The 57,671-nt window shown below is 64.1% G+C and carries 49 protein-coding genes and 4 tRNA genes (2 of these 53 cut by a window edge); 30 read left to right on the top strand and 23 right to left on the bottom strand.

The annotated features are described in order from the left end of the window. Window positions 1–830, bottom strand: the 5' portion of a protein-coding gene (locus PBR20603_RS13845) for a DMT family transporter (RefSeq protein WP_150560090.1). The gene continues 91 nt to the left of window position 1, outside the view; only the first 830 of its 921 coding nucleotides appear in the window; it begins with the start codon at window positions 828–830; its stop codon lies off the left edge, out of view. Window positions 831–997: 167 nt separating this feature from the next. On the opposite strand from PBR20603_RS13845, the gene PBR20603_RS13840 reads away from it, so the two are divergent. Next, entirely contained in the window at window positions 998–1,720 is a 723-nt protein-coding gene (locus PBR20603_RS13840; RefSeq protein WP_150560169.1) for an AraC family transcriptional regulator, read from the top strand. 49 nt (window positions 1,721–1,769) lie between these two features. Next, window positions 1,770–2,066 carry a YciI-like protein gene (locus PBR20603_RS13835; protein WP_150560089.1) on the top strand — a complete coding sequence of 99 codons (297 nt, stop codon included), beginning with the start codon at window positions 1,770–1,772 and terminating at the stop codon, window positions 2,064–2,066. Between the two features lie 201 nt (window positions 2,067–2,267). On the opposite strand, the gene PBR20603_RS13830 is transcribed toward PBR20603_RS13835, so the two are convergent. The 6 genes from PBR20603_RS13830 to PBR20603_RS13805 form a co-directional block, all read right to left on the bottom strand. Beyond that, window positions 2,268–2,343, bottom strand: a tRNA-Glu gene (locus PBR20603_RS13830). Window positions 2,344–2,359: 16 nt separating this feature from the next. Then, window positions 2,360–2,435 (bottom strand) — tRNA-Ala (locus PBR20603_RS13825). An 82-nt stretch (window positions 2,436–2,517) separates the two neighbouring features. Next, window positions 2,518–3,687 carry a DSD1 family PLP-dependent enzyme gene (locus PBR20603_RS13820; RefSeq protein WP_150560088.1) on the bottom strand — a complete coding sequence of 390 codons (1,170 nt, stop codon included), beginning with the start codon at window positions 3,685–3,687 and terminating at the stop codon, window positions 2,518–2,520. 40 nt (window positions 3,688–3,727) lie between these two features. After that, the gene (locus tag PBR20603_RS13815) at window positions 3,728–6,790 is read right to left on the bottom strand and encodes an FAD-binding and (Fe-S)-binding domain-containing protein (RefSeq protein WP_150560087.1); all 3,063 of its coding nucleotides are present in this window, start codon (window positions 6,788–6,790) and stop codon (window positions 3,728–3,730) included. A gap of 187 nt (window positions 6,791–6,977) precedes the next feature. Then, window positions 6,978–8,255 (bottom strand): MFS transporter, encoded by a 1,278-nt coding sequence (locus PBR20603_RS13810; RefSeq protein ID WP_150560086.1) that lies wholly within the window; start codon window positions 8,253–8,255, stop codon window positions 6,978–6,980. Window positions 8,256–8,475: 220 nt separating this feature from the next. After that, complete coding sequence (locus tag PBR20603_RS13805) at window positions 8,476–9,696, bottom strand: pyridoxal-phosphate-dependent aminotransferase family protein (protein WP_150560085.1); 1,221 nt, start codon at window positions 9,694–9,696, stop codon at window positions 8,476–8,478. A 177-nt stretch (window positions 9,697–9,873) separates the two neighbouring features. Here PBR20603_RS13805 and PBR20603_RS13800 point away from each other — a divergent pair, with 177 nt between their 5' ends. Continuing rightward, window positions 9,874–10,590, top strand: a complete 717-nt coding sequence (locus PBR20603_RS13800; protein WP_150560084.1) for a GntR family transcriptional regulator — start codon at window positions 9,874–9,876, stop codon at window positions 10,588–10,590. A 135-nt stretch (window positions 10,591–10,725) separates the two neighbouring features. On the opposite strand, the gene PBR20603_RS13795 is transcribed toward PBR20603_RS13800, so the two are convergent. Together PBR20603_RS13795 and PBR20603_RS13790 are read right to left on the bottom strand one after the other, a co-directional pair. After that, a complete protein-coding gene (locus tag PBR20603_RS13795) occupies window positions 10,726–11,367 on the bottom strand; it encodes a flavodoxin family protein (RefSeq protein ID WP_150560083.1) in 642 nt (213 codons plus the stop codon). Between the two features lie 249 nt (window positions 11,368–11,616). Next, complete coding sequence (locus PBR20603_RS13790) at window positions 11,617–12,447, bottom strand: IclR family transcriptional regulator (RefSeq protein ID WP_150560082.1); 831 nt, start codon at window positions 12,445–12,447, stop codon at window positions 11,617–11,619. Between the two features lie 247 nt (window positions 12,448–12,694). Here PBR20603_RS13790 and PBR20603_RS13785 point away from each other — a divergent pair, with 247 nt between their 5' ends. The 7 genes from PBR20603_RS13785 (at window position 12,695) to PBR20603_RS13755 (ending at window position 20,192) form a co-directional block, all read left to right on the top strand. Further along, window positions 12,695–14,143, top strand: coding sequence for an NAD-dependent succinate-semialdehyde dehydrogenase (locus tag PBR20603_RS13785; protein WP_150560081.1), 1,449 nt, complete (start codon window positions 12,695–12,697; stop codon window positions 14,141–14,143). A gap of 110 nt (window positions 14,144–14,253) precedes the next feature. Beyond that, window positions 14,254–15,546 (top strand): ABC transporter substrate-binding protein, encoded by a 1,293-nt coding sequence (locus PBR20603_RS13780; protein WP_224787469.1) that lies wholly within the window; start codon window positions 14,254–14,256, stop codon window positions 15,544–15,546. 129 nt (window positions 15,547–15,675) lie between these two features. Further along, a complete protein-coding gene (locus PBR20603_RS13775) occupies window positions 15,676–16,572 on the top strand; it encodes a branched-chain amino acid ABC transporter permease (protein WP_010808561.1) in 897 nt (298 codons plus the stop codon). Beyond that, window positions 16,569–17,591 carry a branched-chain amino acid ABC transporter permease gene (locus PBR20603_RS13770; RefSeq protein ID WP_150560080.1) on the top strand — a complete coding sequence of 341 codons (1,023 nt, stop codon included), beginning with the start codon at window positions 16,569–16,571 and terminating at the stop codon, window positions 17,589–17,591. Before PBR20603_RS13775 ends, PBR20603_RS13770 begins: the two co-directional genes overlap by 4 nt. An 11-nt stretch (window positions 17,592–17,602) precedes the next feature. Continuing rightward, window positions 17,603–18,367, top strand: coding sequence for an ABC transporter ATP-binding protein (locus PBR20603_RS13765; RefSeq protein ID WP_150560079.1), 765 nt, complete (start codon window positions 17,603–17,605; stop codon window positions 18,365–18,367). Further along, window positions 18,360–19,001: a branched-chain amino acid ABC transporter ATP-binding protein gene (locus PBR20603_RS13760; protein ID WP_150560078.1), complete on the top strand. Its 642-nt coding sequence runs from the start codon at window positions 18,360–18,362 to the stop codon at window positions 18,999–19,001. Before PBR20603_RS13765 ends, PBR20603_RS13760 begins: the two co-directional genes overlap by 8 nt. Before the next feature lie 30 nt (window positions 19,002–19,031). Beyond that, window positions 19,032–20,192, top strand: coding sequence for an iron-containing alcohol dehydrogenase (locus PBR20603_RS13755; protein ID WP_150560168.1), 1,161 nt, complete (start codon window positions 19,032–19,034; stop codon window positions 20,190–20,192). A gap of 279 nt (window positions 20,193–20,471) precedes the next feature. Here the strand turns inward: PBR20603_RS13755 and PBR20603_RS13750 are convergent, their stop codons facing one another. The 4 genes from PBR20603_RS13750 to PBR20603_RS13735 all read right to left on the bottom strand — a co-directional run bounded on the left by PBR20603_RS13750 (window position 20,472) and on the right by PBR20603_RS13735 (window position 25,578). After that, complete coding sequence (locus tag PBR20603_RS13750; protein WP_150560077.1) at window positions 20,472–21,602, bottom strand: glycosyltransferase family 9 protein; 1,131 nt, start codon at window positions 21,600–21,602, stop codon at window positions 20,472–20,474. Window positions 21,603–21,783: 181 nt separating this feature from the next. Further along, entirely contained in the window at window positions 21,784–23,394 is a 1,611-nt protein-coding gene (locus PBR20603_RS13745; protein ID WP_150560167.1) for a rhodanese-related sulfurtransferase, read from the bottom strand. Window positions 23,395–23,620: 226 nt separating this feature from the next. Then, complete coding sequence (locus PBR20603_RS13740) at window positions 23,621–24,268, bottom strand: cysteine dioxygenase family protein (protein WP_150560076.1); 648 nt, start codon at window positions 24,266–24,268, stop codon at window positions 23,621–23,623. Next, a complete protein-coding gene (locus PBR20603_RS13735; RefSeq protein WP_150560075.1) occupies window positions 24,265–25,578 on the bottom strand; it encodes an acyl-CoA dehydrogenase family protein in 1,314 nt (437 codons plus the stop codon). Before PBR20603_RS13735 ends, PBR20603_RS13740 begins: the two co-directional genes overlap by 4 nt. A 252-nt stretch (window positions 25,579–25,830) precedes the next feature. Here PBR20603_RS13735 and PBR20603_RS13730 point away from each other — a divergent pair, with 252 nt between their 5' ends. The 8 genes from PBR20603_RS13730 (at window position 25,831) to PBR20603_RS13695 (ending at window position 33,726) form a co-directional block, all read left to right on the top strand. Continuing rightward, entirely contained in the window at window positions 25,831–26,928 is a 1,098-nt protein-coding gene (locus tag PBR20603_RS13730; RefSeq protein ID WP_150560074.1) for an LLM class flavin-dependent oxidoreductase, read from the top strand. A 16-nt stretch (window positions 26,929–26,944) separates the two neighbouring features. Further along, on the top strand, window positions 26,945–27,829 hold the full coding sequence (locus PBR20603_RS13725; RefSeq protein WP_150560073.1) for a class II aldolase/adducin family protein: 885 nt from the start codon (window positions 26,945–26,947) through the stop codon (window positions 27,827–27,829). Between the two features lie 70 nt (window positions 27,830–27,899). Further along, entirely contained in the window at window positions 27,900–28,943 is a 1,044-nt protein-coding gene (locus tag PBR20603_RS13720; protein WP_246174648.1) for an ABC transporter substrate-binding protein, read from the top strand. A 6-nt stretch (window positions 28,944–28,949) separates the two neighbouring features. After that, the gene (locus PBR20603_RS13715; RefSeq protein WP_150560072.1) at window positions 28,950–30,068 is read left to right on the top strand and encodes an ABC transporter permease; all 1,119 of its coding nucleotides are present in this window, start codon (window positions 28,950–28,952) and stop codon (window positions 30,066–30,068) included. Next, window positions 30,062–30,916 (top strand): ABC transporter ATP-binding protein, encoded by an 855-nt coding sequence (locus PBR20603_RS13710; RefSeq protein ID WP_150560071.1) that lies wholly within the window; start codon window positions 30,062–30,064, stop codon window positions 30,914–30,916. Before PBR20603_RS13715 ends, PBR20603_RS13710 begins: the two co-directional genes overlap by 7 nt. An 81-nt stretch (window positions 30,917–30,997) precedes the next feature. After that, window positions 30,998–32,245, top strand: a complete 1,248-nt coding sequence (locus PBR20603_RS13705) for a c-type cytochrome (RefSeq protein WP_150560070.1) — start codon at window positions 30,998–31,000, stop codon at window positions 32,243–32,245. A gap of 65 nt (window positions 32,246–32,310) precedes the next feature. Next, on the top strand, window positions 32,311–33,279 hold the full coding sequence (locus PBR20603_RS13700) for an ABC transporter substrate-binding protein (protein ID WP_150560069.1): 969 nt from the start codon (window positions 32,311–32,313) through the stop codon (window positions 33,277–33,279). A gap of 195 nt (window positions 33,280–33,474) precedes the next feature. Further along, a complete protein-coding gene (locus PBR20603_RS13695; protein WP_150560165.1) occupies window positions 33,475–33,726 on the top strand; it encodes a DUF3820 family protein in 252 nt (83 codons plus the stop codon). Between the two features lie 31 nt (window positions 33,727–33,757). On the opposite strand, the gene PBR20603_RS13690 is transcribed toward PBR20603_RS13695, so the two are convergent. The 3 genes from PBR20603_RS13690 to tcuC form a co-directional block, all read right to left on the bottom strand. Continuing rightward, complete coding sequence (locus tag PBR20603_RS13690; RefSeq protein WP_150560164.1) at window positions 33,758–35,224, bottom strand: amidase; 1,467 nt, start codon at window positions 35,222–35,224, stop codon at window positions 33,758–33,760. 220 nt (window positions 35,225–35,444) lie between these two features. Further along, the gene (locus PBR20603_RS13685; RefSeq protein WP_246174662.1) at window positions 35,445–36,185 is read right to left on the bottom strand and encodes a substrate-binding domain-containing protein; all 741 of its coding nucleotides are present in this window, start codon (window positions 36,183–36,185) and stop codon (window positions 35,445–35,447) included. Between the two features lie 86 nt (window positions 36,186–36,271). After that, window positions 36,272–37,591, bottom strand: a complete 1,320-nt coding sequence (tcuC, locus tag PBR20603_RS13680) for an MFS transporter (RefSeq protein ID WP_150560067.1) — start codon at window positions 37,589–37,591, stop codon at window positions 36,272–36,274. Window positions 37,592–37,901: 310 nt separating this feature from the next. On the opposite strand from tcuC, the gene PBR20603_RS13675 reads away from it, so the two are divergent. Together PBR20603_RS13675 and PBR20603_RS13670 are read left to right on the top strand one after the other, a co-directional pair. Then, window positions 37,902–38,828 (top strand): LysR family transcriptional regulator, encoded by a 927-nt coding sequence (locus PBR20603_RS13675; protein ID WP_150560066.1) that lies wholly within the window; start codon window positions 37,902–37,904, stop codon window positions 38,826–38,828. 133 nt (window positions 38,829–38,961) lie between these two features. Beyond that, window positions 38,962–39,390, top strand: coding sequence for a hypothetical protein (locus PBR20603_RS13670; RefSeq protein WP_150560065.1), 429 nt, complete (start codon window positions 38,962–38,964; stop codon window positions 39,388–39,390). A gap of 113 nt (window positions 39,391–39,503) precedes the next feature. Here the strand turns inward: PBR20603_RS13670 and PBR20603_RS13665 are convergent, their stop codons facing one another. Then, window positions 39,504–40,691, bottom strand: coding sequence for an alpha-hydroxy acid oxidase (locus PBR20603_RS13665; protein WP_150560064.1), 1,188 nt, complete (start codon window positions 40,689–40,691; stop codon window positions 39,504–39,506). A 67-nt stretch (window positions 40,692–40,758) separates the two neighbouring features. Continuing rightward, window positions 40,759–41,232: an Lrp/AsnC family transcriptional regulator gene (locus tag PBR20603_RS13660; protein WP_150560063.1), complete on the bottom strand. Its 474-nt coding sequence runs from the start codon at window positions 41,230–41,232 to the stop codon at window positions 40,759–40,761. Between the two features lie 268 nt (window positions 41,233–41,500). Between PBR20603_RS13660 and PBR20603_RS13655 the strand changes: the two genes are divergently transcribed. Both PBR20603_RS13655 and PBR20603_RS13650 read left to right on the top strand, forming a co-directional pair. Further along, the gene (locus PBR20603_RS13655; protein ID WP_150560062.1) at window positions 41,501–42,589 is read left to right on the top strand and encodes a porin; all 1,089 of its coding nucleotides are present in this window, start codon (window positions 41,501–41,503) and stop codon (window positions 42,587–42,589) included. Window positions 42,590–42,822: 233 nt separating this feature from the next. After that, window positions 42,823–44,280 carry an amino acid permease gene (locus PBR20603_RS13650; protein ID WP_174977917.1) on the top strand — a complete coding sequence of 486 codons (1,458 nt, stop codon included), beginning with the start codon at window positions 42,823–42,825 and terminating at the stop codon, window positions 44,278–44,280. 81 nt (window positions 44,281–44,361) lie between these two features. On the opposite strand, the gene PBR20603_RS13645 is transcribed toward PBR20603_RS13650, so the two are convergent. Next, a complete protein-coding gene (locus PBR20603_RS13645; protein ID WP_150560061.1) occupies window positions 44,362–45,111 on the bottom strand; it encodes a CerR family C-terminal domain-containing protein in 750 nt (249 codons plus the stop codon). Window positions 45,112–45,213: 102 nt separating this feature from the next. Here PBR20603_RS13645 and PBR20603_RS13640 point away from each other — a divergent pair, with 102 nt between their 5' ends. The 3 genes from PBR20603_RS13640 (at window position 45,214) to PBR20603_RS13630 (ending at window position 49,702) form a co-directional block, all read left to right on the top strand. Beyond that, entirely contained in the window at window positions 45,214–46,524 is a 1,311-nt protein-coding gene (locus tag PBR20603_RS13640) for an HlyD family secretion protein (protein ID WP_150560060.1), read from the top strand. Between the two features lie 208 nt (window positions 46,525–46,732). Continuing rightward, window positions 46,733–48,247, top strand: a complete 1,515-nt coding sequence (locus tag PBR20603_RS13635; RefSeq protein WP_425495815.1) for a DHA2 family efflux MFS transporter permease subunit — start codon at window positions 46,733–46,735, stop codon at window positions 48,245–48,247. Between the two features lie 6 nt (window positions 48,248–48,253). Beyond that, window positions 48,254–49,702 (top strand): efflux transporter outer membrane subunit, encoded by a 1,449-nt coding sequence (locus PBR20603_RS13630; RefSeq protein ID WP_150560058.1) that lies wholly within the window; start codon window positions 48,254–48,256, stop codon window positions 49,700–49,702. Window positions 49,703–49,885: 183 nt separating this feature from the next. Here the strand turns inward: PBR20603_RS13630 and PBR20603_RS13625 are convergent. From PBR20603_RS13625 to PBR20603_RS13615, 3 genes are all read right to left on the bottom strand, one after another. Beyond that, window positions 49,886–49,962, bottom strand: a tRNA-Arg gene (locus tag PBR20603_RS13625). 155 nt (window positions 49,963–50,117) lie between these two features. Beyond that, window positions 50,118–50,194, bottom strand: a tRNA-Arg gene (locus PBR20603_RS13620). Window positions 50,195–50,368: 174 nt separating this feature from the next. Next, window positions 50,369–50,602 (bottom strand): hypothetical protein, encoded by a 234-nt coding sequence (locus PBR20603_RS13615; protein ID WP_150560057.1) that lies wholly within the window; start codon window positions 50,600–50,602, stop codon window positions 50,369–50,371. Here PBR20603_RS13615 and PBR20603_RS13610 point away from each other — a divergent pair. Further along, window positions 50,601–52,253, top strand: coding sequence for an AMP-binding protein (locus PBR20603_RS13610; RefSeq protein WP_150560056.1), 1,653 nt, complete (start codon window positions 50,601–50,603; stop codon window positions 52,251–52,253). The genes PBR20603_RS13615 and PBR20603_RS13610 overlap by 2 nt on opposite strands. Before the next feature lie 212 nt (window positions 52,254–52,465). Here PBR20603_RS13610 and tcdA read toward each other — a convergent pair whose 3' ends face one another. Then, window positions 52,466–53,302 carry a tRNA cyclic N6-threonylcarbamoyladenosine(37) synthase TcdA gene (tcdA, locus tag PBR20603_RS13605; protein ID WP_150560055.1) on the bottom strand — a complete coding sequence of 279 codons (837 nt, stop codon included), beginning with the start codon at window positions 53,300–53,302 and terminating at the stop codon, window positions 52,466–52,468. On the opposite strand from tcdA, the gene PBR20603_RS13600 reads away from it, so the two are divergent. The 4 genes from PBR20603_RS13600 to PBR20603_RS13585 form a co-directional block, all read left to right on the top strand. Further along, window positions 53,301–55,400, top strand: coding sequence for an AsmA family protein (locus PBR20603_RS13600; RefSeq protein ID WP_246174646.1), 2,100 nt, complete (start codon window positions 53,301–53,303; stop codon window positions 55,398–55,400). The two genes, tcdA and PBR20603_RS13600, sit on opposite strands and share 2 nt — an antisense overlap. Window positions 55,401–55,688: 288 nt before the next feature. Beyond that, on the top strand, window positions 55,689–56,336 hold the full coding sequence (gene pdxH / locus PBR20603_RS13595) for a pyridoxamine 5'-phosphate oxidase (RefSeq protein WP_150560054.1): 648 nt from the start codon (window positions 55,689–55,691) through the stop codon (window positions 56,334–56,336). A 114-nt stretch (window positions 56,337–56,450) separates the two neighbouring features. Then, window positions 56,451–57,662, top strand: a complete 1,212-nt coding sequence (locus PBR20603_RS13590; protein ID WP_150560053.1) for an SAM-dependent methyltransferase — start codon at window positions 56,451–56,453, stop codon at window positions 57,660–57,662. Continuing rightward, on the top strand, window positions 57,659–57,671 hold the 5' end (the start) of the coding sequence (locus tag PBR20603_RS13585) for a DUF72 domain-containing protein (protein ID WP_150560052.1). It continues 1,121 nt past the right edge of the window; the window shows 13 of its 1,134 coding nt (coding positions 1–13); it begins with the start codon at window positions 57,659–57,661; its stop codon lies off the right edge, out of view. Before PBR20603_RS13590 ends, PBR20603_RS13585 begins: the two co-directional genes overlap by 4 nt.

Below are 57,671 nucleotides of genomic sequence, written 5' to 3'. Positions count from 1 at the left end.
GCCACACCGCCGCCGATCAGATGGAAGGTGTGCAAGCGCTCACCCAGCAACACCACCGCAATCGCCGCCGTCATGACGGGCAGCACGTTGATGAACATGCTGCAGCGATTCGGCCCGAGGTGACGAATACCCTGAATCCAGAGGATCGGCAGCAGGATCGATGCCCCCAGCCCCGCATACAGCACCAGCGGCACCGTGGCGGCATTGAGCTGCGCCTGACCGGCGGGCACGAGAGCGAGCATCGGGATCATCGTCACGAGTGCCGCCCAGGCCTGCACGTAAGTCGACTGCGCGGGGGGCACGGCCACATGCCAGCGTCGCAGCAATACGCTGTACAGCCCGTAGGATGCCGACGCGATCAACATGAGCACATCGCCCAGGTGCACACCGCCGTCGAGCAACTGCGACGGATGCCCCTGCCCGATCAGATAGACCAGCCCTGCCAGTGACAGCAGACCGCCGACGAGCATGCCGAGCGTTGGCGGCTCGCGCAGCAGCACAACACTCCACAGCAACGTGAGCAGTGGCGCGAGTGCCGTCACGATGGCCATGTTCGTCGCCGTCGTGCTGTGCGCCGCCAGATACGACAAGCTCTGATAAAACGACATACTCAGAAAGCCGAGGAAACCCAGTTTGGCCAGCTGCGGGCGAATGTGCGCCCAGTTGCGCGCCAGCGGACGAATGACGAATGGCGTCATGACGGCAAGCGCCAGCACCAGCCGGTAGAACGTGATGGCCGACGGCGCGATGGTCGTGGCCGAGAGCTTCGAGACGATGACATTGCCGGCCCACAACAGCATGGCGCCGAGCGGATACAGGAAGTACCCCATGACGATTTTCCGCAAGGATGAAAAGGAAGCGTTATCGTCGGGCACGCCACAATGGGGTGTCTCACGCTAAAATTCCAGAACCTGCCTCAAAAAGGACATTTGTGAATTCCGCCCGCCCGCCTGGGAATACTCGTCTGACCGACCATCTTCGCTTCGAAAATACGTCGATGCCGATGGCGGCGATGGCGGTCGATTACGCGCACAACGAGTTCATCGCCTCGCACTCCCATCGCCGCGCACAACTGCTTTACGCCATCGAAGGCGTGATGATCATCGCGTCGGCATCGGGCCGCTGGGTGGTCCCGCCCACGCGCGGCGTCTGGCTCGCCGCCGGGCTGGAACATACGGTCCAGATGAGCGGCAACGTCAAGATGCGCACCGTATTCGTCGAGCCCGGCACGGAGCCGCTGCCCGACGAGAGTTGTGTGGTGGAGATCACGCCCCTCATGCGCGAGCTGATTCTCGCGGCCATTCATGTGCCGACCGACTACGCGAGCGACTCGCGCGATGCGCGCCTCATGCGCCTGTTGCTCGACGAACTGATTGCATTGCCGGTCCTTCCGCTGTATCTGCCATGGCCGCGAGATACGCGTTTGGCACGCATATGCGACCGTCTGATGCAAACGCCGGACGACGGCGCGACCATCGACGACTGGGCGCGCGACGCCGGTCTGTCAGCGAAGACTTTCCAACGACGCTTTGCCCGGGAGACCGGCATGACGTTCGGCCGCTGGCGTCAGCAGGCGCGTTTGCTGCAAGCGCTGGAAGCACTCGCGCGCGGTGAGAAAATCGTGAATGTCGCGCTCGATCACGGCTATGCGAGCCAAAGCGCGTTTGCCGCCATGTTCAAGCGGCATTTCGGCGTGCCGCCATCGGCGTTTTACCGATAGTGCAGCGGCAGGTTATCGATACCGCCGCGAATTCGAAGGAGACAGCACCATGCATTACCTGCTCACTTACGACCTGGTCGACGATTATCTCGAACGTCGTGGAGCGTACCGCGACGCCCATCTGGCACTTGCATGGCAGGCCGCCGATCGTGGCGAGCTGGTACTCGCGGGTGCGCTGGAGTCCCCCGTCGACACGGCGGCATTGCTCTTCGAAGGCGAATCGCCCGCAGCAGCAGAAGCGTTCGCGAAAAGCGATCCGTACGTCGTGAATGGGCTGGTCAAAGCGTGGCGCGTGCGGCCGTGGAAGACCGTCGTGGGTAAGACGGCGAGTTCGCCGGTGCGCTAAACGTAATTGGCGCGATGAGCCCGATGACCCCAGCGTTGTGCGCGGCGTGCGCGGCGCGGGATACCGCCTACCGCACGACAGCGAGGAATAACTCCGACGCAGAAAAAACAAAACGCGCTTGGCGGTTAAACCAAGCGCGTTTGTCGACAACCGATTTTACGTCGTGTTTTCGGACATTTCCGAGAATCACGCCGATGAATCTGGCGTCCCCTAGGGGATTCGAACCCCTGTACTCACCGTGAAAGGGTGATGTCCTAGGCCTCTAGACGAAGGGGACATAAAGTCTTCCGTTTTGGTGGAGGTAAGCGGGATCGAACCGCTGACCTCTTGCATGCCATGCAAGCGCTCTCCCAGCTGAGCTATACCCCCGTACGGCGAAGAAACGAGACTATAGCGCGATTTTCGAAGGTTGGGAAGCCCCCGACCGAAAAATATTCGACGCCGCTGGCCCTCACTGGCTCAGGCCGCGCGCCTCGATGGGCCACAGTCCCTCGACACGCCCATGGCGTACCGCCACATACCGGTCATAGAGATTCACGGTCGGATCGCAATGCCCGGGCACGAGCAGGATCGGCTCACCGAGCCAGGGTGTGCTGTCCTCGCCGGGCGACGCCAGTTCGAGCACGCCATGCTCGTCGGATGCGGTGCGGTAATGCGGCTTGCCCGCTTGCTGCGACGACCAGAAGCGCGGCAGCCCCGAATCCGTCGCCACGCTCTTGAGCCCGGCGTCGCACACGATGATGCCGGCGCGCGCCGTGCTCATGACGGTCGACGCGAGAAACAGGCCATGACGAAAGCGCCAGTCGTCGCGCCATTCGAGCGAGCCGTAATGGCCGTCGAGAAACACATACGAGCCAGGTTGAATCTCCGTGTAGACACCGCTCTCGATATCGAACTCGGCCGTGCCAGTGCCGCCACCGGTCACCACCGGGCAGGCAATCCCGCGCGCCTCCAGAAAGCGCACATAGGCTGACGCACGATCGGCCGCAAGCCGCGCCGTGTCGCGGCGCTTGTCCCAGCTATCGATGTGTTGCGCGCTGCCGTGATACGCCTGCAACCCGCCAAAGCGAAGCCCTTCGTAGTGATCGATCGCGTCGACCAGTTGGGCAACGGCGTCCGTCGAATCGACGCCGCAACGCCCCTGCCCCACGTCCACTTCGGGCAGCACCGCGATACGCACACCGGCGCGCTGCGCCGCCTTGCCGAGCGGCGCCACCTGACGCACATCGTCCACGCAGACGGACAATGCGACGCGCGACGCCATCTCCACGACCAGCGCCACACGGGCCTCGCCCACGAACTCGTTGCTGATGTGGATGTTGCCGATCCCGGCATTGACGAAAGGAATCGCTTCCGTGACCTTCTGGCAGCAGATACCGACAGCGCCCGCCGCCATCTGTGCCCGCGCAATCGTGACGCACTTGTGCGCCTTGGCGTGCGGACGCACCGCGACACCCCGCGCCGCTGCGGCGCTCGCCATGCGGGCGACGTTCGCGTCGAAGGCATCGAGATCGAGCAGCAAGGAGGGCGTTGCCACCTGGGCGAGCGAATCGCCCACGCGCGCGACCGGAGGTATCACGATGTTGGCAGACGTCGAAATCGTACTGAGTGAATCGGGCATCACAATCCCCTGAAAGGCGCTTGCAGAAAAACGGCGGCCATCAGGCAGGCAGCGCGCGGGCCAGCACACAGGCGACGTGAAGCGCTTGCGTGTTCGCACCATCGTGAATCTGATGCCGGCAACTGGTGCCGTCGGCAACCACGATGGCGTTCTCCTGGCGTTGCCGGATCGCCGGCAACAGTGTCAGCTCGGACATGGCGCGAGAGGTGTCGTAGTGCTCCGCCTCGTAACCGAAACTGCCCGCCATGCCGCAGCATGACGACTCGATCGATGATACCTTCAGCCCCGGCACCCAACCAAGCACAGCCGTCACGGGTGAGTAGGCGTCGAATGCTTTCTGATGACAGTGTCCGTGCACGAGTGCCTCGCTCACGCCTTCGGGCAGGGCCTGCCACGCCACATCGAAACGCCCGGCCGCCTTCTCGCGAACCAGAAATTCCTCAAAAAGAAACGCGTTTTCCGCCACCTTGCGGGCCGCATCGCCAAAGCCGTAGCCAAGCACTTCGTCACGCAGCGACAGCAGACACGACGGCTCCAGCCCCACAATCGGCACACCACGCTCGACGAACGGCATTACAGCGTCGAGCAAACGTCGCGCCTCCGCCTTCGCTTCGTCCACCAGGCCCGCCGCGAGGAACGTGCGCCCGCAGCACAACGGACGCTCGCCCGCGCGCTGATTCACGTGAACGGTATATCCCGCGGCTTCGAGCACACGCTTTGCAGCGCGCGCATTCTCCGGCTCCATGTAGTTGTTGAATGTGTCGACGAAGAGCAGCACCTGACGCCGCCCGGCGGCCTCCGGCATCGGCACAGCGGCGAGCGGCATCTGACGCCCGAGGAAAGACGGCTTCAACGCCGGCACCGAGCGTTCCAGCGCCAGACCGAGCCAGCGCTTCGCCGCGTTGCTGCCCGGCAGGCGCTGCGCCGCATCGAGCCAACCGCCCACGCGGCTGGCCCACGGCGCATAGCGCGGCAGGTACGCGATCAGCTTGTCGCGCAACGACACGCCGTGGCGCTTGGCCCGCGCATGACGCGCCTCGATCTTCAAGCGCGCCATGTCGATGCCCGTCGGACAGTCGCGCTTGCAACCCTTGCACGACACGCACAGGTCGAGCGCCGCCTTGACGTCGTCGCTCGCGAGCCCTTCGTCGCCCAGTTGCCCCGAGACCGCCAGACGCAGCGTATTCGCCCGACCCCGCGTCACATGTTGTTCATCGCGGGTCACGCGATAGCTCGGGCACATCGTGCCGGCATCGAACTTGCGGCAATGCCCATTGTTGTTGCACATCTCGACCGCCGAAGCGAGGCCGTGCGTGGCGTCGGTGCCGGTATCGGGCGCGGTCTGCTCGCCGCTCAGGGCGTCGCGCTTCACGTTCCATGCCGTCCAGTCCAGCGCAGGCGTGATCGGCTTGGCCGCATAGCCCGGCGCGAAGCGGAACAGCTCACGCGTATCCATTTTCGGCGGACGCACCATCTTGTCCGGATTGAAACGGTTCTGCGGATCGAACAGTTGCTTGATCTCGCCAAACGCGGCGTTGATGCGCGGCCCGTATTGCCAGGCCACCCACTCGCCGCGGCACAGTCCGTCGCCGTGCTCCCCCGAATACGCGCCCTTGTATTCGCGCACGAGCGCCGCCGCCTCTTCGGCGATGGCGCGCATCTTCACCGCCCCGTCGCGACGCATATCCAGAATCGGCCGGACGTGCAGCGTGCCCACGCTTGCGTGCGCATACCAGGTGCCCTCGGTGCCGTTGCGATGGAACACTTCGGTCAGCCGCCGCGTGTACTGCGCGAGATGCTCCAGCGGCACGGCGCAGTCTTCGATGAACGACACCGGCTTGCCGTCGCCCTTCATGCTCATCATGATGTTCAGGCCGGCCTTGCGCACTTCCCAAAGCGCTTTCTGCGGCCCGGCTTCCGGCATCTTCACCACACTGCCGGGCAGTCCGAGATCTCCCATGAGCGTGGCGAGATCGTCAAGCTTCGCGCGCAGCGCGCCGGCGTCGTCGCCCGCGAACTCCACGAGCAAAATCGCTTGCGGATCGCCGACGAGCGCCTTTTCGATCACGGGGCGGAATGCCGCGTTGTCCATCGCCAGATCGATCATCGTGCGATCGACCAGTTCCACCGCCACCGGCCCCAGCTTGACGATGTGCTGCGTGAGATCCATCGCCTGATAGAACGTGGGGAAGTTCACCACGCCCAGCGTCTTGTGCACGGGCAGCGGCACCAGCTTGAGCGTGATCTGACGGCTGTATGCCAGCGTGCCCTCCGAGCCGACCAGCAGATGCGACAGATTGGCCACGCCATCGTCCGTGTACGCACGCGGATTGAGACAGTCGAACAGATCGAGGTTGTAACCTGCCACGCGTCGCAGCACGCGCGGCACCCGTTCGCGCAGTTCGTCGCGCTCGCGCACGGCGATCTCATGAACGCGCGCGAGAATCGCCTGAGTGCGGACATCAGCAGGCGGCGTATGCAGCGAGCCGAAGTGCAGTTGCGCGCCGTCGGCCAGCACCGCGTCGATGGACAGCACGTTGTGCACCATGTTGCCGTACTCGAGCGAGCGCGAGCCGCATGAGTTGTTGCCCGTCATGCCGCCAATGGTGCATTGCGCCGCCGTCGATACGTCCACCGGAAACCACAGGCCGTGCGGCTTGAGCCAGGCGTTCAGGTGATCGAGCACGATGCCCGGCTCGACGGTGACGGTGCGCGCCTCGGCGTCGAACGCCACCACGCGGTTAAGCCACTTGCTGTTGTCGATGACGAGCGCCTCGCCGATGGTCTGGCCGCACTGACTCGTGCCGGCGCCGCGGGCGAGCACCGGCACCTGCTGATCACGTGCGATGTCCAGGGCGCGGATCAGGTCATCCTGATCGCGCGGCACCACCACGCCGATCGGAAAGATCTGATAGATCGACGCGTCGGTCGCATAACGGCCGCGACTCGCACGGTCAAAGCGCACGTCGCCCCGCATCTCGCGACGCAGACGGTCCTGCAACGGCGTGAGGGCCACCCCGCCGCGCTGCATCGGCATCAGATGCACGGGTTGGCTGACGAGGTTGGCGTGGGGCGTCTCGCGGGAGTTCGATTGGGAATTCATGACGTTGCTGGCGTTGAGCTGGCAGGGCCGCTGCGCGGGCTGAAAATCCGGCGAACGTGCAGCATGCCCGGCAGGGGTTTTGCGGAAGATGCCGCCGATGCCGCCTGACGTCACGTGCGCCGGACCTCAGGCGCACGCGAGCGTGAAACGAGCATCAGACGGGCATCAGACGAGCATCACGCGCACGTCAGGCGGGCTGGCGCGCGTTGCTCGCTGCGGCGGCATCGCCGGCCACCGAGAACTTGCTCTCGGGCTGCATGCGGAAGGCCAGCACCACACCGACGGCCATCAGAATCATGCTGCCCAAAAACGGCAGCTCCCAGTTGCCCGTGCGATCGATGAGATAGCCCGAGATCACCGGCGAGAGAATCGCTGCCAGCGCCGAGCCGGTGTTCATCATGCCGCTGGCCGTGCCCGAGTATTCCGGGGCGACGTCCATCGGGATCGCCCACATCGGGCCAATCGTCATTTCGGCGAAGAAGAAGCCGAACGCCAGACATGCCATCGACACGTACAGATGGTGCGTGAACATCATCGGCACGAGCGAGATCAGCGTGAGCAGCATGCACACGGACACCATCCAGCTGCGTGCGCGTTTGAGACTTCCCGTGCGCTCATACAGCTTGTCGGTGACGATCCCGCCGAGCGTGTCGCCGACCACGCCGGCGAAGAACACGCTCGAGGCGAACAAGGCTGACTTCTTCAGGTCGAGGTCATAGCTGTGCAGGAAGTATTGGGGAATCCATGACAGGAAGAGCCACAACGTCCAGCCGTAACAGAAGTACACGATCGTGACCGGCATCATGCGCTTGAACAGCGGCCCCCACGGCACCGACGGGCTCTTGGCCTTCAGGGCAGGCAGCACGGCAAGTTCTTCCGTCGTGATGCGCGGATGATCTTGCGGACGCTCTGTGAACGTGAGGCCCCACAGCACCACCCAGACGAGGCTCACGATACCGCACAGATAGAACGATTCGCGCCAGCCGTGCGTTGCCATGATGAACACCACCACGGCCGGGGCAACGGCATTGCCAATGCGCGACGCCGCGTGCGTGATCCCTTGCGCGAAACCGCGCTTTTCTTTGGGAATCCAACGCGACATCGCCGACGTTGCCGCCGGAAATGTGGCGCCCTCGCCGAGACCGAGCAACAGACGAGCCAACAGCAACGTGACGAGACCGCCCGCCATGCCAGTGAGAATCGTCGCGACGGCCCACAATGCACCGCACACGAGCAGCGTACGCTTCGCACCGAAGCGGTCGCTCACCCAACCGCCGATGATCTGAAAGACCAGATAGGGATAAGCAAAAGCGGAGAAGACGAGACCGATTTCGGTCTTGTTGAGACTGAATTCCTTGCCGAAACCGGCCGCAGCCGTACTGACGTTGACACGATCGAGATAGGTGATGAAATACATGACGCATAGCATCACCAGCACGACCCGTGTCGCTCTGAAAAGCTTCATTGCATGTCTCCTGAAACATCCTGTGAGGCGCGACTGCGGCATGCAGACGGCGCATAAGGTGTTGCTGCGGTACGAGCCCTTCTTTGATGGGGCTCGTTGGCTCGTTACCGCCTGAATGACAAGTAAAGCGTTCACTGCAAGGGAGCCGTCACGCAACGTCGACGGCGACGGCGACGGCGACTGCGACCCTTCGTCTCCTGGTACCGGTGACTACGGCAACTCAAGCGGCGGCCTTGAGCGACGGGGTGTCTTTTGCCTGCGCCAGGAAGTCCATCGCGGCAACCACTCCCGAACCGGCGAGTTTCACGCCGGAAATTTGCAGACCCATTTCGCAACCCGCGAGGGTTGCCATGAGCGTGAGGTCGTTGCAGTCGCCGAGATGGCCGATGCGGAACATCGTGCCGCGAATCTTCCCGAGCGCCTGTCCCAGCGACATGTCGAAGCGTTCGTAGATGCGCTTGCGCACTTCGTCGGCGTCCACGCCCTGCGGCATGACCACACCGGTGAGCACCGGGCTGTACACCGCCGGGTCCTGACACTGGATCTCCAGCCCCCACGCACGCACGGCGCGACGCGTGGCTTCGGCCAGACGCTGGTGACGGGCGAACACGTTGTCCAGCCCCTCTTCGAGAATCATGTCGAGCGCTTCGGACAGGCCGTAAAGCAGATTCGTGTTCGGCGTGTACGGCCAGTAGCCGTTCTTGTTCGCTTCGATGATTTCCTGCCAGCCCCAGAAAGCGCGCGGCAGCCTGGCATGACGACCCGCTTCGAGCGCCTTGGGCGAGACCGCGTTGAAGCTGATCCCCGGCGGCAGCATCAGGCCCTTCTGCGAGCCCGAAACGGTGACGTCCACCCCCCATTCGTCGTGACGGTAATCGGCCGAGCCGAGGCCCGAGATCGTATCCACGAGCAGCAACGCGGGATGCCCGGCGGCGTCGATGGCGCGACGCACGGCCGCGATGTCCGACGTCACGCCGGTCGAGGTTTCGTTGTGCACGACGCATACGGCCTTGATGTCGTGAGCCGTGTCGGCACGAAGACGCGCTTCGATCATGTCCGGCTGCACGCCGCGACGCCAGCCGTCGGTGCCCGGCAGGCCGATGAACTCCGGCTTCAGACCAAGGTTCTCGGCCATCTTCTTCCAGAGCGTGGAGAAGTGTCCCGTCTCGAACATGAGCACGTGATCGCCGGGCGAGAGCGTGTTCGTGAGCGCAGCTTCCCACGCGCCAGTGCCCGACGCCGGGTAAATCACGACGGGCTGTTCCGTCTTGAAAATCTTCTTGATGTCGGCCAGCACCTTGCGACCGAGCGCGCCGAATTCCGGGCCGCGGTGATCGATCGTCGGGTAGCTCATGGCGCGCAGAATGCGGTCGGGCACCGGACTGGGACCAGGGATCTGCAGGAAATGGCGACCCGAGGGATGGAAATCGAGCTTCAGCATGAACGTCTCTCTCCTCTTCAAAAATTCTCTTTTGAATTTTGCATTCAAAATACTTTAGCAGAGCCAAAGGCTTTCGCAAGAGGCGAGAAGCGCTTTTAATACAGGCGTTTACCCTAGAGATACGGGGGGCTGATACGGTACGTTACAATCGCAGCCATGAAGGCTTGATGATTTTGAATGCAAAACATGGAAAACACGTCGACGATTGCCGTGCCAGACATTCCGCGTGTGGAACGCTTGCGTTTGCACGACACCGTTGTCGAGCATCTGCGCAAGCTCATCATCGAGGGCGTTCTCTCTCCCGGTGTCAAACTCAACGAACGCGAGCTGTGCGAGACCCTTGGTATCTCGCGCACCCCGCTGCGCGAGGCCTTCAAGGTGCTTGCGGCGGAGGGGCTGATCGAGATTGCGCCAAATCGCGGGGCGAGCGTCGCCCGCATGACGGAGAAGGAAATCCGGGAGATGTTCGAGCTGATGAGTGCGCTCGAAGCGTTTTCAGGCGAGTTGGCGGCCGAGCGGATGACGCCCGTCGAACTGGCGGAAGTCAAGGCGCTGCATTACGCAATGCTCGCCTGCCGCGCGCAGCAGGATCTGCCCGGCTATTACGCGCGCAATCAGGCCATTCACGATCGCATCAACGAAGCGGCGCGCAACGGGGCGCTGCGCCAGACCTATACGTCGATCAACCGTCGCCTGATGGCGTTGCGCTTTCGGTCGAACTTTCACGCGGACAAGTGGGATCGCGCCATTGCGGAGCACGAGCAGATGATCGATGCGCTGGAAAAGCACGACGGCAAACGCCTCGGCGAGATCCTGCGCAAGCACCTGCTGGCCAAGCGCGACGCTGTGCTGCAAATCCATGCCGAACCGGCGAGCAACGCGCCGAGCAACTGAGTCTGTCCGGCCAATGCAAAAAGGCGTGGGCGCCCTGTTCGGCCCCACGCCTTTTTCATTGGTTCTGCGATATATCGCTGGCGGGCCTTCGCGGCCCCACCTGCCGCTCACGCGTCTCGCCGGGTCAAGCCGGAATCAGAGACGGCGCTCGGCCGCTTCGAGCGCCCGGCGTGCAAGCACGGCGGGCGATTCGAGCACTTCTCCTGCCAGACGCGCGACGAGCGCTGCGACGTTGCGGCCATACTGCTTGCCGGCGATCACATCCGCAGGATCGAGCGCATAAGCGGCGTCGACCTCCATGCCAGATGCCATCACCGCCGGAAAATCACCGGGATGACGCTTGCTGGCGGCCGCGCTTGGCACGGCGTCGGACTCATCGACATCGGCCCACACCATGCCTTGCTTCGCGGCAAGCGCCGCAAAGAAGTCGAGCGTGCCGCGCTTGTCGTCGGCCGAACGGCAACTGAACGAGAATCCGCCAGCGACCTTGTTGCGCCAACTGCGCGCCCGCCACATGCCGGTGGTTGCGTCGGCAAACGCCCTGACCGGGGCGGCGATCCCGCCCGGAAATGCCGGCGCACCGAAGATGATGGCGTCGGCAGCCGCCAGACGCGTGAGCACGGCTTCGTCGTGCCATTGCCCGTCGATGAGTTGGTGCGGCTCAATGCTGAGCAATTGTGCGTGTGCGCCGGCGTCGTTCACGCCTTGCGCGACGGAATGGGCAATCATGGCGGTTGCCCCGCCTTGCGAGTAGTACACGATTGCGATATTGGACATGGCGTAGTGCTTCCCGAATGGATGTCCGCCCCATGGCACCGCCGGGATCGCGCTTCCCTACGCTTCCTCTGGCTTGTCTGGACATCAGTCAAGGCCAAATAATGCCAGTGATAACCCCTAGGGAATAGCCCGCATAACTGGACATGACTGTTCCGCCAACAGTAACAATCGAATGGCGGCACCACGCTGTCGGCAAGCCGGCACCTGCCTGACGGGAACCTGGCGCCACGCTGACCGCGTGGCTACGTCTTAACGACGGGCCGAAGCGCCGAGCCGCACGGACAGTTGGTCGGCCAACTCGCGGATCTGGCGTCCAATGCGTTGGCCGGTCTCCGAATCGATCTCGGTGGTGAGAAAACTGACGGCAAGCCCCGCCACGGCGCGCTCGCCGCTGGCGTCGAACACCGGCGCGCCAAAGCAGATCATGCCTTCGCGCATCTGACCGTTGTCGATCGAATAGCCGTCGCGACGCACCTGCGCCATCTCCTCGGCCAATGCCTGATAGGTGCTCACGCTCGCGCGAGTCAGGGGCGCGGGCCAGACGCCGGCGAGCATATCGGCAGCCTCGCCCGGCGGCAGCGTCGAGAGCATGGCCTTGCCGGTCGCGGTGTAAGGCGCGGGCAGCCGCATGCCAATGCGGAAGGTCACGCCAAGCGGCCGGTTGCCGTTGTGGCAGGCGAGATAGATCACGTCCGCACCGTCGAGCACGGAAAGCGTCACGGTTTCCTGCGCAAACGCTCGCGAAGCCTCCCAGACCCCCCGGAACTCCTCAGTGATATTGGTCTGCGACAGAAACGCGTTCGCCCATCCCATCACATACGAGCCCATCGTCATGCCGCCATTGGCATGGCGCTTGACCAACCGCAGCTTGACCAACGTGTCGCACAGGCCATGCAGCGTGCTCTTGGGCACCCCCGTCTCGCGCGCCAGATCGGCCAGCGCGACCGGCTCGGACGACGCCGCGATCACATCGAGGATGTTCACAGCGCGCACCACGGCAGGCGCCGTGGTCTTGAGCGGTTCGGCGGCGAGGGCGTCGGAAGAGGCGTTGGCGGGTACGTCGAGTTTGCGCTTGGGCATGAATCGGGAGTCGGCTTCGAAGTCGTGAGAAGGGTTCGGGTGGCGGGCCACGCGCCAGCATGGTACGGGCAAGTCTTTCTCATTCCGCCCTAGGAAAACCCCTTAGTTGCACCCGAAACGTTCAATACGTAGAATCACATTCAATACATAGAATACCGTTCAATAGATAGAACGGCAAGCGACAAGCCGAGACATTGCCGCCCGCCGTTTCGCCAACAGGAAAAGCCGGCGAGCCCGGCCAACTGCCATGCAACTCAAAGACACTACCCTCTTCAAGACACTCGCCTGGGTCGACGGTCAATGGATCGCGGCCGACAGCGGCAAGACGTTCGACGTGCTCGACCCTGCCACGGGCGAGGTGCTGGCCAAGGTGCCGGAACTCGGTGCCGAGGAAACCACGCGCGCCGTGGTGGCGGCCGAAGCCGCACAGAAGCCGTGGGCTGCCCGTACCGGCAAGGAGCGCGCTGCCGTCTTGCGCCGCTGGTTCGATCTGATGATCGCCCACACGGACGACCTGGCGTATCTGATGACGCGTGAGCAAGGCAAGCCGTTGGCCGAATCGCGTGGCGAGATCGCCTATGCGGCCAGCTTCGTCGAGTGGTTTGCCGAAGAAGCCAAGCGTGTGGACGGCGATGTGCTCGCCACACCGGCCTCGGACAAGCGTCTCGTCACGCTCAAGCAGCCGGTTGGCGTCTGTGCGGCCATCACGCCGTGGAATTTCCCGGCAGCGATGATCACGCGCAAGGTCGCCCCGGCACTGGCTGCCGGTTGCGCCATCGTCGTCAAGCCCTCCGAGCTCACTCCGCTCTCCGCATTTGCGCTGGCTGAGTTGGCCCACCGCGCCGGCATTCCCGGCGGTGTGTTCCAGGTCGTGACGGGCGACGCACGCGCCGTGGGTGGCGTGCTCACGTCGCACCCGAGCGTGCGCAAGCTGTCGTTCACGGGTTCGACTGGCGTGGGCCGTCTGCTCATGGCGCAGTGCGCGCCGACCGTCAAGCGCATGTCGCTGGAGCTGGGCGGCAACGCACCGTTCATCGTGTTCGACGATGCGGATCTCGACGCCGCGGTTGAAGGCGCCATCGCCGCCAAGTACCGCAATGGCGGTCAGACATGCGTGTGCGCCAATCGCTTCTATATCCAGGACGGCGTCTACGACGCGTTCGCCGGGAAGTTCGCGCAGCGTGTGGCCGAAATGAAGGTCGGTAACGGCCTGGAAGACGGCGTGGTGATCGGACCGTTGATCGAAGGCAAGGCGGTCGAAAAGGTCGTAACGCTCGTCGAAGACGCCAAGTCGCGCGGCGCCCGCGTGCTGGTGGGCGGCGAAGCCCATGCGCTGGGTGGCACTTATTACGCACCGACCGTGATTGCCGACGCGACGTCGCAGATGCGAGTGGCCCGGGAAGAAATCTTCGGCCCGGTGGCGCCGCTCTTCCGCTTCACGCGCGACGCCGACGCCGTTGCGCTGGCGAACGACACCGAATTCGGTCTCGCCGCCTACCTGTACACGCGGGACATCTCTCGCGCATGGCGCACGGCCGAAGCGCTCGAGTACGGCATGGTCGGCCTGAACACCGGCCTGATCTCGAACGAGGTGGCGCCGTTCGGCGGCATCAAGCAATCCGGGGTGGGCCGCGAAGGCTCGCACTACGGCATCGAGGAGTACCTCGAACTGAAGTACCTGTGCCTGCAGGTGTGACGAACGGGCCTGAGCACAGGCCCTGTTATCGCACCGAAGCACCGGAGCATCAGAACTCCGTCAATTCATAAATCGACACACAAGTCGCAACACCACCAAAGGAAACCAGTATGAAGCGCGTTATCCAGCGCGGCATGAAGCCGCTCGCTCTCGCACTTGCGGCCGGCGCCGCCATCGCCTCGGTTGCCACGACGGCGCAAGCCGATGGGAAGCCGATCAAGATCGGTATCGTGACGTTCATGTCGGGTGCCGCCGCAGGCCCCTTCGGCGTGCCCGCCAAAAACGCCGCCGAAGTCACGGCGGCCGAACTCAACGCCGGCAAGGTGCCTGCCCCTTACGCCACGAAGGGCTTCGGCGGCGCGCCGATCGAACTCGTCTACATCGACGAGGCGGGCAGCACGAGCAAGCAAGTGAGCGAATACCGCAACCTGCTGAATCAGGGCGTGGACTATGTGGTCGGTTACACGTCGTCGGGCAACTGCCTGGCGATTGCACCGGTCGCCGAAGAACTGAAGAAGGTCACGCTGTTCTTCGATTGCGGCACGCCGCGCGTGTTCGAAGACGCCAGCTTCAAGTACGTCTTCCGCCCGGTGGCCACGGCCACGATGGACAACGTGGGCGCAGCGCGTTACGTCGCCGAGCGCAAGCCGGATCTGCAAACGTACGCCGGTATCAACCAGAACTACGCCTGGGGTCAGGACGCCTGGGCCGACTTCGAAGGCACGCTCAAGGCGCTCAAGCCGAACGCGAAGGCCGTCAGCTCGCAAATGCCGCAGTTGGGCGCAGGTCAGTACAACGCCGGTATTTCGAGCCTGTTGGCCGCGCACCCGGACGTGCTGCACTCGAGCTTCTGGGGTGGCGATCTGGAAGGCCTCGTCGTGCAGGCCGGTCCGCGCGATCTGTTCAAGAAGTCGCTGACGGTGCTCACCGCCGGTGAGACGGCCACGCACGGCAAGACGCGTCTGCCGGACGGCGTGATCATCGGTGCACGCGGCATGTACGGCATGTTCGCGCCCGACAACGCTCTTAACCGTTGGTTGCGCACTGCTTACAGCGCGAAGTTCAACGATACGCCGAGCTACCCGTCGTACAAGATGAACCAGAGCATTCTCGCGCTCAAGGCCGCCTATGAGAAGGCGCAGGCAGCCAACGGCGGCAAGCAGCCCACGCCGGAGCAAGTCATCGCTTCGTTCGAGCACCTCGCGTTCGACGCGCCGGCCGGCAAGATCGGCCTGACGCTGGGCAAGGGTCATCAGGCAGCGCAAGGCACGGCGTTCGGCATTGTGAAGAACGTGAACGGCAAGGTCACCGTGACCGACGTGAAGCAGTACTCGATCGCGGAAGTCACCCCGCCCGAAGGCGTGAAGTCGGCCGAGTGGATCAAGGGCGGCCTGAAACACTAAGGCGTCTCGTTCAGGAGGACTTACGAGTCCTCTGCGCAATATAGCTGTCACGACCCTGAGTCGTACTCGCAAGGCTGGCGTGGCGGTCTGTGTACCGCCTGCTGCCTTGCGTTCCAAGGAGAATGCGAGATGTCGCAGATCTACGCCGTCCTGGTGGACGGGGTGATGTACGCCGCGTGGCTGTTCCTGGTTGCCCTGGGACTGACCCTCGTCTACGGCGTGCTCAAAATCTTGAACATGGCGCACGGCAGCCTGTACGCGTTGGGGGCGTACGCTGGCGTGACGTTGATCGGTCCGTGGGTTGCCCAGGGCGGCAACCTTTACGTGAGCTATCTGTTGCTCGTGCTGGCGGCCATCGTCGCGGGCGGAGCCATCGGTTTCATCATGGAGCGCGGGGTGCTCAAGCGTTTCTACGGGCAAGACCCCGTGGTGCTGCTGCTGGTCACTTATGCACTCTTCCTGATCATGGAAGACGCCATCAAGCTGGTGTGGGGGGTAGACCCGTACACGGTGTCGGAGCCATACAGCTTCCTCGGCAATTTCGATCTGGGCGATCTTTCGTACCCGAACTACAACTTCCTGATTGTGGGGGTGGCCCTCGTGGCGGGCATCGGCCTGACGTCGTTCCTGAAGTTCACCCGCAGCGGCCGTTTGCTGCGCGCGGTGATTCACGACCGCGAAGTCAGTCAGGCGATGGGCATTCGCGTGAGCCGCTATTTCGTGGTGACGTTCATGGCCGGGGCCGTTCTGGCTGCCATCGGCGGTGCGCTGACCGCACCGACGGTGTCGGTGGCGCCGGGCATGGGGGTGGAGATCGTGGTGCTGACGTTTGCGGTGGTGGTGATCGGCGGGCTTGGCTCGTTGCCCGGCGCGGCATTCGGCGCCTTGCTCGTGGGTCTGGTGCGCGCCAGTGCCGTGCATTACTGGCCGCAAGGCGAGCTGTTCTCGATTTACATCGTCATGGCGCTGGTGCTGGCTGTGCGTCCGAAAGGCATCTTCGCTCCGATGGAGGCTCGCAAGATATGAGTTCCGCAATCTGTTCTCACCTGCGCGCGCCAGGCACGTGGCTCGCGGTGATCGGTTTCGCCGCCATCGGTGCGGCAGGTCTGGCGCTGCCGCAGTGGCAGTTTCTGGTGTCGGTGGCGTTGTCGAAGGGCATCGTCGCGTTGGGGCTGGCGCTGTTGTTGCGCACGGGGCTGGCCTCGTTCGGGCAGGCGCTGTTCTTCGCAGTCGGTGCGTACTGCGTGGGCCTCGGCATGAACTATTACGGCCTGACGGAGCTGTTCGCACTGCTGGCCATCTCGATGATCGTCTCGGCGGTGCTCGCGCTAGTGCTCGGCTTCCTGCTGGCGCGTTATCGCGACATTTTCTTCGCGATGCTCACGCTGGCGCTGTCGATGATTTGCTACGGCCTGTTGCTCAATAACGTGGAACTGGGCGGCAGCGACGGCTTCAACGTGAACGCGCCGACGCTCGGCAGCAGCGCCGAGCCGTGGCAGCTCACGGGCACGAATCTTTTCGCGGTGGGCTTCATCGCCGCGATTGTCTGTGTGATGGCCGTAGCGCTGTATATGCGCTCGACGCCGGGCCGTCTTGGCCCCGCGATCAAGGACAACGAGATCCGTGTGGAGTATCTGGGCACGTCGGCGCGCGCGAACATTCACCTGACGTACGTGATCGCCGGCGCCCTCGCTGGTCTGGGCGGCGCGTTGCAGGCGTTCAACATCGGTCACATCGATCCGGACATGGCGTTCTGGACGACCTCGGGCGAGTTCGTCTTCATTGCGGTGCTCTCGGGCACGCGTTTCGCCTTCTCGCCGTTCATCGGGGCGCTCTTGCTGGAAGTGGCGCGCGCGATGGCGTATCGCTACGCACCGAACACGTGGCAGATCGTGATGGGCGCGATCATGCTGGCGATCATTGCGTTCCTGCCGGGCGGGCTGACGAGTCTGGGTCTGGCGCGTCGCAAGCCGGCAGCGGGGCATCCGGTCACGCAGACGAAATCGGCAACGGCAACGGCGGCCGCCTCGGGCGACGCGGCATGAAGGGGCGCGAGATGGCATCGAATCACATCATTGAGGCCACTGGCCTGCACAAGACGTTCGGCAGTGTCACGCCGGCGAAGGACATTACGGTCAACATCGACGCGCAAAGCGTGGTAGGGCTGATCGGCACGAACGGTGCGGGCAAGACGACGTTCGTGAACATGCTCACGGGCTACATCAAGCCGGATCGCGGCGAGATCGTTTTCCGCGGCAAGCGCATCACGGGGCTCGCGCCACGCAAGATTACGCGTCTTGGCATTGCCCGGTCGTTCCAGATTCCGCAGCTCTTCGGCTCGCAGACGGCGCGTGAGAACATCGAGATCGCGTTGGCGATTTCGGGCCTGTCGGCCGAGTTGGCGAACGAGAGTCTGGCGCGTCTTGGCGTGCTGGAGTTCGCGGACATGATTTCGGGCACGCTGCCCGAGGGCGTACGCAAGCTGCTGGATATTGCGCTCGCGATGGTCTGCAAGCCGGAGGTACTGTTGCTCGACGAGCCGACTTCGGGGGTGGCCGCGGAAGAGAAGTTCGACGTGATGAATCGTGTGCTGGATGCAGCGCGCGCATTGGGCATTACGGTGCTGTTCGTGGAGCACGATATGGAAATCGTGCGTCGCTACAGCGATCGGGTGCTGGCGTTTTGCGACGGCCGCATTCTGGCGGACGGCACGCCCGATGTGGTGCTGGCCGATGCGCAGGTACGCGAGTTGATCATTGGCGAGACGGTGGCCGCCGTGCCGGACACCGCGAATGTGGCAGGCGAGGTGGCCCATGCTTGAAGTCAGCAATTTGAATGTGCGCTTCGGCGCGACGGACATTCTGCGCGGGGTGCAGTTCTCGGTACCCAAGGGCGCAATTGTCGGTCTGATCGGGCGCAACGGCGCCGGCAAGACTACGACGCTGCGCGCGATCATGGGTCTGGTGAAGTCGAACGGCGGCACGTTGACGTTTGACGGCGTGGATCTGGTGAAAGCGCCGTCGCATGAGCGCACGTCACTGGGTATCGGCTACGCACCGGAGGATCGGCGCCTGATTCCGGACATGACGGTGGAGGAAAACCTCTGTGTGCCCGCCTGGGCGCTGAAGGCGAAGGACGTGCAGGAACGTCTGGACAAGGTCTACCGCATCATTCCCGAAGCCCGTGAGTGGGCACCACGCCGCGCCTTGCAATTGTCGGGAGGTCAGCAGAAACTGGTGGCCGTCGGACGCGCGCTGATGACAAGCTCGCGCCTGCTGATGCTCGACGAACCGTTCGAAGGCGTGGCCCCGGCACTCTCGAAGCGCATTGCCGAGGTGATCGGCCAGATGCGCGGCGCCGGCCTCGCCGTGATCCTGTCGGGTGCCGACCTGCAACACGCAGGCGCGGTGCTCGATAACGTCTACCGAATCGATCGCGGCCAAATGGTCGCGTGAGTCTGAGAAGGTCTCAAGAGGACAACGATGATGAACGCTTTTCGTTTCCAGACGGTTCCGACCGTCGTCGTGGAATTTGGTGCAGCACGCCGCCTCGGCGCGCTGTTGCGCGAGCAGTATCCGGCAGGCAAACGCCTGTGCGTGGTGACTGACGGCTTTTTGCACAAGAGCGGTTTGCTAGCCCCCGCGCTGGCCGATCTGGCCAAGCATGACTGGCAAGTCTCGGTGATCGACGACGTGATCGCCGATCCGCCCGAGCACGTGGTGCTGGAAGCCGCCGAACGCGCTCGCGCGGCCGATGCGGAGATTGTGCTGGGATTGGGCGGCGGCTCGTCGATGGACGTGGCCAAGCTGCTCGCCGTGCTGCTCCCCGGCACGCAGTCGATCAAGGAGATGTACGGCATCAAGAAGGTGACAGGCGCGCGCCTGCCCTTGGTTCAAATGCCGACGACCGCAGGCACGGGCTCGGAAGTCACGGCCGTGTCGATCGTGACAACCGGCGAAACGACGAAGATGGGCGTTGTCGCGCCGCAGCTTTACGCCGATCTCGCAATTCTCGACGCGGAACTCACGCTCGGCCTGCCTCGCGCCGCCACCGCCGCAACGGGTATCGACGCGATGGTGCATGCCATCGAAGCCTATACGTCCGCGCACCTGAAGAATCCGATTTCAGACACGCTCGCCGTGAAAGCCCTCGAGCTGCTCTCGCGCAATCTGCTGCCCGCCTGCAACGACGGCAATAATCGCCAAGCCCGCGAAGCCATGCTGGTCGGCGCCATGTTCGCCGGACAAGCCTTCGCGAACTCGCCCGTCGCCGCCGTTCATGCCCTCGCCTACCCGATCGGTGGCATCTTCCACGTCGCTCACGGCCTCTCGAACGCTCTCGTCCTCTCACACGTCATGCGCTTCAATGCCCCCGCCGCAAGCAAGCTTTACGCGGAGCTGGCCGATGTGATTCTTCCCGCCAAGGTCTCCGGCAGCGATGAAGCGAAAACCGATGCGCTCATCCAACACATCGAGCAATTAATCGTCGATACCGCCATTCCGCGCACGTTGCGCGAAGTCGGCGTCAAGCAAGACGACATCGCCCGCATGGCCCGCGACGCCATGCTCCAGACACGTCTTCTCGTGAATAACCCGCGTGAGGTCACCGAGGCTGACGCCCTCGCTATCTATAGCGCCGCGTTCTGAAACGCCGGGCTCATCGCCCTTCGGCGTCGCTGATCGGCCGATATGCCGGTCAGTTGACCCGCTGCCCCCCTGACCTGCTTCACGCTTCCATAGCACCTCGCCGACGGACCGGGGCCCCTTTCCGCCTCTCAGACATAGACCCAACTCGATTCAGAAAGGGGCCCCGGTCCGTCTCTTTCCCCGCCGCTCCCCCTCCATCACCCCCGCCTCGCTACAACAGCACCTCTCGCGCCCTCGATTGCCAGCCAAATGCGGGAAAGGCATGCCGCCGATATCCGCCTAGCGCAATCGCGGCGGCGTCGATGCCAATGTGGCCACAACCGTTTCCGACAACTCCGCCGGATCCACCGCACTCACGTCGGAATCCGTCTGCAACGGCGTCGATCGGCACTGCGGCGTAAGCCGCAAATAGGGAGGTTCCGCCTTCGCGAAGAGGGTCACGCTCGGCGTCGGCGTCGTGTGCGCGACATGCATCAAACCACCATCGGCACCCACGAATAGCGAAGCGTTTGCAATCACCCGCTTCGCATCGCGCAACGTCAACTGACCAACGAATGACACCAATTGCAAATGGACAAACTTCGCCGTCATCAACGCCTTTGCCGCCTCTGCACCATTGCCCGATCCCAACAAGACGATGCCCGTCGGCATCCCCGGCTGGTAGGCAATGTCATAGGCTTGCAAGAACTCGCGCCAGTGCGCATACGTGCGGCGCGGCTCGACTCCGCCCATCGCGAGCACCAGAAACGGTCCCGGCGGTAATTGCCGCGCAACGGCCTCCGGTAATTCCGACTCCCCGCGCAGATACGGCTTCGCACGCGCGAATAAATCGTCGGACGCCAGCCCCAACGAGAAGACGTCGTTCACGGCCGCAAGGCTGAACTGCGTCTGGTTACGGTCCGGACCGTGAAAGAAGCGGAACAAGCACGCAAATGGCAGCGACGGGAAAAATTTCCGCTTCAACCGCAGTGTCGGATAGTTGAATTCCTGCAACACGACAACGTCGTAATCGCCCGGATCCACACTCGCAGGATCGTCGTAGACGTGACGGAAAATATCGTCACCCTCGAACACCGCCTTCAGGCCCGGCGTAATCAGCAAATCGACAGGGCCTTCTCGCCCGCGCAGCAGCGCCCGGCCAGACATGTCCATCACAGCATCGCCCACCGACGCCTTGCCGCCGTAGATCCAGAGCACACGCGCGTTCGGCGCCACATGACGCACCTCGCGACTCGACTGCCCGCTCATGGCAAGACGCAGGCGACGGTGCAGGTATTTTTTGGCAACGCTCAACGACGACGTGCGTTGCATGAAGACGTCGGGCTCGTGGTACACCCACGCGTAAGGAATGCGGGTGCTCGGCTCGGTGAGAGCGCCCAGTCGGCGGGCAATGAAGCGCTGCAGTGGCATGATCGAATCGAAAGCAGGTCGGCCGCCGCCCCATCCCGCATGGCGGTGAAACAGATTCACGTCAGCGAGTCAGGCGGCAGCGCCAGAAGTTCGGGAGTATGCCATGTCTGCCCGCGAAAACGGCAGCGCAAACACTCAATGCGCCGCCCGGCCGTCGATGGCCCCCTTCCTCAGAAACTTGTCACACCACCTGAAAGTGGTGCGTTCCGTCCCGGTGCAGTTGATTGACGAGCCCAAACTCCCAGTCGAGATAGGCCTGCATGGCCTCGGCAGCGTTATCGGTGCCTTCGTACGGGCGGCGATAGCGATCGTCGCGCGCACTGGCCAGATGCGTCTCGCCCGACGCCAGCGGCAAACCGGCATTGATCCACGCCTGGGTACCGCCGTCGAGCACAAAGATCTCGGCATCGGTCAGACGTCGCAGATCCGCCGCCGCAAAGCGTGCGAGCAAGCTCGAACCACAGGTGAGCACATAACGCTGCGCCGGGCCGATCTTGCGCAATGCCTCTGCCAGTCGCGCGCGAATGACGAACCAGGCCCCCGGAATATGACGCTTGACGTAATTGACGCCCGAGGTGAAGTCGAGCACCGCGACTTGTCCGGGCACCGCTTCGTCAAGCCACCGCGCCAGCAACGCAGGCGAGACGCTCGCAACGTCGGGGGCGCTCGGCGTGTGCAACGGCCACCCACCCTGCGCGCTGCGTGCCTGCGCGCGATGCGGCTCGACCACGTACACGGTCCACCCCATCTGCGCCAACCACGAACCGGTCATGTCGGCACGCACGCCATCGTCGTCTGCCAGCACGATCCACGCACCGCGCACCGGTGCCTGATGGTCGGTCTCCTGCACGAGCTGCCCGCCCGGCGCGCTGGCGAAGTCGGGCAAGTGCCCCGCCGCATACTCCTCCGGCGTGCGCACGTCGAAGCGATACACGGTGCGCCCCGGCGCATTCAGCGACGAGACGTCGGCCAGTGCGATACGGCGAACCCCGGCACGATCCGCCACGGCTCTCGCGCCTTCGCGGGCGACTGCCAGCGTCGCCTCTCGCACGGTGGCCGGGTGACGACGGTCCGCCCCGCGCTCAAGTGTCTGCCCGGCCAGCGTCCAGCCGATGGTGCCGTTACGCAATGCCGCTACCGGATTCGGCAAACCGGCATTGACGAGCGATTGCGTGCCGATGATGCTTCGCGTGCGTCCCGCGCAGTTGACGATCACGCGCGTGGCCGGGTCCGGTGCGAGCTCGCGAACTCTCAGCACCAGTTCGGCACCGGGCACACTCGTCGAACCGGGAATGTTCATGGTCTGGTATTCGTCAAAGCGGCGCGCGTCGACAACGACCACGTCGGCGTCGGCATCGAGCAGCGCCTGCACTTCCTGCGCGGACAACGACGGCGTATGACGCAAACCCTCGACCCACTCGCCAAAGGCTTTGCTCGGCACGTTGACGTCGCGGAACACTTCGCCGCCAGCGGCGATCCACCCTTCGAGACCGCCCGCAAGCAAATTGACGTTCGTGTAACCGAGTCTGCGCAGCACGCCGGCAGCGAGCGGCGCGAGATCCTGGCCGTCGTGCTCGCCATACACGACGATGCGCGTGTCGCGTCGCGGAATGCGCGCCCACGCTTCGATTTCCACTCGCGAGAGCGGAAGGTTCGCCGCCCACAACGGGTGTGCCTGCGCAAACGGATCTTCCTCACGAACGTCGAGCAGCGCGATTTCCTCGCGAGCGAGCAACGCCGCACGCACGTCTGCAAAGGTCAGCTCGGGGAAGGTGACATCGGCGGCAGCGATGGCCGGGTCGGCCGTCTGCGACGGCGTGTGGGTCGAGTAAGCGGACACGGTAGTTCCTTGAATTCGTCAAACGTTGCTTAGGTAACGAGTATCGGCGTGGCGATCGGCGTGGCGGACTGGCCCGTCTGCACAGGCAGACGGCCATTCTGGCAGAAGGCCCCCGCACACGCGTTGCACAATGTGGTGCATTGCGGCATGCGCAGCACGGTTGGCGGTGGCAGGCGTTTCAGACGCGTTGCGCCGCCCTGCCCCACGGATTCGGCAATTGGGCATTGGCATAGCCCGAGACGAAGCCCTTGCGCTCACCCGATTCGGTGAACACGCTGCGATGCACCGCACCAATGTTCGCGCCGTACACATGAATGCTCACCGACACCCGGTCGGCGTAGGCGTTGCTCACGCGATGAATGTCCCCCAGACGCGGCGAAAGCACCTCCACGTCACCCGGAGACAAGCGCACCGGCTCGCCTGCGATGACCGGCACGCCCTGCGCGTCCAGCACGAAAGGCTGTGAATCCTCCGCCCCGCGCAGCATGCCGATCAGGCCCCACACGGTGTGATCGTGGATCGGCGTGCGCTGGCCCGGCCCCCACACGAAACTCACGATGGAAAATCGCTGCGCCGAATCGCAGTGCAACAAGTACTGCTGATAGTGCTCAGGGTGCGGCGTCGCGAACGCCTCGGGTAGCCAATCGTCACGAGCCACCAGTTGGGCGAGCAGCCCGGCGCCCTCTTCGAGCAACGTTGTCTCATGCGGACGGCGCTCCAGCAGCCGTGAGAACGCCGCAACAAAGTTGCGCAACGGATCGAGCGCTTCGTAATCATGTGCAGGCAAATCGCCGGAAAGCGCGAGGCCATCCAAAACTGCAGTCATACGGATTCCCGGAAAACAGCGAGCGTTCGCCGGCCGGCGGCGCCCAAAATGGTGTCGTTCTGCGGCGTGTGAATGCGGCTGCACAGCACGTCGCGATGATAACGCTCAAGCGGATTGTTGCGTGAAAGCCCATGATTGCCCGAGAGCTGCAAAGCGAGTTCGAGCACTCGAATGGCATTGCCCGTCACCGTGAACTTTAGCGCACCACTGGCAATGTCGTCATCCGGCACGCCAGCGTCTGCCGACTCGGCCGCCGCATCGAGCAGCCGCTGGTTGACGTGTAGCAACGTCGCTATCTCGCCGACCGTCTCCTGAATACGCGGCACGGTCGCAAGCGACGCGCCGAGATTGCCTGGCACCCGGGTGTTCAGAAACGTCACGAGCCAATCGACGCCTGCGCGCGCTATCGCGTCATAAAGGGTGCCGAGCAACACGCTCATCCACGCCTGTTGTTCGATATGCGCATCGTTGTCGCGCTGACCAATGCCCGCCGGCGCCCACTCGTGCGGCAAGCGAATATCCACAGCATTGCCAAACGGCAGGTCGACATCTTCGAGAACCACTTCGTGACTGCCCGAAGCACGCAGCCCAAGGTGATCCCAGTTCTGAATGACGCGGATGCCCTGTCGATCCGGCGATTCCCGCGAACCGTCGGGACGCGGCACCAGGAATACCCCAATACGCGGCTCAGGCTCATCCGTTCGCGCCCAGACCGACAACCAGCGCAACGCCGGAATGCCGGTGCAATAGAGCTTGCGGCCAGACAGCCGCCAGCCCGATTCGGTGCGTCTCGCAATAGTCGACGGCAAGCCGCCCCGGGCGGGCGTGCCCAGATCCGGCTCGACGCGCAGCGCGTTGATCAACGCCCCGTCGCGCACCGCGCTGTCGAAGACCGCACGCCGCTGCGCGTCGGGCCAGTGCGTGCTCGTCCGCACGAGCGAGCGGTGCTGGAGATAGGTCATCGTCAGCACGAGCGCCGTGGCAGATTCGCCCGCCGCAATGGCCCCAATGATGCGCCGCGCCGCCACCAGCCCGCCGCCACCGCCGCCGTGTGCGCGCGGCACCACTTCGGCAATCAACCCGTGACGATGCAACAGCGCAAAGTTCTCGAACGGAAAACGCGCATCGCGGTCGAGCGCCGCCGCAGTCCCGGCAAGGGCGCGCGTGATAGGTGGCAGCAGGGCGTCCAGTTGTGCAAGACGTGCCGGACCTTCGGCGCGCGGCAAAGGCAGCACCGCCCCGGACGGCGCGGGGCTCACTGGCGACGGCAACGCGTCGGACAGCAACGGCGATTGGCCAAGAGATGACATGACTTTTGGAATAAGCAAATACGCGTTTGGCGCGCAACGCGCCCTCTTACGCAGTGCCCATAGCGTAAGGCCCGGCGCGGTCCCGCCCAACCATCCATATCGAATAATCTTTGCGGAAATGATTATTTAACGGCCGCAAATTGTTTGCGTAGGCTCACTCCCGTTCACCGTCTGTTACCGATCGATGGGCGTGTAGCGCAAACCGACCCACGTCGCCTTGCACACGTCCTGCCTCACAAAAGGAGAGCGTTCATGAGCGTCGAAATCATCGGCATGATTCAAAGCAGTAAGCAATCCGAAATTCATCCGCAAAGTGGCCCGGCCGTCGACCGCGACTACGTGCGTAATTTCGCCCGCGCCCACGAGCAATCCGGATTCGACCGCATTCTCGTGCCGCACCACTCCACGAGTCCGTCCGCCACGCTCACGATCGCCTACGCGACGACCGTGACGGAGAACATCCACTTCATGCTCGCGCATCGTCCTGGCTTTGTCGCACCGACGCTGGCCGCGCGCCAGATCGCGACGCTCGATCAGTTCAGCGGCGGCCGTCTCGGTGTTCACTTCATCTCGGGCGGCTCCGATGCCGAGCAGGCGCGCGATGGCGACTTTCTCTCGCATGACGAGCGCTATGCGCGCACCGACGAATACCTGAGCATCCTGCGCCGCATCTGGACGGAGGACCGTCCCTTCGATCACGACGGCAAGTATTACCGCTTCAAACAAGGCTTCTCCGAGGTCAAACCAGTGCAGCAACCGCATGTGCCGATCTTCTTCGGCGGCGCGTCGGAAGCCGCACTTGAAGTCGCGGCCAAGCATGCCGACATCTACGCGTTGTGGGGGGAGTCGCTCGATCAGGTGCGCGATATCACTACGCGCGTGCGGGCGGCGGCCGCCGCGCACGGCCGCGTGCCGCGCTTCTCGGTGTCGTTCCGCCCGATTCTCGGCGAGACCGAAGCGAAAGCCTGGGCACGTGCCGATCAAATCCTCGCGCAGGCCAAGGCCATTCGCGAAGCCGCTGGCCTGCCGCAAGGCTCGGCACTGCAAAGCGAAGGCGCTCGACGCCTGCTTGCCGCCGCCGACAAGGGCGCGCGCCTGGACAAGGTGCTGTGGACCGAGATCGCCAAGCTCATCGGTGGACGCTCGAACTCGACAGCACTCGTCGGCACGCCCGAGCAAGTCGCCGATGCCCTGCTCGATTACTACGACCTCGGTGTCACCACGTTCCTCATTCGCGGCTTCGACCCGCTGGGCGACGCCATCGACTATGGCCGCGAACTGATCCCGCGCCTGCGCACCCTCGTGGCCGAACGCGATCGTCAAAACGACGCCACGCGCCGCGCGGCCTGACCAAGGAGAAAAAGAGATGGCTGCCGTTCTGCCCGTCGACACCCACACGTTCGGACGCTCGACGTCCCCCACTATCCAGACACGCACTACGCCGACCGGGCTCGTCCTGAACGCCGCGCCGCAGCAACGCTTCTGGTTCGACCCACCGCCCGTGCGCAACGACGTGCTGGCCGAGCGCCACCACCGTCAGACACGTCTGGCCGCCGCGTTCCGCATCTTCGCGCGCCACGGCTTCGACCTCGGACTGGCCGGCCACATTACGGCGCGCGATCCCGAGCTGACCGACCACTTCTGGGTCAATCCGCTGGGCGTCCACTTCTCGCGCATCAAGGTCTCCGACCTGCTGCTCGTCAACGCGAAAGGCGAAACGGTGGTGGGCGACCGGCCGCTGAACAAAGCCGCATTCGCGATTCATGCGGCCATCCACGAAGCGCACCCGCATCTGGTCGCCGCCGCGCACACGCACTCCACCTACGGCAAGGCATGGTCGACACTCGGACGCCCGCTCGATCCGCTCACGCAGGACTCGTGCGGCTTCTTCGAAGACCATGCGCTGTTCGACGACTTCACCGGCATGGTGGTTGACGACAGCGAGGGCAACCGTATCGCCCGCGCGCTGAACAAGCCCGACGGCAGCGGCACGGTCAAGGGCGTCATTCTCAAGAACCACGGCATTCTCACGGCCGGCCCGACCGTCGAGGCCGCCGCATGGTGGTACATCGCCCTCGAGAATGCCGCCCACACGCAGTTGCTCGCGCAAGCCGCCGGCACGCCGCAGCCGATCGACCAAGCGACTGCACGCCACACGCACAGCCAGGTCGGCGGCCCCGAAGGGGCGCTGTACTCGTTCGAAAGCCTCTACGAAGGACTCGTCGCCGCCGAACCGGATCTGCTCGACTGACGTCGCGGGGCGCGCGCCCCATTTGCCCACCCGCACACAACCATCAGAAATCAATAGGGGAGTCGTCTCCATGAAGTTTCGTCACACCACCAACGGATCGGAAATCGCGACGCAGCGCGTCGTGAGCGCGAGCCGCCGCAAGGTGCTGCGCGCGGGCACGGCCGCCGCACTGGCCGCCCCCGCGCTTTTGCTCGGCCGCCAGGCCTGGTCGCAACCGCGCAAGCTCACGTTCGCCTGGAACCAGAATTCGTTCTGCCTGACACCGATCGTCGCCGCCCAGGAACGCGGCTTCTTCGAGAAGAACGGCCTGCAAGTCGACCTCATCAACTACAGCGGCTCGACCGACCAGTTGCTCGAATCCATCGCCACGGGCAAAGCTGACGCCGCCGTCGGCATGATCCATCGCTGGCTCAAGCCGCTCGAAGCTGGCTTCGACGTGAAGATCATCGGCAGCTCGCACGGCGGCTGCGTGCGCCTGCTGGGCGCGAAGGCCGCAGGCGTGACGTCGCTCGCCGCGCTCAAGGGCAAGACGATCGGCGTGTCGGATCTTGCCGCACCGGGCAAGCATTTCTTCCAGATCCTGCTCGCGAAGAACGGCATCGACGCCGATCGCGACATCACCTGGCGTCAGTACCCGGCCGACCTGCTCGGCGTGGCCGTCGACAAGGGCGAAATTCAGGCGATTGCCGATGGCGACCCGAATTTATATCTGCTCGAGAAGCGCACCAACGGGGCTTACGTCGAACTGGCGACCAACCTGAGCGGCGAGTATGCCCGCAAGGTGTGCTGCGTGATCGGTGCGCGCGGGGAACTGGTGCGCAACGATCGCGCCGCCGCAAGCGCGCTCGCACGCGCCATCGTGCAGGCGACCGAGTTCGTCAACGAGAACCCGAACGAGGCAGCCAAGATCTTTGCCAAGTACTCGCCGAAGATCAGCCCCGAAGACCTGCGCAAGCTGTACGCAACGCTCACCTATTCGCACCATCCGACCGGCACAGACCTGCGCGATGAGATCGCCTACTTCGCCGACGACTTCCGCCGAATCGGTGTGCTCAAGAAGAGCACCGATCCGCAGAAACTGGCGCAGCACGTCTACGCTAATGTCCTGGGATAAACGACCATGAGTGCCATTCTCGACAACGCCGCGCTACGCGGGGGCTCCCCCGCCGGGGCGCTGGAACTCGCAGAACAGGCGGAAGGCACGACGCTGCGCGTACCTGTCCCCCGCTACGACGCGACCGAAATCGATCAGCTCTTCGCCGCGCCTCGCACGCCTGCGCTATGGGGTACCGGCTTCGCCGCCGCGCTCGCATGGGCCGCCTTTGGCGCGCTCACGCTGCGCTGGCCCAACAAGGTCGCAGGCTTCTCGGACTGGGCCTTTACCGACGAACTGGGCGTGTTCGCGCTGGTCGCAGCCGCCCTGCTCGCGGTACTGTCGGTCGCGGGCCGCGCCACGCCGCCGCTGCTGCGTTTGCGCGAAGCCCTCACCAGCACCGGTCCGTGGCTCGTCGCCGTCGCGCTCGTGCTGGCCGCGTGGGAAATCCTTACCGCAAAGACCGGCTCGCTGCCCACGCCATTCTTCGCCCCGCCGCAAGCCCTCATCGAGGTCTATACCGACGACTGGCAACGCCTCGGCGACAGCGCGGTGAACACGCTCAAACTGCTCGGCATCGGCTTCGGGCTGGGCGCCGTTGCTGGCTTTTTGATCGGCGTATCCATCGGCTGGTCGCGCGCCATCGGCTACTGGGTGCATCCGGTACTGCGCGTGCTTGGCCCCGTGCCTGCCACGGCACTGCTGCCGCTCACGTTCTACTTTTTTCCGTCGAGCTACTCGGCCGCCGCCTTCCTCATCGCATTGTCGACGGCGTTCCCGGTCGCCGTGCTCACGTGGTCGGGCGTGGCGGGAGTGAACAAGAGCTACTACGACGTCGCCCGCACGCTCGGTGCATCCGATGCGTTTCTGGTGTTGCGTGTCGCCATCCCCGCCGCGTTGCCTAACGTTTTCGTCGGTCTGTTCATGGGGCTCGGGGCGTCGTTCTCGGTACTCGTGACCGCCGAGATGATGGGGGTGAAGTCCGGTCTCGGCTGGTACCTCACGTGGGCGCAGGGCTGGGCCTCGTACGTGAACATGTACGCCGCCCTGATCGTCATGGCGCTGCTCTTCTCCGGCGTCATTACTCTGCTCTTCACCGTACGTGACCGCGCGCTCGCGTGGCAGAAAGGAACCGTCAAATGGTAAGCGCCGCAACCTCTTCGCCAACGCTCGACAGACATGACGCCGATGTCCCGGCACCGCCTCCCGTCAATGACACCCCCGCTTCGGCAAACGACACGGGCGCGCGGATCGATATTCGTGGCGTCGATCACTGGTTCGGCACACGTCAGGCGCCGTTACAGGTGCTCGATGGCGTAGACCTGAGCGTCGCGCCCGGCGAGTTCGTGGCGCTGCTCGGCCCGAGCGGCTGCGGCAAGTCCACGCTGTTGCGCCTCGTCGCCGGACTGGAGACCGCGACACGCGGCACGATCACGCAGGACGGCACCGCGATTACGCGTCCCGACCCGTCGCGCATCGTGGTGTTTCAGGACCCGACGCTTTACCCGTGGCGGCGCGTGCGCGATAACGTCGCGCTCGGTCTGCAAGCCCGTGGCGTGCTGGGGAAAGAACGTCAACGAGTCGACGCAGCCCTCGCTCGCGTGGGACTCTCCGAGTTTGCCGACGCGTTTCCGCATCAACTCTCCGGCGGCATGGCGCAGCGCGTGGCGCTCGCCCGCGCGCTCGTGAACGATCCGCGCCTGTTGGTGCTGGACGAGCCGCTCGGCAAGCTCGACTCGCTCACGCGATTGGCGATGCAGAGCGAGCTGGTCGATCTGTGGCAGCGCGCTGGCTTCTCCGCGCTGCTCGTCACGCATGACGTGGAAGAAGCGCTGTTCCTCGCGCAACGCGTGATTGTGTTCAGCCCGCGTCCGGCGAAGATCGTCGCAGAGCTGCGTGTCGATCTGCCCTATCCGCGCCATCGCGGCGACGCCCGCATTACCGAACTGCGCCACGAAGCGCTCCGACATCTGGGGCTCGATGCAAGCTGGTAAGCGTGTGGATCGTGGTCTTACGAAGCTGATGAAGTCGACGTACCGGCCGTCATCGGAGCGCTTGCACGCGGAGCCCGCCCGATGACGCTGCCACCTTCGCATGTCTGGCTCAACGCGTTGCTGCAAGCCCTCCAGTTCGCGCAGTCCGCCTGGCTGAGCACGCTCTATTCGCTCGGCATCACCGACGATTCGCATGGCGCACCCGCATGGCCCTGGGACGTGCGCATCGCCGGGGAGAACCTGGTCATCGATGTCGCCCTCGCCCGCCAGTTCGCGTGGATGCTCGCGGCGATCGTGTTTGCGCTCGCCTGCGTGCTGCTGGCCTTGCTCTGGCGACGCGCATGGCGCTGGCTGCTGGCCGCCGCCATCGGGGCGCTTGTGCTGGCCCCGTGGCCATCGCCGTCGCTATGGCTGACGGCCGCCGTGCCGACCAGTTTTCATACGAACCCGACGGGCTTCACCGTAGAAAGCATCGCGCGAGGCTCGCGCGTGTATGCGGCGCACTGCGTGGCATGCCACGGTGCCGACGGCCGTGGCGAGGGCCCATTGGCCGCCACGTTGCACCGTTGGCCGCCGACCATGGCGAGCGCCCTGTTGAGCCGCCGCGCCGACGGCGAACTGTTCTGGCATGTGCTGTACGGCATGCGTGACGAGCAGGGCGCGACCATGCCCGGCTTCGCCGCACGACTGAGCGACCGTGAGATCTGGGCAGCACTCGACTATATGCGCGTGCTCTCGGCGTCGGCCGGCATGACCGCGGGTGGCAGTTGGCCCGTGCCGATTGCCTTGCCCGTCCTCTCGGTGAAATGCGCCAACACCCAGCCCCGGAATCTCGCCGCGTGGCGCGGCCATCAGCGGGTTCGCGTGGTCGCCGTGGATGCCGCGCATCCGCCGCCGTTTGAAGATCCGCGTTTCCTCACGCTGTTGGTCGAGCGCAATGCCCCGCCCTCCGTTGAAACGCCTGCCATTCGCAAGGTGGCGGTGCAACGGTCGGATCGTGCGCCCACCCCCAACGTCACCACGCTGTTCGGGGCACGAGCGGACTGCGTGGCCGACGGCCCGGATGCATGGCAGGTCCTCGCGCAGATCGCCGGGGTTTCCGCGTCAACCCTGGCGGGCACCGAATGGCTGGCCGACCGCGACGGCTGGCTGCGTGCCCTCGCCCCCGCCGGACGCCGGGGCTGGGCCGATGGCGGCCTGATGTGTACGACGGCGACAGCACCGCCCGAGGGCGCTCAGGCCGCCCTTCGCAGCGACCCGCTCACCGCGACGCTGCGCCAGATGGACAACGACCCCGTGCGGTTCGTCAAAGGTGGCTTCGTGCACTAGCCATCCGTCTAGCGTCTGCGCCCCGCTTGCGCACCTTTTTTTTCGATCCACCACAGGTATTCATCATGACGATTTCCCGACGCCGCTTCCTTCAGTACGTCACGACTTCCGGTGCAGCGGGTGCGCTGACAACACTCGCGTTGCCCGGTGTGTCCCGCGCTCAGTCCGGCCGCCCGCTCCTCAAGGCAGGCGACCAGAAGGGCGGACTGCGCGCGCTGCTCGAAGCCGCCGACGAACTTAAGCAGTTGCCCTACGATATTCAGTGGACCGAGTTCCCCGCTGCCGCGCCACTGGCCGAAGCGCTCAATGCGGGGGCAGTCGATTGCGGTCCGATCGGTGATGCACCCGTGATCTTCGCGCTGTCGGCGGGTGCCGCCATCAAGATCATCGGGGCCAATCGCTCCGACGCGTATGGCACCGCCGTGATCGTGCGGCCGGACGCCGCGCTGCGTACCGCCGCCGATCTCAAGGGTAAGAACATCGGCACGACGCGAGGCTCCATCGGCCACTTCGTCACGCTCAAGGCCCTCACCGCTGCCGGTCTGGCACCGGGCGACGTCAACTTCCGCTTCCTGCCGCCGGCCGACACCATTACCGCGCTGGCCAGCGGATCCGTCGACGCGTGGGCGACGTGGGAGCCCTACACGGCCGTGGCGGAGACGACCGGACGCGGGCGTGTGCTCGTGAACGGCCGGGGGCTCTGGTCTGGTCTGAGCTATCTGGCCGCGACCGACGCGGCCATCGCGAACAAACAGGAGGTGCTGCGCGATTTCCTCGGCCGTGTCGTGCGGGCACAAGTCTGGTCGTATCAGCACGTCGACGCCTTCTCGGCTGCCATGGCGCGCATCATCGGCATTCCGCCCGAGGCCGCGAAGCTGCAGTTTTCCCGCCGTGCGACGAAATGGCGCAACATCGACGATGCGCTCGTCGCGGAGCAACAACGTACGGCCGACTTCTACTCGCAAGTCGGCTTGCTCCGGCAACCGCTTGACGTGAAAACCACGTTCGACCGGCGCTTCCCGATCAAGGTCTGAGGCAACGGCGCCCACCGATGGCCATCTCTGCGAGGACGGTCGTCGGACATCGTGGCCGATAGCCCAACCGGCTCGCCCAGCGCGTGACGAACTGTCGATGGCGCCGGACGTGATGCCCCGCGCCTCGCATGTGGTAGCGTGTCACTTCCGCTCTCACCTGGGTGCGCGTCTGAGCGCGCCAACCGTCTGACCGTCATGCTCGATTTCGACGCCGACGCGCTGATGCGCCTCGTCACTACCCCCATGCCATTCGGCAAACACAAGGGCACGTTCATCGCCGATCTGCCGGGCAACTATCTGAGCTGGTTCGCCCGCGAGGGTTTCCCACCGGGCGAAATCGGCCGCCTGCTCGCCCTGATGCACGAGATCGATCACAACGCGCTGGGTGAGTTGTTGCGGCCGCTGCGAGCGCAGGCACAGGCCGCGCGCTCCCCACGCCCCCGATAGCCCCAGCGCGGCGCGACCTCGCAGGGAGGCGTCAGGCCCGTGCGGTGCCAGCGAGCATTGGCGGCAGGTGGCGGCGCACCCACTGCGTTTGCTGCTCGTGCGCGTACGCCAATTGCAGCACCGCGAGATCCGCCTGCGCCGGACCGATGATTTGCAGCCCCATGGGCAGCCCCCGCGCGTCGAACCCGACCGGCACACTGATCGCCGGCAACCCGGCAAGCGTCGGCCCGATCACGACTTCCATCCACCGGTGATAGGTGTCCATCGGCTTGCCCGCCACCGATGACGGCCAGTGCATTTGCGCGTCGAACGGGAACACCTGCGCCGACGGCAGCAACAGGAAGTCGTACCGCTCGAACAGACGCGCGAGCGAGCGGTACCACTCGCTGCGATCGACGGATGCGCGAAACACGTCGGCAGCACGCAACGCTTCGCCGCCCTCGACCTCCCATTGCGCCTCTGGCTTGAGCTTGTCGCGCCGCGCCGGATCGGCGTACATCTCCCCCAGCGAACCGTTCACGAGCCAGTGACGCAGCGTAAGCCACGTCTGCCACAGCCGCTCCGGTGCGAAATCCGGCGCGCACGCCTCGACCTCGCATCCCATCGCCGTGAAGTCGCGCAACGACGCCTCGCACAACGCCATCACGCCGTCTTCCATCGGCAGATGCCCGCCGTAGTCGCCAAGCCAGCCCAACTTCACGCCCTTCACGTCGCGCTGTAGCGCACTCGCGAACGGCGGCGTCTCGCGGGCCATCGATAGCGGACTGCGCGCGTCGTAGCCCGCTTGCGTAGCGAGCAGTTGGGCGACGTCGGCAACGGTTCGGCCCATCGGCCCGTCGGTGCTTAGTTGCTGGACGAAGATCTCCGGTGCCGGGCCATACGGCACACGGCCTTGCGACGGACGCAAGCCATACACGTTGCCGAACGCCGCCGGGTTGCGCAGCGACCCCATCATGTCGCTGCCGTCGGCCACCGGCAGCATGCGCAGCGCCAGCGCACTGCCCGCCCCGCCGCTGCTGCCGCCTGCGATCCGCGTGGTGTCATAAGCGTTGCGCGTGACACCGAAGACGGGGTTGTAGCTGTGCGAACCCAGCCCGAACTCGGAAACGTTGGTCTTGCCGATGAAGATTGCGCCCGCGGCGCGAATGCGCGCGACGCTGATGCTGTCCTGCGTGTCGGGCGCTGTAGACGTCAGAGGCGATCCTTTGCGTGTGGGAAATCCGGCGCAGGCAGCCAGATCCTTCACGGCGTGCGGCATGCCATGCATCCAGCCCAGATACTGACCGTTCGCCAGTTGCTGGTCGCGCTCGTCGGCCTGGGCCAGCAACGTGTCGGCATCTCGCAGGGACACGATGGCATTGACCGCCGGGTTGTACTGCGCGATGTGGGCAAGATAGGCCTGCATGACCTCGCGGCACGAAACCCGACGCGTGCGAATGGCGTCGGACAGCGCCAGCGCGTCGAGCGCGACGATATCGTTCAGGCGGGTGTCGGGCATAGCCGTAGCGTTGGCTTGGGCTGCGCTCGTTTGGGCAGCCAGGGGCGGCAGGTCTGGCGCAATGGCCATGTGTCTCTCTCCTTGGCGGTGGCGCCGTTCGGTACAACGCCGTTGTCTGACACCGCATTGTCGGTCAAACCCGCCAAGGTTGCCGAGGGGAAATAAAGTCCCCTGCGGCAACGCAGACACGTTAGTTCACATCTTCAGCGATCAGCAGGAATTAATGCGCCAGCGGATCGAGGCCCGTGGACTCGACGTCCTTCGCGACAGCCGGCGCGGCCATGTACTTCAGCAGCTTCATCGCTTCCTCAGGATGTTGCGCGTTGACCGGCACGCCGCCCGCGAAGCGCGTGACCGATTGCAGCGACTCGGGAATCTTGCCCGCGAACGCGATGCCCTTGACTGGCAGCAACTCGCTCACCTGTTGCAATCCCAGCGCGTAATCGCCGGCAGCCACCTTTTCGGCGACTGGCGTCTTCTGCACCATCACCGCTTTGCCCTGCATCTGTTCGGCAATGCCGAGCTTCTTGAAAAGTTCACGCTCGACGTACACACCGCTGGCGCTGTCCGAGTATGCCACCGACCTGGCGGCAAGCAGCGCCGCCTTCAGCTTTTCGGGGGTGCCGACGTCTGGCACCGTGTCGCCCGCTTTGACGACGACGCCGATACGAGAATCGGCCAGTTCGACGCGCGAATCGGCGCGCACCTTGCCTGCCTTGATGAGGTCGTCGAGCGCGTAGCCGACCATGATGACGGCGTCAGCCGGCTCACCACGCGCCAGACGATTCGGGATCGCTTCGGGCGCCTTACCCATCGACGGGCCCCACGCCGTGCCGACGTGATCTCCGCTCGCCGCCTCGAACCTGGGCAGCAACAACTTGTAAGCCGCGGTGAAGCCACCGGAGTTCATCACGTGAAGATCTTCGGCCTGCACGGCAGGGGCAGCGAACAGCGCCGTCATGGCGATGCCCGCGCCGAGCGCGGCGAACAGGCGTCGGGCAGCGCTCACACGCACCGGGGTGGAATGGGTTTTCATGGCAATGTTCCTCAGCTTGCGGCGAGTTCGGTATTCGTGCGACCGTGTCCGCCGCGACGGCCAAGGTAGAGCGTCAGCGTCGCGCAAATCGCGCACAACGCGGCGAAGCTCATCCAGTACCCCGGCGCGGCCTTGTCGCCCGTGGCGTGAATCAGATACGTCGACAGTGCGGGGGTGAAACCGCCGAAAATCGCCGTCGCAAGGCTATAGGCCAGCGAGAAGCCCGCCACGCGCACGTCTGGCGGCATGACTTCGGTGAGCGCCGGGATCATCGCACCGTTGTACATGCCGTACAGGAACGAGAGCCACAGCAGCGCGACCAGCATGCGCGTGAAGCTCGGTGCCTGCACGAGGAACGACAGGACCGGATAGGCCGTCACCAAGGTCAGGCCCGCGAAGAGCAAGAGCACCGGACGACGGCCAATTCGGTCGGAGAGCGTGCCGCCAATCGGCAGCCAGATGAAGTTCGACACGCCCACGCACAGGGTGACGAGCAGCGCATCGGCGCTCGACAGATGCAGCACGCTCTTGCCGAACGTCGGGGCGTAGACGGTGATCAGGTAGAACGCCGTCGTGGTCAGCGCCACGAGCATCGTGCCGCCCAGCACCACGCCCGCGTTGGCGGCCATCGAACGGAACACTTCGCCAACGGACGGGTGATGCTTGCGCTGCCGGAATTCGTCGCTCTCCTGAAGCGAGCGGCGCAGCGCGAAGATCACCGGCACGATCATGCAACCCACGAGGAACGGCAGGCGCCAGCCCCACGAAGCGATCTGTTGCGCCGTGAGCGTGAGCGAGAGCGCAAAGCCGAGCGCCGCCGAGACGACGATGGCGACCTGCTGGCTCGCCGACTGCCAGCTTGTGTAAAAGCCCTTGCGGCCCGGCGTGGCGATTTCCGCCAGATAGACGGACACGCCGCCAAGTTCGGCACCAGCAGAGAAACCTTGCAGCAGACGGCCAATCAGCACGAGCACTGGCGCCGCGAGCCCGATGGTTTCGTAACCCGGCACGAAGGCAATGAGAATGGTGCCGCTCGCCATGATGGCCAGCGTCGTGACCAGACCTTTGCGGCGGCCAACGTTATCGATGTACGCGCCGAGCACGATGGCACCGAGCGGCCGCATCAGGAAACCCGCGCCGAAAACGGCAAAGGTCAGCATGAGCGACGCAAACTCGCTGTCCGTCGGGAAGAAGACGCGGGAAATCTGGGTGGCGTAAAAACCGAACAGAAAGAAATCGAACTGCTCGAGGAAATTGCCGGCGGTCACGCGCAGGACTGCGCCGGCTTTCGAGGGGCGACGCGAAACCGCGTCTTGGGGGCGCTGTGACATGCGCTGTCTCCGTTTTACCTGCGGCCCGGGGGGTCGAGCCGCCAATGAATCGTCGTACTGCGTCTCTGCCGGGGACGTGTCAAACCGTCGTGGACGCTTTTTTGAAGCCGCCAATGGTGCGCCGTAAGTTCCCCCGTTGTGAATTGCAAGTTTTGGAAAGATTGATGCACACACGCTATCAATCGTAGGATGCTAATGCGCCTACCGAGCGGTAACACGCTACACTCTGCACCGCGCCTCGCCCGCCCCGCGGCAATCCCCCGATTTCCGGGTCGCGCGCAGCGCGTGCCCGACTCTCATCCCTCATGCCATGGCGATCAACTTCGATCTGAACGATTTGCAGGCCTTTCGCGCAGTGGCGCAACTCGCGAGTTTTCGCCGCGCGGCCGAGGCAATCCATCTCTCGCAACCCGCGCTCTCGCGCCGTATCGACAAGCTTGAGGACGCGTTAGGGGTCAAGCTCTTCGAGCGCAGCACGCGCCGTGTGGCGCTCACCAACGTCGGCCGGGCCTTTGCACGCGATGCCGAGCGCATTCTCGACGATCTGGACAACGCGCTGCTCGGCATTCGCGACGTGGCGTCGTCGAGCCTTGGGCATGTGACCATCGCGTGTGTGCCGTCTGCCGCGTATTACTTCATGCCGCAGGTGATCTCGCGATACCACCGGGCGTTTCCGCGCATTCGCATTTCGGTGCTCGACGCGAGCGCCAACGAGGTGCTTGCTGCCGTAGCGAACGGCGACGCCGATTTCGGGCTGAATTTCATCGGCAGTCAGGAGCCGGACATCGAGTTCAAGCTCCTGCTTCAGGAACGCTACGTGGCGGCCTGCCGGCGCGACCATCCGCTCGCAGGCAGAAAACGGGTGACATGGCGCGAGCTTTACGAGCACGACCACATCTCCGTCGGCAAGGTCTCGGGCAACCGGCTACTGCTCGATCAGGCGCTCACCTCGCTGCCGCAACGTCCGCCGAGTATCTGTGAGACACAGCACGTCACGACGATGCTCGGACTGGTCGAAGCCGGACTGGGGGTGGCTGCCGTGCCGACGATGGCGATGCCCGGCGGGGATCATCCGTTGCTCACCAGCGTGCCGCTGGTCGATCCGGTGGTGACAAGGCGCGTGGGCATGATCCGGAGCAAGGCGCGGCCGCTCTCGCCGGCGGCGGCGCAGTTGTATCGCTACGTCGCCGAGATGAAGGTGCCGTCACGGCGGCGTGCGGGGAGCGAATCGCTATAACCGAATCCCGGCGAATGCACGCCCGGAAACATTTCGTTACCCGCCTTACGAGAAGTGAAACATTGGGCAGGCGGCGGTGAGGCGACGCGTCTTTATACTTGCCTCGCGTTAATCCGAATCTTCTTCAAGACTCATGCTCAAGCGAATTTTTCCGATGGTGGCGATCGCCGCCGGGGTGGCAACGACTTCCCTGACGGCTTCGGCCAGTGATATGAACAATGCCCTCGGCGGCGCGCTGGGCGGCGTCGCGGGCGCAGCCGTAGGCGGCGCGCTTGGCGGCAGCACCGGTGCGGTGGTGGGTGGTGCGGTGGGCGGTGGCGCCGGCGGCGCGATCACATCCAATCGCCGCGAGCGTACCGGCGCTATTCTCGGCGGTGCGCTGGGCGGCGGTGCCGGCACGGCGGCGGGCAATGCGATGGGCGGCCGTTCGGGCGGCCTGATCGGCGCGGCCGTCGGTGGCGGTGCCGGCGCCGCGCTCGGCGGCAACATGTCGCGCTCCAGCTCGTACGACGACGATCACTATCACGGCAAACGCCGCGGTCATCGCAAGCATCATCATTGATCGGCTGGCGCCGGTCTGCGCCGAAACGAAACGCCCCGCGATTGCGGGGCGTTGTTGTTGGTGAGATGGGATTGCACAATGACGGCGGCCTTCGTGTTTTCCCAGCGGGCAGGTTACCGTCCGCCCGGCTCCGGCAGGTACGGGCCAATGCCCGCCGGGTAGCTGCCCGGAATGAGCATCGACGCATCGAGCCGATCGATGGTCGTGCGCCCCGTCAGCGCCATCGTGACATCCATCTCCTTCGCAATGACCTCCAGCGCGCGACGCACGCCCGCCTCGCCCATCGCCCCCAACCCATACAGGAACGGACGCCCGATCAGCGTTCCCTTCGCGCCCAGCGCCATCGCCTTGATCACGTCCTGACCGGAGCGGATACCGCCGTCGAGCCAGACCTCCGTGTCACGCCCCACCGCCGCCACAATGTCCGGCAACGCGCGGATCGTCGAGATCGCACCGTCAAGCTGACGTCCGCCGTGATTACTCACCACAATCGCGTCAGCCCCGGTATCGCGTGCCGCGCGCGCATCTTCCGGGTCGAGCACGCCCTTGAGCACGAGCTTGCCGCCCCAACGCTTCTTGATCCAGGCCACGTCGTCCCATGACAGGCACGGGTCGAACTGCGCCGCCGACCACGCCGCGAGCGAACCGATGTCGTCTACCCCTTTGGCATGTCCCACGATGTTGCCAAACGTGCGACGGCGAGTTCCCAGCATGCCCATGCACCAGCGCGGCTTGGTCATCATGTTGGCAATGTTCGGCAACGTCAGCTTCGGCGGTGCCGACAGGCCGTTCTTGATGTCACGGTGACGCTGACCGCTGATCTGCAGATCCATCGTCACCATCAGCGCCGAGCACCCCGCCGCCTTGGCGCGATCGATCAGGCGCTCGATGAAGTCGCGATCGCGCATCACATATAACTGAAACCAGAACGGCGCCTTCGTGTGCGCCGCCACGTCTTCGATGGAGCAGATCGACACGGTCGAGAGCGTGAACGGCACACCGAACGCCTCGGCCGCGCGCGCCGCGAGAATCTCGCCGTCGGCATGCTGCATGCCGGTCATGCCCGTTGGCGCCAGCGCCACCGGCATGGCGACCGGCTCGCCCAACATCGTCGTGCGTGTGCTGCGATGTTCGATATTCACGGCAACGCGCTGCCGGAACTCGATACCGCCGAAATCGGCCGCGTTGGCCCGGTAGGTGGACTCCGTCCACGACCCCGAATCGACATATTCGTAAAACATGCGCGGCACTCGCCGCTGCGCGAGAACCCGCAAGTCCTCGATGGTGGTAATCACTGCCATGCTGCGTCTCTTCTTCCGGAAAATTCCAGCCGTCTTTTGGGAGTTACTTAATATCTAATATAATTTTCTATTTCTGCTTGACGAGATCGACCAGCGACTGCGTATGTTTAATTGTCTTTAGCACGATGTTCGATTGAATCGACATGACGGCGGGTGCGCGATACAGCTCGTTCACGATGAAATCGGAGTAATGCGCGAGGTTACGGGCTCTGACCGTCAAGATGTAATTCGCCGAGCCGGTGACGATGCGCGCAGTCACGACCTCGGGCCAGCTCTGCACACATGCGAGAAACTTTTCATGCCACTGATCGACGTCCGGACGAAGCGTGATTTGCACTAGCGCCTCGAACTCCAGACCAATATGCTGTGCGTCCACGATGCAGCGGTATCCGGAAATCACCCCGCGGTCCTCGAGCAATTTCACCCGGCGAAGGCAGGCCGATGGCGACAAACCGACGGCGTCCGCCAGCTCCTGGTTGGAGATGCGTCCATTGAGTTCGAGATGGCGGAGGATGCGCAGATCGGCTAGGTCGAGGTTCATTGGCAGAATCCGTCAAGTTTTCACGAATTCTGGCAGATCCTTCGATTCACCGCCAGCAATTCCGCATAAATGGCAAGCAAATTCAATTTTTGCATTGATATGATAAGTCTCGGCCTCGGGCCGGGGACGGTAAGCGAGTCCGGCTGCGAGTGCCGTTTTTTGATCGTGCAGTTGTTGTGCCGGGAAGCATCCGTGACCTCCTATATCGGAAGGAGCAGCGGATCTGTTTTAAGCAGTCGTACGTCTACAAGACTAAAAAAGGAGACTCATGAAGTCTGCAATTCCGGCCAGTCTGGCCATCCTCTCGGCCGCTTGTGGCCTTGCCTTCAGCACCACTGCTGCCGCCCAAAGCGCCGTCACCCTGTACGGGATCGTCGATCAGAGCGTGCGATATCAAACCAACGCCAATGCCAACAACGACGCGCTGTGGCAAGTGACCAACGGCGCCGTGACCAACAGCCGTTTCGGCTTCAAGGGCTCGGAAGACCTCGGCGGCGGCACAAAGGCGATCTTCCAACTGGAATCGGGCATCAACCCGCAAAACGGTCAGCTCGCGAACAGTCCGCGACTGTTTGACCGTTATGCGTTCGTCGGCCTGCAAAACCAGTACGGCGCGATCAAGATCGGTCGCCAGGCCACCGAGGCGTTTAATGTCTACGGCGACTTCGACCCGCTCACGATCGGCAACTACGCGAACAACTCGTGGATGTACAACATCACGCGCGGCCGCGTGGACAACGCCGTGAGCTATGCCGGCACGTTCGGCGGCCTGTCGGTCGGAGCCACCTACGGCTTCGGCAACACCGCCGGAACGATGGCCGCCAGCAACTACTGGGGCGCCCGTGCTGCCTACGCAATGGGACCGTTCCAGATCGCCGGCGTGTATCAGCAAGCGCGTGACGCCGCCAAGCATGTCCAACAGATGTGGGGCCTGGGCGGTATCTACAGCGTCTCCATCGCCAAGGTCTTCGTCGGCTACATGGGTGGGCGCGATCGCAGCGGCTGGCTCGACGGCACGCTCAACGATCCGGCACACACCGTCACCACGGGCAATCTGAACGACAATCCTCGCAAGGACACGACGTTCTACCTCGGCACGACCATTCAGGCCATGCCGAATCTCGCGATCACGGGCGCCGCGTATTTGAACGACATCAAGAACATCAACGCCCAGGCGGGCGATGCCGGTTCGGGCCGTCGTTACACGTACGTGCTGCTCGCCGAGTACGCACTGTCGAAGCGCACGCAGGTCTACGGCACCGTCGATTACAACAAGGTCAGCGGCGCCGCGCGCGTCGAACTGCCGGGCAACTCGACGCAAGCGGGCGTGGCAACGGGCATTCGCCACATCTTCTAAGCGGACGGACGGCGCGGCACGCCCGCGTCTTTCCAGTTGCATCCCTTGCTGTTGGTATGACCCGCCCCGGCGTCTTCCGGGGCGGCGGGGCCCGTTCGCACCCGCGTTTTGCCACACCCGACGCCATCCGGCATCGCTGCGGCATTGCACGGCGCACCGGCGGGCGATGACAAGCAACGCTTTACTCATGCGGGTGTCGCCAATCTCTCGCGACGACATCCAAGAGGTGTGTCATGACGCAATCCCCCCAGTCTTCCCAGTCCGGCACCCCCCGCGACTTCACCCACATCACGCGCCGCGAGCAAGGCCTGCGACGCTCGCTCACGGCGAGTCAGATGGCAATGATCGCCATCGGTGGCGCCATTGGTACGGGCCTTTTCCTCGGCAGCGGTTTCGCCATCGGCTTTGCCGGCCCGAGTGTGCTTATCTCGTACGGGATCGGCGCCATCATCGCCCTCATGCTCATGGGATGCCTCGCCGAGATGACGGTCGCGCATCCGACGTCTGGCTCGTTCGGCGCCTATGCCGAACACTACATCGGTCCGTGGGCCGGCTTTCTGGTGCGCTATGCCTACTGGTCATGCATCGTGCTGGCCGTGGGCACCGAGGTGAGCGCCATCGCCGTCTACATGAAATTCTGGTTCCCGCAGGTGCCGGGCTGGTATTGGGTCGCAGGCTTCTCGACGGCACTCGTGCTCGTGAACGCCATGTCCGTGAACCTGTTCGGCGCCATCGAATATGGCTTCTCGCTCATCAAGATCACCGCGATCGTCATCTTCATTCTGATCGGCGCTTACGTGGTGTTCATCGCCCCCGGATCCGTTGCGGGTGGCGGGCATTCGCCCGCAGGGTTCGCGAACTACACGGCGCACGGCGGCTTCTTCCCGAAGGGTCTGTGGGGCATGTGGGTCGCCGTCATCATCTCGATCTTCAGCTACCTGTCCATCGAGATGATCGCCGTGGCCGCAGGCGAGGCCGAGAATCCGGAGCGTGCGGTCACGCGTGCCTTCCGCTCCACCGTCGTGCGCCTCGTGCTGTTCTATCTGCTCACGCTCGCATTGATGCTCGCCATCGTGCCGTGGACCGCCGCCGGTCAGGACGAAAGCCCATTCGTGAAGGTGATGCAGGCGATCAATATTCCGGGCGCCGCCGGGGTCATCAACTTCGTGGTGCTGATCGCCGCGCTCTCGTCGATGAACAGCCAGCTCTATATCACCACGCGCATGATGTTCTCGCTCTCGCGCGCCGGCTACGCGCCCGCCCGGTTCGGCGAAGTGAACTCGCGCGGCGTACCGCTCGCGGCGTTGCTGCTCTCGACGCTCGGCATTGCGCTCGCCACGCTGGTGAACTTCCTCTACCCCGAGTCGTCGTTCACGTTCATGATGGCGATCTCGATGTTCGGCGCGATGCTCACGTGGATGATGATCTTTGTCACCCACTTCTTCTTTCGCCGCGCCTGGCGGCGCGAGAACCACCCGCCCCTCGCCTTCCGCATGTGGGGCTTCCCGTGGCTCACGCTGCTGGGGGCCGCACTCATGGCCGCCATCATGCTCACCACGCTGCTCACCGGCGTGTTCCGCATGACGCTGATCTTCGGCGTGCCGTTTGTCGCCGTGGTGCTGCTGATCTACTTCGTGTGGTATCGCAAGCGCGACGACGAACCGCAGGCTCGCACGGCCGCGCAGTCCTGAGTCCCGCGCCGGCAAAACGACACAGGAAACGACACGGGGGCACCGGAAGGTGCCCCCGTCAGGATGCCGCAGACGTCGAACTTACCTGGCCGACTTGCGCTGTTTGACGACCTGCTCCAGCAATTGCCGCGTCTGTTCGATAACCGCCTCGCGTACGATCCGATTGCGATTGGGATTCGGCTCACTGGCCCATCCCATCGAACAATCGACCGAGCGGCGCATCACGCGAAATGCCATGCCCAGTGTGCTGATGCACACGGCGCGAACACGCATCTCCTCGTTGTCGGGCGCCACGCCCGCGAGCCGCGTCACGATGTTTGCGCCGACCGACGCGAGCCGGCTCGAAAAGCGCTCGTGAAACACCTTGAAACCGGCCTCCGGCCCGAGCCCCGCCTGCTCCCGGGCCATGAACATGTGCCAGCCGTCGATCTCCGGCACCTCCTCCATGAACCCCGCCTTGCGATTCTGTAATTCGCAAAATGCGTCCATGAGCTGCTCGTCAGTCGCGTCCGGATCGGCCATCAAACGCTCGGCCGCCTCAATGGCCGTTCCCATCTTCCCCAGAACGAGCTCAACGATGTACTCGACACACGCCTGATACACGCCTGCCTTGTTGTCGAAGTAGTACTGGAGCGCAGGGGCATTCACACCCGCCTCGTTCGCAATATCTCGCGTGGACGCCCCGGTAAAGCCGAACTCCCCGAAACACTTGATCGCCGCGAGGATGATGCGCGCACGCGTTTCCTCACCACGTTGATACCCCGTGTCGACGGCATGCCTCGGACGCGCTGCCGCCCCCGGAGCACGCCCTGCACGTGAAGTCCCTGTCATGTATGTCCTTGCTTGCCAAAACTTTCGTCAAAAATATAACACTTGACATAAATCGATCAACTGGAATAATTCTGCCAACTGGAATAATTTGAGAAAATTCCCATGACCACCGCAGCCCAAGCCAAACCGGCAGAATCGGCGCTGTCGACCGCACGTCAGACCGACGCCCCGGCCGGCAAGGCCTCAGCAGAGGCTGCCCCGACACCCGGCCAGACGAAGGCCCCGGCCAACCCTCGCCGCAAGAAACTCCTGCTTGGCGTGCTGGCGCTGGGCCTCGTGGCCGCGCTCGGTTGGGGCGGACACTGGTGGTTTGTCGGGCGCTTCATCGAGTCGACCGACGACGCCTATCTGCAAGCCGACAGCATGACGGTTGCTCCGAAAGTGGGCGGCTATGTGACCGAAGTGCTGGTGCGTGACAACGAAACGGTGACGCTCGGTCAGCCGCTCGTGCGACTCGACGCACGCCAGTACCAGGCCGCTTACGACGAGGCGCAGGCGAGCGTAGTCGCGCGCGAAGCCGATGTCGCCAGGGCACAGGCCGAACTCGCCCAGCATGCGGCGACAATCGCGCAGGCACGCGCCGAACTCGACAGCGCACGCGCGAATGCCGCGTACTCGGCCGGTCAGGTCAAACGCTACGCACCGCTGGTTGCCACGGGCGCGGAGACCGACGAGCGTCTTGCCGAGTTGCGCAATGCCAGTGCCCGCGCCGACGCCTCGCGCAAGAGCAACGAGGCCAGCTTGCAGGCGAGCGAGCGTCAGACAGACACGCTCACGGCCGCGTTGGCGCAGGCCAAGGCGCAATTGGCGGTGGCGCAGGCAAGCGCGCGCAAGGCTGACCTCGATCTCGCGGACACCGTCGTCAAGAGCACGCTGTCCGGACGCATCGGCGATCGTGCCGTGCGCGTCGGCCAGTTCGCCCAGCCGGGCACGCGGCTACTCACCGTCGTGCCGGTGCAAAACGTCTATCTGACGGCGAACTTCAAGGAAACGCAGGTCGGCCATATGCGGCCCGGCCAGCCCGTGACGGTGCATGTCGATGCCCTGCCCGGCGAGCCGATCCACGGTGTGGTCGATTCGCTCTCGCCCGGCACCGGCGCGCAGTTCGCGCTGCTGCCCGCGCAGAACGCTACCGGTAACTTCACCAAGATCGTGCAGCGAGTACCGGTGCGCATCCGCCTCGATGTGCCCGAATCGCTGCGTGCGGTGTTGCTGCCGGGCCTGTCGGTCACCGCGGACGTCGATACGCATCGCCACACTACGGCCGCCCCCGCCAAACAAGCGGCGCACTCGGGCCGGGCCGGCGAAGCTTCAGCGTCGCAAGTCTCGCTCAGTGCACCGCTCAATGCCATCGTCGGCCCCGCCACGAATGCGCCGCCATCGTCCACGAACGGTGGAGCACAACGTGGCTGACCGTGGCGTGGTGAGCGCTTCATCGTCCCCCGCCACTCCCTCCGCCCGCTCCGCTTCGCCCGTTGCGCCCGTTGCGCCCGTTGCGCTGACGCGCGATCAGGCGCGCGGTGCCGCGGCAGCGAGCGGTGAAGGCGGCGGCGGGGGTGGCCCAGGCAATGGGGGCGCCACGAGCGCCGCCGCGCCGCGCAACGCGTCGGCATCCGACTGGATCGCCGTGGCGGCCGGTGCGCTTGGCGCGCTGCTGGCCACGCTCGACATCTCCATCACCAACTCGGCGCTACCGCAGATTCAAGGGCAGATCGGCGCCTCTGGCACCGAGGGCACCTGGATCTCGACCGGCTACCTGATGTCCGAAATCGTCATGATTCCGCTCGCCGCGTGGCTCACGCGCGTGCTCGGGTTACGACGCTTTCTGATGCTCAACGCCGTCTTCTTCACCCTCTTCTCAATGATGTGCGGCGCATCGAGCAGCCTGCCCGAGATGATCATCGGCCGTATCGGGCAGGGCTTCGCGGGCGGCGCGATGATTCCGACGGCGCAGATGATCATTCGCACGCGTCTGCCTCGCCACCAGATGCCGGTCGGCATGGCGATGTTCGGCCTGATCGTGCTGCTGGGACCGTTGCTCGGACCGGTGGTTGGCGGTTGGCTGACCGAGAACGCCAACTGGCGCTGGTGCTTCTTCCTGAATTTGCCGATCTCGGCGGCCATCGTCACGTTGCTGATGCTCGGGCTCAAGCGCGAGCCGACGAATCTGCAGGCGTTCTTCAAGGCGGACTGGCTGGGCATCGTCGGCCTGACCATCGGCCTGAGTTCGCTCACCGTGGTGCTCGAGGAAGGGCAGCGCGAACGCTGGTTCGACTCGCACCTGATCATCTGGCTGTCGATCGCGTCGGCGATCGGCATCGGCATGATGCTCGTGGCGCAGTTCACGGCCGAGAAGCCCATCGTCAAGCTCTCGCTGCTGGGTAACAAGAATTACGCAAGCGTGATCTACATCGTTTTCACGGTGGGCGCGGGACTCTACGGCGTGTCGTATCTGCTGCCGCAGTTCCTCGCCACGATTGCGGGCTACAACGCGCAGCAGTCGGGCAACATCATGCTGCTCTCGGGGCTGCCCGCCTTCCTGATGATGCCGTTCCTGCCACGCCTCATCAGCCGGGTGGACATTCGTCTGCTCGTGATCGTCGGGCTGTTGTGTTTCTTCGCCAGTTGCATGCTCGACATCGACCTGACGGCGCAAAGCGTAGGGCACGATTTCACGCTCTCGCAATTGCTTCGTGGTGTGGGACAAATGCTTGCGATGATGCCGCTCAATCAGGCGTCGATGGCGGCCGTCGATGCGCAGGATGCCGGGGACGCGGCAGGTCTGTACAACATGGCCCGCAACCTCGGCGGGTCGGTCGGACTCGCGCTGCTCGGCACGCTGATCGACCGTCGCACCGACTATCACGACGCCATGCTGCGCGAGACGATCACCGCCAACAGTCCGCTGGGACAGGAGCACCTCGCGGCCAATGCGGCGGGCTTCTTCGCGCAGACGGGCGACATGGTGCATGCACAACTGCAGGCCACCGCACAGCTCGCCGCCGAAATTGCAAGGCAGGCAAGTGTGTTGACGTTTTCCGAGACTTTCTACGCACTGGGTATCGCGCTGCTGCTTTGCGTGCCGCTGGCCCTGCTGCTCAAGCAACCGACCGGATTCAGCACCGGCGGTCATTGAACCATCATGACGCTTCAAATCCGAACGCTGGCCCTCGCGGCCACCCTACTCATCACCGGCTGCACGGTCGGCCCCGACTACCGCGGCGCCCCCGAGGTCGCAGGCGACGCCCTGCGTACCGGGGCGACGTTCGCACATGCGGGCGAAGGCGTTCAAGCGCAGACGCCCGGCGTCGCCCGGTGGTGGACCGCGCTGAACGATGCGCAACTCACCGCACTGATCGACGACGCCATCGCGCATAGCCCGGATATCCGCGCGGCGCAGGCGAAGGTGCGTCAGTCGCGTGCGAGCCTGCGCAGTCATCAGGCCGATCTGCTGCCCAAGGCAGGTGTCGACCTGGCGATGGTGCGCACCCGCTCGCCCGATCTGAGCCTGCTTGGCGGTGACGGCGGCGGCCGCGGTCCGCTCGACCTCTACGTCGCCGGTTTCGACGCCAGTTGGGAAATCGATTTGTTCGGCGGTACGCGTCGCGCCGTCGAGGCGGCCAGTGCCGATGCCGACGCGGCGTCAGAGGACCTGGCAGATGCGCACGTGCAACTCGCCGCCGAAGTCGCTCAGACCTACGTTGCCTTACGCGATCAACAAGCCCGGCTCGCGCTGGTGCGCGACTCGGCACAGCTGGAAGGCGAGATGCTCGATCTCACGCGTCAGCGCCGGGCCGGCGGTGTCGCATCGGAACTCGACGTCGAACGGCTCGTCACGCAAGTGGAGCAGACGCAATCGCGCGTGCTGCCGCTCGAGGCAGACGTCATCGAGTCGCTCGATCAGTTGGCACTGCTCACTGGACGCGCGCCGGGTGCGCTGGACGCCGAGTTGAAAGCGTCCAAAGCGTTACCGAACGTGCCCGCGAAGGTGGCTATCGGCGATCCGGCCGCCCTTTTGCAGGCGCGGCCGGATATTCGCGCAGCGGAGCGTCGTCTGGCATCGCAGAATGCGCAGATCGGTGTGCAAACCGCCAACTGGTTTCCGAAGCTCTCGATCATGGGGGAACTTGGATATTCCGCGCTCGATCCCGGTCATCTCGTGCGCAAGGACAACTTCAGTTGGATGACGATGCCGCGTCTGCAATGGAACGTGCTCGACTTCGGTCGCGTGCAGGCCGGTGTCGACGGTGCGAAGGCGGGGCGCGATCAGGCCCAGGCGAAGTATGAGAGTGCCGTGCTCACTGCGCTACGCGATGCCGATGTGGCGCTGGCGCGCTATGGGCATCAGCGCGAGAACGTGTACCGGCTGCGCAGCGTGGAGGCGTCGGCTGCGCGGGCGGCCGCGCTCACACGTCAACGCTACCGCGCAGGCACCGCGAGCACGCTCGATTGGCTGGACGCCGAGCGCACGCGCTTTTCCGCCGAGCAGGACCGCATCGCTGGCGATGCACAACTTCTCAAGTCGTTCGTGACGTTGCAAAAGGCGTTGGGCCTGGGATGGCAGGTCGGACCGGAAACTGGGCAAGGCTGACGCGATCGGCGTCGGGCGCGATGACGTTCGAAGCAGCGTGCCGTCGTGCCTGACGATAGCCGGCACAGTGACGGTCGAATCGCGCGGTGCTTGTCGTCTGCCCTTGTCGTCCACCCTTTTCGTCCGCACAAACGAAAAACGCTCCAGAAGCTTTCGCCTCTGGAGCGTTTTTGCCAACTGAGTTGGCGCGGCTGGCAGGATTCGAACCCACGACCCCTTGGTTCGTAGCCAAGTACTCTATCCAACTGAGCTACAGCCGCACTTACTGCACGTGAGACACCGATCAGACGATCCTGCTGCTGTCGGTTTGCCTTCTCATCGACGCGGGCCGAATGTACATGACATGCGGCGCGTCACTGGGAAGGACTCTCCCGAAAAACTAAGGGTCTCCCCGTGAGGAGACCCTCGAATTAGGTGGCGCGGCTGGCAGGATTCGAACCCACGACCCCTTGGTTCGTAGCCAAGTACTCTATCCAACTGAGCTACAGCCGCGTCGTGAGAACAGAATTATGTAAGAAACCGGCCCGCCACGCAAGCGTTTTTTGCAATTCTTTTGTCACATCTGCGGATTGTCCGTCGCATCGGCCATTCCGTGCGGGATTAGCGCGGAATCCCCCACACTGGCAAGCCTTTGCCGCTAGAACAATTACTCCACGCAAACCCGCATCAAATCAGGGCTTTCCATGTGCTCGTGCCAGAAACGGCACGGTATGCTACGGCTTTTTGCAGCGCGTCGATTGACGCGCTTGCCGCGCATGCGAGACTCGACAGGGGAGACAGCACGTCCAGAACCCTCTCTCGCATTGCCAAAAGAACTGCGATGAAACGACGCACCGCGCGCCCACCCTCTTCCCCCGGCGACGACGATGCGATAAAAACCAAATTCAAGGAGGCGCTCATGGAAAAAGTCTGGCTCAAGAGCTATCCGCCCGGCGTGCCGGCCGAGATCGACGTCAACATGTATCGTTCGCTGAACGATCTGTTCCTGCAAAGCTGCCAGAAGTTCGCAGATCGCCCGTCGTTCGCCAACCTCGGTGTGACGATGACTTTCGCCGACCTCGAGCGCAAATCGCGCGACTTCGCCGCGTATCTGCAAAGCCTGCCCGGACTGGAACGCGGCTCGCGCGTGGCGATCATGTCGCCGAACCTGCTGCAGTATCCGGTCGCCGTCTTCGGCATCCTGCGTGCCGGGATGGTCGTCGTCAACGTCAACCCGCTTTACACCGCAGGCGAACTCGAGCATCAACTGAAAGACGCCGAGTGCGGGGCCATCGTCGTGATCGAGAACTTCGCCGCCACGTTGCAAAAGGCGCTGCCCGATACGCCGGTCAAACACGTCATCACGACCGCTATCGGCGATCTCGTGCCCGCGCCGAAGCGCTGGATCGTGAACTACGTCGTGCGTCACGTGAAGAAGATGGTGCCCGCGTGGAGTATTCCGCACGCGGTGCCGTTCCGCACCGCGCTCGCACGAGGCGCCCGCGCACAGCTTCAGGAAGTACAACTGGGTCACGACGACATCGCGTTCCTGCAGTACACGGGCGGTACCACAGGCGTCGCCAAGGGCGCCATGCTCACGCATCGCAACATGATCGCCAACATGCTGCAAGCGCGTGCCTGGATCGGCTCAGGTCTCGAAGAAGGCAAGGAGATCATCGTGACCGCCCTGCCGCTTTATCACATCTTCTGTCTGACGGCGAACTGTCTGGTGTTCCTTCAGTTGGGTGCCCTCAACCTGCTCATCACCAACCCGCGCGACATGCCTGGCTTCGTGAAGGAACTGGGCAAATGGAAATTCACGTTCATGACCGGCGTGAACACGCTCTTCAACGGGCTGCTCAACACCCCCGGCTTCGACCAGCTCGACTTCAGCGCGCTCAAGTGTGCGCTGGGTGGCGGTGCAGCGGTGCAGCGTGCGGTGGCCGATCGCTGGCAGAAGGTCACCGGCCATCCGCTCATCGAAGCGTATGGTCTGACGGAGACGTCGCCCGCCGTGTGTATCAATCCGCTCGGCAGCGAGTTCAACGGTTCCATCGGCCTGCCGATTTCGTCAACGGATGTCAGCATCCGCAACGACGCCAACGAAGCCCTCGGCATCGGTCAGGAGGGCGAAATCTGCGTGCGCGGCCCGCAGGTCATGAAGGGTTACTGGCATCGCCCGGACGAAACGGCCAAGACCATCACACCGGACGGTTGGCTGCGCACCGGCGACATCGGCACGATGGATGAGCAGGGCTACGTGCGCATCACCGATCGCAAGAAGGACATGATCATCGTCTCGGGCTTCAACGTGTACCCGAATGAGGTCGAGAGCGTACTGGCCATGTGCCCGGGCGTGCTCGAAGCGGCGGTCGTCGGTGTGCCGAGCGAGCGCACGGGCGAAGCGGTGAAGGCTGTGATCGTCAAGAAGTCGCAGGATCTGACCGAGAAAATCATCATCGACTTCTGCCGTCAGCACCTGACGAACTACAAGGTGCCGCACCTGATCGAATTCCGCAAGGACCTTCCGAAGACGCCGGTAGGCAAGGTGCTGCGTCGCGAACTGCGCTGATTGTCTTGCGCCCCAGTTGTTTCGTCATACGTAACGAAGCCAACGGGAGCGCCGGGGAAATTCACGCCATGACATCAATGGCCGGGAGCGATCCCGGCCATTGTCATTTCAGTCATCGAGACAGGAGGCGGCGCGTTGATCGACACGCCGGCCTCGATTGGTAACTTTTGGTTACAGACGCGGCGCACGTGCCTTGGTACAACAGCGGTACGTCAGGCGTCTCGCATCGTGATTCGCTTCAGAACGTGGGCTGCGGCCGCCATGCCAAATGCGGCTGTCACACACATGCTCGAGCCGAAGCCGGCGCAGTTCAGCCCCTGCGGCCCCGCAACCGGGTCTGGCACTTCGCCCGGTGCGCAAACCGCTTCCGGGTATTGCAGCGGCTCGTCCGAGTACACCGCTGGCACGTTGAACTTGGCTTTTGGCCCACGGACAAACCCATGTTGCTTGCGTAATTGCGCACGCACTTTCGCAAGCAGCGGGTCCTGGATCGTGCGGGCAAGATCGTCGATACGAATCCGTGTCGGATCGATCTGACCGCCCGCCCCGCCAACGGTGATCAGACGCTGCTTATGCGCCACGCACCACGCGATAAGCGCGGTTTTCACGCGTACGCTGTCGATGGCGTCGACCACCCAGTCGAAGCCGCCGCCCAGCATGGCGTCGAGGTTCTCCAGCTCTACGAAGTCCTCGATCAGCGTAAGCTGGCAAACGGGATTGATGGCCACGATTCGCTCGGCCATCGCAGCAACTTTCGGTTTGCCGTAGTTGCCATCCAGTGCGTGCACCTGACGATTGGTATTGCTTTCGGCGACGTTATCGAGATCGATAAGCGTGAGTCGGCCCACGGCGCTGCGCGCCAGTGCCTCGGCCACCCACGAGCCTACGCCGCCGATGCCGATGACAGCCACGTGCGCATCACGCAAGCGCGCGAGACCGTCGTCACCGTACAAACGCGCGATACCGCCAAAGCGGCGGTTCGCGTCAAAATCTTCCTCCGATGGCGCAGCGGGCACCGGGGCAACAACGATCGACGGGGTACTGTTCATGATGCGATGGGTAACGTCCTTGAAATGGCTGGCGATCACGATAGTCGCCATCGTGCTGGCATTCGCGGCGTTCATCACGTGGTTTGACTGGAACTACGCCCGGCCCTTTATCAACCGGGAGGTGAGCACCGCGACCGGCCGGCCCTTCGAAATACGGGGCGACCTCTCGCTGCACTGGCTGGCGCCGAACGCACAGGCCCCGGGACTGGGGCGCTGGCTGCCGCGGCCTCGCCTGATCGCGAATGATATCGTGTTAGGCAACGTTGCGTGGAGTCAGTCGCCGAACATGATCGCCGTTGGCCGGCTCACGTTCTCGCTCGAATGGCTGCCGCTGCTCGACAAACACGTGGTGCTGCCCGAGGTCGCGCTGTCCGCGCCCAAGGTCATCGTGGAGCAACGCGCCGACGGACAGAACAACTGGACCTTCACGAAGGGCGACGGCAAACCGTCCCCGTGGAAGCTGCGCATCGGCCGACTGATTCTTGAGGACGGCGTCGTACGCGCGAACCTCGTTCCCCAGCAGCTCGATCTCACCGCGAACATCGCCACCATCGACGGGCAGGCGCCTTACGGCATCGGCGTCTCGCTCAAGGGCACCTTCCGAAAGGTTGCGGTCAGCGGCAAAGCGCGTGGCGGCGATGTCCTTTCGCTCGAAGACGCAGGCGACCCCTATCCGCTCGACGCCAGCGTACGCATCGGGCGCACGCAGATCGCCGCAAAGGGAACGTTCACGAATCCGGCCACGCTGTCGGCGCTCGACATGCATTTGCGTCTGTCCGGTCCGACGATGGCCGACCTCTATCCGATCACCGGCGTGCTGCTGCCGGAAACGCCTGCCTACGAGACCAACGGGCATCTGCTGCACACGGCCGGCGTATGGCGCTATGAGCGCTTTCAGGGCAAGGTGGGGCAAAGCGATCTGTCAGGCACCCTGGTCTTCCGCCAGCGGGAGCCGCGCAACATCCTTCAAGGCGCCGTCGTGTCGAATCAGTTGCGCCTGGCTGACCTCGGGCCGGTCGTCGGCGGACAGAATCCGTCCGGCGGCAGCGATCTGACAGGCAAGCCGAAAGCGCCGCCGTCCGACAAGGTATTGCCGGTCGATCCGTTCAAGACCGACCGCTGGCGCGCCATCGACGCCGACGTGCAATTCACTGGCCGCAAGATCATCAAGGACAAGAGCCTGCCGATCGACAACCTGGTCACGCACATTGTGCTCGACGATGGCGTGCTCTCGCTACGGCCGTTGGAGTTCGGCGTCGCAGGAGGCCGCATCACGTCGACACTCGTACTCAACGGTCAGACCGAACCGATGAAGGTGGACTCGCAGGTGTCGATGCGCCACCTGCAGATGAAGCAGTTACTGCCCGACGTCGATCTGATGAAAACGAGCGTGGGCGAAGTGAACGGCGACGCCGCGCTAACGGCAACGGGCAACTCGATTGCGGCATTGGCCGGCTCGTCGAACGGCGAGATCAAGACGCTGATCGACCGTGGTTCGGTGAGCAAGCTGCTGCTGCAGTATCTGGGGCTGAATGTCGGCAACATCGTTCTGACCAAACTCTTCGGCGACAAGCAGATCGAGATGCGATGTGCGGCAGCGGACTTCGCGGTGCGCGACGGCATGATGGACGCGCGCACGTTCGTGATCGACACCGACGATACGAGCATCGGCGTGACCGGACAGGTCGATCTCAAGCGAGAGCACTTCAATCTGACGATCCGGCCGGAGCCTAAACACTTCGGTCTCCTTTCGCTGCGCTCACCGCTGTACGTACGCGGAACGTTCAAGCACCCCGACGTTGGCGTCAACCTCCCCACGCTGGTCGCGCGCGCAGGGGGCGCCATTGCGCTGGGCGTGCTCGCCCCGTACACCGCGCTCGTGCCGCTGCTCGAACTCGGCCCGGGCAAGGACAGCCCGTGCGGTGAACTGCTCGCCAACCTGCAACATCCGGCAAGCCGAAACCCGGCCGCCGTTAAACCGGTGCCCGACGCCAACGGCACTAAGGCGGGGCCGCAGAGGCACCCATCTGCCGGGCAACGCAAACAGACACCGTCTGCCACGGCCCCCGTCTTCGGTTCGGGCCGGGAGGCGCCGTGAAACCTTGAACGCCATGGACAGTGGATTCGCACCGCCCAAAGCAATGCCCATGCCAGGCGCAGGGATTTGTCGCCGCCACACCACACGATTTCGGGACCGGCAACGGCGGTTCGGCAAAACTACTTCACTCCTTAAATATCAAGCACATGGCGCGAGATGCCCGCCTCGCGGAGCATGCGACAGGTCGAAGCGCCCGCGTATGCGACAAATCGCCACGCGCGCACGTTCGCCGACTCTTCGCTATACTGTGTCGCAACCCCCAACCGCAACAGACTGATATCGATCGTCGTGACTCAGACGCTTTCTCTCGCGGACCTGCGCAAAAATTACGCCCTCGGCTCACTTTCCGAGACCGATGTGGCGTCCAGCCCGTTCGATCAATTCCGAGTTTGGTTTGAGCAAGCGATTGCTGCCCAACTGCCCGAGCCGAACGCCATGACGCTCGCCACGGTCACGCCGGATGGCCGGCCGGACGCGCGCATCGTGCTCATCAAGGGCGCGGATGAACACGGGTTCACATTCTTCACGAATTACGAGTCGCGTAAAGGCCAGGAACTGGCTGCCACGCCATACGGCTGTCTGCTGTTCCACTGGATCGAACTCGAGCGTCAGGTGCGCATCGAGGGGCGTGTCGACAAGGTGAGCGAAGCGGAGAGCGACGCTTACTACCACTCGCGCCCGGTGGGCTCCCGTCTGGGCGCCTGGGCGTCGGTGCAAAGCGCCGAAGTCGCCGATCGCAGCATCATCGAGCAACGCGAAGCGGATTTCCGGCGCCAGTTCGGCGACGCCCCGCCGCGCCCGCCGCACTGGGGTGGCTATCGGCTGGTGCCGGAAACCATCGAGTTCTGGCAGGGCCGTGAATCGCGCCTGCATGATCGCATCAAATATTTCCGGCTTGCCGATGGATCGTGGCGCGTGGCGCGCCTGTCCCCCTGAACGTTGTGTCGGCTACGCCGACGCGGTACGCCTGCCCGCCCGTTTCGACGAGGAGACGTCACCGTGCCGAGCGGTACGGATTGAAGTTTTTTTGGTGACACTTGGAGCACATCCATGTTGTGGGAGAAAAAACTCGAAAACTGGGTCAGCGGCGTCAAGACATCTTCGAACCTGCCGATCCGGCTCGCGCTCTGGAATGGACAGCACTACGATTTCGGTGCGTTCGACAACCCCAGCGTAACGTTGCGCATTAATGGCCCTGCGGCCATGACACGTCTACTGAGTCCCAGCCTCGACAACCTTGGCGAGGCATACGTGAAGGGCGAAATCGACGTCGAGGGCAAGCTCGCCGACGTCATCGACATGAGCTACGCGCTCGCGGGCAGCAGTCTCACGACAATCGGCCCGCTGGAACGTGCGGTACGCCACTTCAATCACAGCAAGAAGTCCGACAAACGCTCGATCGAGTTTCACTACGACGTGTCGAACGAGTTCTACCAGCTCTGGCTGGACAAGAACATGGTCTATTCGTGTGCCTACTTTGAGAACGGCGATGAAGACCTCGACACCGCGCAAGAGAAGAAGATCGATCACATCCTCACCAAGATCCAGTTGCAGCCCGGGCAGACCCTGCTCGATATCGGTTGCGGCTGGGGCGCCCTGGTGATTCGCGCTGCGCAGAAATTCGGTGCGAAGTGTGTCGGCGTCACGCTCTCCGAGAATCAGTTCGCGCTCGCCACCGAACGGGTCAAGAAGCTCGGCCTCGAGAACCAGATCGAGATCCGCATTCAGGATTATCGCGACGTGGAAGGTCAGTTCGACCGCATCACGAGCGTGGGGATGTTCGAGCACGTCGGGCGCAAGCATCTGCAGGACTACTTCGCGAAAATCGCCTCGCTGCTCAAGGACGACGGCGTCGCCATGAATCACGGCATCACCTCGACCGACCCGGATAGCGGCGAGACGGCGATGGGTGGCGGGGAGTTCATCGACAAGTACGTGTTTCCGAATGGCGAGTTGCCGCACATCAGTCTCGCGCTGGAATCGATGCAGCGCGGCGGACTCGAAGCGAGCGACGTGGAAAGCCTGCGCCGTCATTACGCCCGCACGCTCACGCTCTGGTCCGAACGCTTCGAAGCGCATGCCCCCAAGCTGCGTGAATTGGCAGGCGAGGAGCGCTTCCGCGTCTGGCGCGTGTATCTTGCGGGTTGCGCCTATGCGTTCGAGCACGATCACGTCTCGATCTACCAAATCGTGTGCCGCAAGGCAGGCTTGTCGGCCAAGCGTCTGCCTTGGTCGCGCCGTTACATGTACGAGAACCGATGAGCCAGTTCG

It is taken from the genome of Pandoraea bronchicola (genome assembly GCF_902459805.1).
In the GTDB taxonomy this organism is placed as follows: domain Bacteria; phylum Pseudomonadota; class Gammaproteobacteria; order Burkholderiales; family Burkholderiaceae; genus Pandoraea; species Pandoraea bronchicola.
The sequence above is the reverse complement of the archived record's forward strand: the minus strand, read 5'-3'. Positions and strand labels throughout refer to the sequence as shown.

Coding starts and splice junctions, on each gene's coding strand:
- PBR20603_RS13840 (WP_150560169.1), top strand. CDS start 998: ATGCCGATGGCGGCGATGGCGGTCGATTACGCGCACAACGAGTTCATC.
- PBR20603_RS13835 (WP_150560089.1), top strand. CDS start 1,770: ATGCATTACCTGCTCACTTACGACCTGGTCGACGATTATCTCGAACGT.
- PBR20603_RS13820 (WP_150560088.1), bottom strand. CDS start 3,687: ATGCCCGATTCACTCAGTACGATTTCGACGTCTGCCAACATCGTGATA.
- PBR20603_RS13815 (WP_150560087.1), bottom strand. CDS start 6,790: ATGAATTCCCAATCGAACTCCCGCGAGACGCCCCACGCCAACCTCGTC.
- PBR20603_RS13810 (WP_150560086.1), bottom strand. CDS start 8,255: ATGAAGCTTTTCAGAGCGACACGGGTCGTGCTGGTGATGCTATGCGTC.
- PBR20603_RS13805 (WP_150560085.1), bottom strand. CDS start 9,696: ATGCTGAAGCTCGATTTCCATCCCTCGGGTCGCCATTTCCTGCAGATC.
- PBR20603_RS13800 (WP_150560084.1), top strand. CDS start 9,874: ATGCAAAACATGGAAAACACGTCGACGATTGCCGTGCCAGACATTCCG.
- PBR20603_RS13795 (WP_150560083.1), bottom strand. CDS start 11,367: ATGTCCAATATCGCAATCGTGTACTACTCGCAAGGCGGGGCAACCGCC.
- PBR20603_RS13790 (WP_150560082.1), bottom strand. CDS start 12,447: ATGCCCAAGCGCAAACTCGACGTACCCGCCAACGCCTCTTCCGACGCC.
- PBR20603_RS13785 (WP_150560081.1), top strand. CDS start 12,695: ATGCAACTCAAAGACACTACCCTCTTCAAGACACTCGCCTGGGTCGAC.
- PBR20603_RS13780 (WP_224787469.1), top strand. CDS start 14,254: ATGAAGCGCGTTATCCAGCGCGGCATGAAGCCGCTCGCTCTCGCACTT.
- PBR20603_RS13775 (WP_010808561.1), top strand. CDS start 15,676: ATGTCGCAGATCTACGCCGTCCTGGTGGACGGGGTGATGTACGCCGCG.
- PBR20603_RS13770 (WP_150560080.1), top strand. CDS start 16,569: ATGAGTTCCGCAATCTGTTCTCACCTGCGCGCGCCAGGCACGTGGCTC.
- PBR20603_RS13765 (WP_150560079.1), top strand. CDS start 17,603: ATGGCATCGAATCACATCATTGAGGCCACTGGCCTGCACAAGACGTTC.
- PBR20603_RS13760 (WP_150560078.1), top strand. CDS start 18,360: ATGCTTGAAGTCAGCAATTTGAATGTGCGCTTCGGCGCGACGGACATT.
- PBR20603_RS13755 (WP_150560168.1), top strand. CDS start 19,032: ATGAACGCTTTTCGTTTCCAGACGGTTCCGACCGTCGTCGTGGAATTT.
- PBR20603_RS13750 (WP_150560077.1), bottom strand. CDS start 21,602: ATGCCACTGCAGCGCTTCATTGCCCGCCGACTGGGCGCTCTCACCGAG.
- PBR20603_RS13740 (WP_150560076.1), bottom strand. CDS start 24,268: ATGACTGCAGTTTTGGATGGCCTCGCGCTTTCCGGCGATTTGCCTGCA.
- PBR20603_RS13735 (WP_150560075.1), bottom strand. CDS start 25,578: ATGTCATCTCTTGGCCAATCGCCGTTGCTGTCCGACGCGTTGCCGTCG.
- PBR20603_RS13730 (WP_150560074.1), top strand. CDS start 25,831: ATGAGCGTCGAAATCATCGGCATGATTCAAAGCAGTAAGCAATCCGAA.
- PBR20603_RS13725 (WP_150560073.1), top strand. CDS start 26,945: ATGGCTGCCGTTCTGCCCGTCGACACCCACACGTTCGGACGCTCGACG.
- PBR20603_RS13720 (WP_246174648.1), top strand. CDS start 27,900: ATGAAGTTTCGTCACACCACCAACGGATCGGAAATCGCGACGCAGCGC.
- PBR20603_RS13715 (WP_150560072.1), top strand. CDS start 28,950: ATGAGTGCCATTCTCGACAACGCCGCGCTACGCGGGGGCTCCCCCGCC.
- PBR20603_RS13710 (WP_150560071.1), top strand. CDS start 30,062: ATGGTAAGCGCCGCAACCTCTTCGCCAACGCTCGACAGACATGACGCC.
- PBR20603_RS13705 (WP_150560070.1), top strand. CDS start 30,998: ATGACGCTGCCACCTTCGCATGTCTGGCTCAACGCGTTGCTGCAAGCC.
- PBR20603_RS13700 (WP_150560069.1), top strand. CDS start 32,311: ATGACGATTTCCCGACGCCGCTTCCTTCAGTACGTCACGACTTCCGGT.
- PBR20603_RS13695 (WP_150560165.1), top strand. CDS start 33,475: ATGCTCGATTTCGACGCCGACGCGCTGATGCGCCTCGTCACTACCCCC.
- PBR20603_RS13690 (WP_150560164.1), bottom strand. CDS start 35,224: ATGCCCGACACCCGCCTGAACGATATCGTCGCGCTCGACGCGCTGGCG.
- PBR20603_RS13685 (WP_246174662.1), bottom strand. CDS start 36,185: ATGACGGCGCTGTTCGCTGCCCCTGCCGTGCAGGCCGAAGATCTTCAC.
- tcuC (WP_150560067.1), bottom strand. CDS start 37,591: ATGTCACAGCGCCCCCAAGACGCGGTTTCGCGTCGCCCCTCGAAAGCC.
- PBR20603_RS13675 (WP_150560066.1), top strand. CDS start 37,902: ATGGCGATCAACTTCGATCTGAACGATTTGCAGGCCTTTCGCGCAGTG.
- PBR20603_RS13670 (WP_150560065.1), top strand. CDS start 38,962: ATGCTCAAGCGAATTTTTCCGATGGTGGCGATCGCCGCCGGGGTGGCA.
- PBR20603_RS13665 (WP_150560064.1), bottom strand. CDS start 40,691: ATGGCAGTGATTACCACCATCGAGGACTTGCGGGTTCTCGCGCAGCGG.
- PBR20603_RS13660 (WP_150560063.1), bottom strand. CDS start 41,232: ATGAACCTCGACCTAGCCGATCTGCGCATCCTCCGCCATCTCGAACTC.
- PBR20603_RS13655 (WP_150560062.1), top strand. CDS start 41,501: ATGAAGTCTGCAATTCCGGCCAGTCTGGCCATCCTCTCGGCCGCTTGT.
- PBR20603_RS13650 (WP_174977917.1), top strand. CDS start 42,823: ATGACGCAATCCCCCCAGTCTTCCCAGTCCGGCACCCCCCGCGACTTC.
- PBR20603_RS13645 (WP_150560061.1), bottom strand. CDS start 45,111: ATGACAGGGACTTCACGTGCAGGGCGTGCTCCGGGGGCGGCAGCGCGT.
- PBR20603_RS13640 (WP_150560060.1), top strand. CDS start 45,214: ATGACCACCGCAGCCCAAGCCAAACCGGCAGAATCGGCGCTGTCGACC.
- PBR20603_RS13630 (WP_150560058.1), top strand. CDS start 48,254: ATGACGCTTCAAATCCGAACGCTGGCCCTCGCGGCCACCCTACTCATC.
- PBR20603_RS13610 (WP_150560056.1), top strand. CDS start 50,601: ATGGAAAAAGTCTGGCTCAAGAGCTATCCGCCCGGCGTGCCGGCCGAG.
- PBR20603_RS13615 (WP_150560057.1), bottom strand. CDS start 50,602: ATGAGCGCCTCCTTGAATTTGGTTTTTATCGCATCGTCGTCGCCGGGG.
- PBR20603_RS13600 (WP_246174646.1), top strand. CDS start 53,301: ATGATGCGATGGGTAACGTCCTTGAAATGGCTGGCGATCACGATAGTC.
- tcdA (WP_150560055.1), bottom strand. CDS start 53,302: ATGAACAGTACCCCGTCGATCGTTGTTGCCCCGGTGCCCGCTGCGCCA.
- PBR20603_RS13590 (WP_150560053.1), top strand. CDS start 56,451: ATGTTGTGGGAGAAAAAACTCGAAAACTGGGTCAGCGGCGTCAAGACA.